Genomic DNA, 55,437 nt, shown 5'->3' on the forward strand with positions numbered 1-55,437 from the left:
ACACAAGACGGTGTCTATGCGCTCTATTTTTCTCACCATCGGCTAACGCAAGTCGACCTACGCGACACCGCCTAAACTGTTACCCATGTCCTGGCACGTGTGTTACCCATGTCTCCGGTCCATACAGCCCACGCAAGAGAAAAGTGACTCGAGCGCCGCAGGCGATCGAAAGCTCTTGCTCTATACCCACATTCAAGAGCAAAAGCATCGCGCACAGGTGCGCTTGTTATGTTTGCCCCCGGCGAGGTGACGGGCGGTCACTACACGCCTATCGAAAGCTCATCCGCCTGCACGTTTTCCATCTGGATGCCGTTGATGAACAGCGAGAACGCCAGCTTGCCCGCCAGCCCGTGCATGTGTTGCATCCACGGTGGCAGCCAGCGCGGCGGCAGGATGGCGCCTGAGTCGAAATAGGGTTGCAGCGAGATCACGTCGTGCAGCGCCAGCTTGCCGGCGAACAGGTGGCGCAGCAGGTCCATCCGTCGCTGCTTCAGCGCCCAGCGGAAAAACGTGTGCACGGTGAGCAGGCCGGACAGATAAACGTTGTCCTTGGCGAAAGCCGCGCCGCCCTCCAGCGGCACGCCGCGGAACACGCGTTGGGCCGAGTGGAAACTGTCTGCCACGCTTTGACCGCAGGCGCTGAAGTATTGGTAGACCTCGACGAAGTTGGCGCCGTTGAGCGCCATGTCGATCGCCACGATGCGCAGGCTGATGCGCTTGAGGCGGGCGATGTCGATCGCGCCGGACATCAGTTCGGCGAACACCGCCAGCCCTTCCTGGGTAGCCGTCACCCGCGGCGAGGTGCGCGCCAGCGAAGCGAGCAATGGCTGGCGGCGACCGTTCAACGCCGTCAGCGAATGCACGAAGGCCTCGTGTGCCAGCAACTGGTGGCGGTCGTACTCGGTGAAGCAGGTGCCGCCGCGCAGGCGGATGCGGGTGGCGCCGGCGGCGGCCTTGGCGGTGAGTTCCGGATCGACCTCGACGCGGATCACGCCCTCGCCGAAAAACGCATCCAGCGTGGCGGCCACGTCGCGGCGCAAACTGTCCGCCGGTATCGGCACGCCGCTGTCGTCGGCGAGCAGGTCCGCACCCAGTTCGTTGGCCAGCTCCACGAAATAGCGGGCCGCGTCGAGGTTGCTGCGCTGGCTGCCGGGGATGGGGTCGTCAGGGCGGCCATACAGCGCGATCGACGGCGCGGTGACCGCCGCGGTGCCCACCGATTCCAGCATCTCGGCGGCGATGCGCCATGACTCGGCGGTGCGGCGCAGGTAGTCGTCCAGCGGATCGATATCCTGAGGATCGTTGCCACCGGCCGCCGCTTCGATGGCGGCCAGTTCGGCCCGCACCGCGGCCAGGTCCGGCCGCGTGTAAGTGACCTGCGGCAGGGTGAATCGGCCCTTGCCGTAGGCGCGGATCATCTCCGCTTCCAGCGACGCCGGCCACGCCACGGTGGGCAGGATGCGGATCTCCCGCACCGCGGCCAGCAGGCGCTGGTCGAGCGCGGCGCAGCGCTGCAGTTGTGCCTCGCTGGCGGGCGGCGTGTTCAATCCCTGGCCCTGCCGGTCCGACGGCGTGCAGGGGCGACGCGGCTGATTCGGGCGGTGCACATGGGTCGACTCCAGCTGGCTCGCAGGCGGGTGGTGGGGCGCTCGGCTAATCGCGTTCGCGTTGCCCGCGAGGGCTGTGCGGACGGTCGATCGGGCGGCCCCCGCGCTGGCGGCGCAGGCGCGCTTCCAGCGTGGCGGCCTGCTCCTCGCGCTCGTCATGCAGTTTCAGGTAATTGCGCCAGCGGCCGGGGCTGAGTTCGCCATTGTCCAGCGCGATCTGCACCGCGCAGCCCGGCTCGCTGCCGTGGCCGCAATCGGCGAAGCGGCACTGCTCGGCCAGCGCCTCGATGTCGGCGAACAGGTCGAGGTTCTCCTCGCCGGTGAGCTTCAGCTCGCGCATGCCGGGCGTGTCGATCAGGCAACCGCCGCTGGGCAGCGACAGCAGCGCGCGATGCGTGGTGGTGTGGCGGCCGCGGCTGTCGTGACTGCGCACTTCGGCGGTGGCCATGCGCGCGGTGCCCAGCAAGGTGTTGGTGAGGGTGGATTTGCCTGCGCCGGAGGAACCCACCAGCACCGCGCTGTCGCCCGGCTGCAGGTAGGGCGCCAGCAAGGCCACGCTGGCCGGGTCCTTGCCGTTCAGCGGATGGATCGGCGTGCCGGCCGGCAGTCGTCCGCGCAGGGCGGCGATCAGCTCGTCGGCATCGTCGCGGGTGTCGAGCTTGCTCAGCAGCACCACCGGCTGGGCGCCGGAATCCTCGGTCAGCGACAGATAACGCTCGATCCGGGCCGGGTTGAAGTCGCCGTCCAGGCCGGTCAGCACCAGCACGTAGTCGATATTGGTGGCGATCAACTGGCGCTCGTAGCGCTCGCCAGCCGCCGCCCGCGACATCACGGTACGACGGGGCCGTACGGTAATGATATGCGGCGGTGCACCGTTGGCCACTTCGACGAAATCGCCCACCACCGGCCGCTCGGCCGGGTCGATGCCGCGTTTCAGGAAACGGCCGTCCGGCTGGGCGCTGAACAGCACCTCGCCATCATGCAATTCGTAGCCTGCGCGATGCTGGGCCACCACACGGGCCAGGCGCAGGCCGGCGGCAGGCAAGGTATCGCCACGCCAGCCGATACGGCGCAGGCGTTCGATGGTTTCGGCGTCACTCATGGCGGGGATCTGCATGCGTTGTCCGGCGGAACCGGAAGGTTGGGACGGTCGTGTCGAGGCGGCCAGCCCGGGGATCAGAGGACACGGCGATTATGCCTTGCCCGCAGTTCGCCGCACGATAGCCCTTTATTAGCCCCCGGCCGACCTCGCGCTGCACTGCATCACGCTGGTAGCATTCAGTAACCGGCGGTGGCGTCGGCTTGACTCATGAGGATGCCGGTGGTGGCTTCGATCAAACCCAGTGCGCACCTGGCGGAAGTGCGCTACGAGATCCGTGGCGCACTCAACCGGCGCGCGCGTGACATGGAGGCCAGCGGCCTCGACATCATCAAGCTGAACATCGGCAACCCCGGCCGCTACGGTTTCGAAGCGCCCGCCCACCTGCGCGAGGCCGTCGCCAGCCACCTGCACCAGAGCGACGCCTACGGCCACGAACAAGGCCTGGAGCTGGCTCGCGAAGCGATTGCCGAACAGCAGCGCGCCCGCGGCGCCCGCGGCGTCGATATCGAACACATCTTTGTCGGCAACGGCGTCAGCGAGCTGATCGACCTGTCGCTGCGCGCCCTGCTGCAGCCCGGCGACGAAGTGCTGCTGCCCAGCCCGGATTACCCGCTGTGGAGCGCCGCCACCATCCTCAACGACGGCACGCCGCGCTATTACCGCTGCCTGGCCGAGAACGACCACCTGCCCGATCCGGACGAGATCGAGGCGCTGGTGACCCCGCGCACGCGGGCGCTGGTGCTGATCAACCCCAACAATCCCACCGGCGCTGTGTATCCGCGCGCGTTGCTGGAGCGGCTGGTGGCCGTGGCCGCGCGGCACAAGCTGCTGCTGCTGTGCGACGAAATCTATGACGAGGTGCTGTACGACGGCGCCGTGTTCCAGCCGCTGGCCGAGGTCGCCGGCGACCTGCCCTGCGTCAGCTTCGGCGGCCTGAGCAAGGTGCATCGCGCCTGCGGCTACCGCGTGGGCTGGATGAGCCTGTCCGGCAGCCACGCGCTGACCGCTGACTATCGTGACGCCCTGCAACTGCTGGCCGCGCTGCGGCTGTGCGCCAACATGGCAGTGCAATGGGCGGTGCCGCCCGCGCTGCACAGCGCCCCCACCATCAACGCCCTGACCGCCGCCGGTGGCCGCCTGCACGAGGCGCGCCGGTTGGTGATGGAAGGCGTGGCCGCCAGCCGCCACCTCGACTTGGTGGCCCCGGCCGGCGCCCTGTACGCATTCCCGCGCGTGCGCGCCGAGAGCTTTGGCGACTTCGACGACAACGCGTTCGCGCTGCGCCTGCTGGAAGAGGAAGCGGTGCTGGTGGTGCCCGGCAGCAGCTTCAACGTGCCCAAGAGCCACCATTTCCGGCTCACCCTGTTGCCGCCGCCGGCGCAACTGATGGAAGTGTTCGTGCGCATCGACCGGGTGCTGGAGCGCATGGCCAGCGAGCAGCCCCGGCGCAAAGTCGCCAGCGCGGCCTGATGACCGGCGGGCCGGCCGCCATGCCGCTCCGCCACCTCGCCCTGGGCGATTCCTATACGGTGGGCGAAGGTGTGCCCGCCGATGCCAGCTGGCCGGCGCAGCTGCGCCGGCAACTGCGCGATGACGGCATCGCCATCGACCCGCCGCGCATCGTGGCGGTCACCGGTTGGACCACCGACGAACTGGCGGCGGGCATGGATGCCGCCGCGCTGGCGCCGGACTGGGATCTGGTCACCCTGCAGATCGGGGTGAACAACCAGTACCGCGGCCGCCCGGCCGCCGGGTACCACGACGGGTTCGCCGCACTGCTGCAGCGCGCCATCGCACTGGCCGACCACCGGCCGGGACGCGTCGTGGTGGTGTCGATTCCCGACTGGGGCGTCACCCGCTTCGCACGCGAGCAACAACGCGACGGCGCCACCATCGCCGCCGAACTGGACGTTTACAACGCCATCGCCCGCGTCGAAAGCGTCCGTGCCGGCGCCCGTTGGGTCGATGTCACGGCGATTTCCCGCCAGCGGCCCGACGACGTCGTGGCTGATGGCCTGCACCCATCGGGCGCCCAGTACGCAGCCTGGGTCGAGGCCATTGCGCCCGCCGTGCGCGCCGCGCTGGCCCGATAACCACGCTTCTCGCACGGCCACCGCCCGCGGCGCCTTGATCGGCGACAAGGCCCCCACATATCAGGCGGCGTATCATTACCCCCTTTTCCGGAGCCTCCCCATGTCCCTCGACAGCGCCACCCGCGAACGCATCCAGACCCTGCTCAAGGACCACCGCGTGGTGCTGTTCATGAAGGGCGACCGCCAGCAGCCGATGTGCGGCTTCTCCGCCGCGGCCACCAACACGCTCAACGAGCTGCTGCCCGAGTACCACACCGTCAACGTGCTGGAAGACCCGGAAATCCGCGAGGGCATCAAGCTCTACGGCGAGTGGCCCACGATCCCGCAGCTGTATGTGGAAGGCGAACTGGTGGGCGGCGCCGACATCATCCGCCAGATGTACGGCAGCGGTGAGCTGCACACCTTGTTCGGTGCTGCCGCGCCGGACCGCACGCCGCCGGAAATCACCATCACCGACGCCGCCGCCGAGGCGATCCGCCAGGGCACCGCCAATGCGCAGGGCGTGGCGCTGCATCTGGAGATCGGCCCCGACCACAGCGCCGGGTTCCAGCTGGCGCCGGCCGGCGACCACGACATCGTGGCGGTTTCGAACGGGCTGGAAGTGCATTTCGACCCGGCCAGCGCCCAGCGCGCCCGCGGCATCGTGATCGACTGGGTATCCACCGTGCAGGGCGAGGGCCTCAGCCTGAAATTCCCCGGCGCGCAGGAAGTCGGCATGCTCACCGTGCAGCAGTTGAAAGACCGGCTCGCCGCCAACGACATCACCCTGGTCGACGTGCGCCCCGCCGCGGATCGCGCCAAGGCCGCGCCGCTGGCGCAGGCACGGGTGCTGGAAGAGGAAGGTTTCGAGCAACTGGCCACGCTGCCGAAAGACACCGCGCTGGCGTTCATCTGCCACTTCGGTGTCTCCAGCCGCGCAATGGCCGAGCGCTTCGCCGCGCACGGCTTCAGCAACGTGCACAACGTGGAAGGCGGCATGGAGACGTGGGCGCGCGAGATCGACACCAGCGTGCCGCGCTATTGATGGGATGACCCCGCGACGGCGATTCAATCGCCGTCGTACTCCTCCTCGAAACGCAGGTGCTTCACGCTGCGACCGTTGCGGCGCACCAGCTTCAACGCCTCGATGCCGATGCGGATGTGTGCCTCCACGAATTGCGAGGTGACGCCGCGGTCGCTGGCCTCGGTTTTCACGCCCTCGGGAATCATCGGCTGGTCCGATACCAGCAGCAGCGCGCCGCAGGGGATCTTGTTGGCGAAGCCGGCGGCGAAGATGGTGGCCGTTTCCATGTCCACCGCCATGCAGCGGGTGCGGCGCAGGTAATCCTTGAACACCTCGTCGTGCTCCCACACGCGGCGGTTGGTGGTGTACACCGTGCCGGTCCAGTAGTCGTGGCCCAAGTCGCGGATCATGGTGGACACCGCGCGCTGCAGCTGGAACGCTGGCAGCGCGGGCACTTCCGGCAGCAGGTAATCGTTGCTGGTGCCCTCGCCGCGGATCGCCGCGATGGGCAACACCAGGTCGCCCAACTGGTTCTTTTTCTTCACCCCGCCACACTTGCCCAGGAACAGCGCCGCCTTCGGGCAGATCGCGCTGAGCAGGTCCATCACGGTGGCGGCGTTGGGGCTGCCCATGCCGAAATTGATCAGAGTGATGCCGTCGGCGGTGGCGTTGGGCATCGGCCGGTCGCGGCCCTTCACTTCCACCCCGTGCCACTGCGCGAACAGCTCCACGTAGTTGCCGAAATTGGTCAGCAACACGTGCTCGCCGAATTCCCCCAGCGCGGTGCCGGTGTAACGCGGCAGCCAGTTGGAAACGATCTCCTGCTTGTCTTTCATCGAAAAGATGCCTGCATTTCTTGCGGTGTGGCCGCCAGCTTAATGCGCGGCGCGGATAGGCGGTGTCACGTGGACTTTCGTTCGGGGCCACATGCTATGTTCAGTCCTAAAACACGTAGCAGGGGACATGTGATGCGCATGGGTCTGGCTGTCGATGCGTCCTGCGATCTGCCGCAGGCTTTCCTGCAGCAACACAACATCGTGGTGATGCCGATCGCGGTGAAGGTGGACGACGAGACGTTTCTGGATGAGCGCAACCCGGCCGAGATCCAGCGTTTCCTGGATCGCCAGCTGGGCAGCCGCAGCCATTCGGCGGAAACCGAGCCCTGTTCGGTGCGCCAGATCGAAAACCTGTTTCTGGAGCGGTTGGTGCTGGAACAGGACTGCGTGTTCTGCCTCACCATCACTGCCACCCGCAGCCCGATCTACGATCACGTCAACCGCGCCAGCTTCGCCATCCTCAAGAGCTATCGCGAGGTGCGCAAACAGGCCGGCATGCCCGGGCCGTTCATGATGCGGGTGATCGACACGCGCAACCTCTTCGCCGCCGAAGGGCCCGCCACCATCGAAGCGGCGCGGATGATCGACGCCGATGAGCCTCCGGCCGCGATCCGCGAGCGGCTGCTGCACGTGGCCAACAACACCTACGGCTACATGCTGCCGCGCGACCTGTATTACCTGCGCGCCCGCGCCAAGAAAAAGAACGACCGCAGCGTGGGCCTGGTCAGCGCGATGCTGGGTTCGGCGCTGGACATCAAACCCATCCTGCAATGCCATCGCGGCGAAACCGGCCCGGTGGGCAAGGCCCGCGGCTTCGAGCAGGGCGCGCAGATGCTGTTCGACCACGCCATCCAGCGCGTGCGTGCCGGCCTGTTGGTACCGGCGATGTGCGTGAGCTATGGCGGCGACCTGGCCGTGCTGGCGCAGCTGCCCGGCTATGCCGAGCTGCGCGCGGCGTGCGCGGAAACCGGCGTCATGCTGACCGAGGCGCCGATGAGCATCACCGGCATGGTCAACGTGGGCGAAGGCGCCGTCACTTTGGGCTTCGCCGCCGAGGAGCATGAGGTGCGGTTCTGACGGTGGTACCGATGGGGCTGTGACTGTGGGAGCGGCTTCAGCCGCGATGCTCTTGGAGCCGGGATTCGGGATTTGGAAAAGCATCGCGACTGAAGTCGCTCCCACAAGGCGCGCGACGCCTTTGCGATTCCCCATTCCCGATTCCCTATTCCCGGCCCCTCAAAACCCGTAATTCAAAAAACCCCCATCCACGCCCAACACCTGCCCGGTGACATAGCTGGCGGCCGGCAGGCACAGGAAGGCGATGGCGGCGGCCACTTCTTCCGGTTCGCCGATGCGTTTCAGTGGCGTGCGCTCCAGCACTTCGTCCAGGTAATCCTCATCCAGCAGGGCCGGCTCCGAGCGTTGCGTGCGGATGTACCAGGGCGCCACCGCGTTGACGCGGATGCCGTCCGCCGCCCATTCCGCCGCCAGGTTGCGGGTGAGCTGGTGCAGCGCGGCCTTGCTCATGCCATAGGGGGAGCCGGTGCGCACATGCGTGATGCCGGATACGGAGCCCACATTCACGATCGCCGCATGCGCGTGCTGCGCCAGTTGCGGATGCGCCAACCGGCACATCTCGAAGGCGGAGAAGAGGTTCTGCTCGAAGATGCCACGCCATTCGGCTTCGCCGTATTCCAGCGTGGGCTTCACCACATTGCCGCCCACGTTGTTGATCAGCAGCGACAGCGGCGCACCCAAGTCGGCAATCCAGTCGAACACGGCCAACCGGTCCTCCGGTTCGGCCAGGTCGGCACCGAACGCCAGCACGTCGCTGGCGGGGAAATCGTCGGCCAGCTCCACGCGAACCTGTTCCAGATAATCCTCGTCGCGCGCCACCAGCAGCAGGTTGGCGCCCAGCCCGGCCAGCTCGCGGGCGGTGGCGTAGCCGATGCCCTTGCTGGCACCGGTGATCAGGGCGGTATGGCCTTGCAGCTGCCAGGCGTCGATGCGGCTGTTCATGCGCGGAAGCTTACACGACGGCTTGCCGCCAGCCAGCCAGCGGCGCAACACTCGACGCTTACCGCCGCCGACGGATCACGCGCATGAAAACCCTCGCCCTGCCGCTGTTGTGCCTGTTCGCCCTGGCCGGCTGCTCCGGCACGCCCGCGCCGCCGCCCGGCGAACCGCCCAAGCCGCAGGCCAGTACGCCGTTCGATGCGCTGAAAGCCAGCGAGCAACGCGCCCGCGATGTGCAGAAAACAGTGGATGACCACGCGGCGGAGCAACGCAAACAGATCGACGCGGCGACGGAATAGGCCAACGGTCAGCCCAGACACCCCCCGCCCAACCTCCCCCTGCGCGCAGGGGGAGGAGCCAGAAGCTGCCCGCGTTTCGCTCCCTCCCCTGCATCGCAGGGGAGGGCTGGGGTGGGGTCGCTCTTGCTCTGCAGCTTTGGCCGATCACCGCGATCGCCGATAATGGCCGTCCATTCATCACCCGGCCATCGCATGAGCTCCTCCCCCATCACCGACCCGCCCCACGCTGACGTCGCTGCCGATGCGCCCGTGCTGCGCATCGACCAGGCCAGCGTGATGCGCGGCGCGCGGCTGATCCTGGACCGGCTCAGCCTGCAGGTGGATGCGGGGCAGCACACCGCGATCCTGGGTGCCAACGGTTCGGGCAAATCCACCCTGGTGCAGTTGATCGCACGCCAGCTGTATCCGCTGGTGCGCACCGATGGCGGCGGCCCCAACGTCAGCGTGTTCGGCCGTGACCGCTGGAACGTCAGCGCATTGCGCCAGCTGCTGGGCATCGTGTCGCCGGCGCTGCAGCTCGACTACACCAGCGACGCGCCGCTGGAAGTGTTCGACGCGGTGGTGTCGGGCTTCTTCTCCGCGCGCGGGCTGGGGCTGGACCACCAGGTCAGCGACAGCATGCGCGAACAGGCCCAGCAGGCGCTTGAGCAGATCGGTGCGGCGCATCTGATCGGCCGGCCGATGGCCACGCTGTCCACCGGCGAGGCGCGCCGCGTGCTGATCGCGCGGGCGCTGGTGCACCGGCCGCGAGCGCTGCTGCTGGACGAACCGTGCGCGGGGCTGGACATGGCCAGCCGCCGCCACTTCCTGGAGAACCTGCGCGAACTGGCCCGCGGGGGCACCACGCTGATGCTGGTAACCCACCACGTGGAGGAAATCGTGCCGGAAATCGCGCAGGTGTTGTTGCTGCGCGAGGGTCGGGTACTTCGCCAGGGCAGCAAGGCCGAGGTGCTCACCGGCGCCGCCTTGAGCGAGGCGTTCGGCATGCCGGTGCAGGTGGAGCAGCATGGCGACTACTACGCCGCCACGCCCGCCTGACGGCACTTACCAGGGCGCGCAGAAACAGTCGGCGTAGACGTTCGGCTTGCCCGCCTCGGCGTTGCGCAGCAGCCGCAACGGCCCCGTCATCGCCGGCACCCGCGCAAACCAGCGCGGCAGTTGCACGCCCCAGCTTTGCAGCATGTGCACCGTGGCGCCCTGGCTGAAACCGAGCATAAAGCGTTCGATGCCGCCCAGCGGCGTCTCCTGGTAGCGCACGCCGTAATCCTTGCCCAGCTTGGCGCGCGTGGCGGCATCGGCGATAGCGTCCTGCAGGCCGCCCAGTTGATCGACCAGCCCGCGTTTCAGCGCCTGCTCGCCGGTCCACACGCGGCCCTGGGCAATCGCGTCGATGGCGCTGTAGCTCTGGCCGCGCGCGGTGGCCACGTTGCCCACGAAGTCGCGGTAGCCCTTGTTGATGATGGCCTGGATCACCGCACCCACGTTCGGATCCAGCGGGCGGGTGATGTCGAACGCGCCGGCCATCGGGCCGGTGGCCACGCCATCGCTCTGCACGCCCAGTTTCGCCAGCGTGCCGGGCACGGTGTAGAACAGGCCGAAGATGCCGATCGAGCCGGTGATGGTGTTGGGCTCGGCGAAAATGCGGTTGGCGTTCATCGAGATCCAGTAGCCGCCGCTGGCCGCCACGTTGCCCATCGAGACCACCACCGGAATGCCGGCCGCGCGGGTCAGTGCCACTTCGCGACGGATCTGCTCGGCCGCATACACTTCGCCACCGGGCGAGTTCACCCGCAGCACCAGCGCCTTTGTCTTGCGATCCTCGCGCGCGGCGCGGATCAGCGCCGCGGTGGATTCGCCGCCGATCGACCCGGGCGACTGCTTGCCACCGGTGATCTCGCCTTCGGCCACCACGACGGTGACGCCCGGCGCCTGCGCAGCATCGCGATCGGGCTGGGCGGCGGCGTAACGCGACAGGCTCACCTCACGGAAACCGTGCCCTTTCTTGTCGGCCGGCACGCCCTGCTTGCGCAGCATCGCGATCAGTTCCGCGCGGGTGGCGGTGCCATCCACCAGGTGCTGGTTCAGCGCGAGCTGCGCCAGATCGCCCTGGGTGCTGGCGATGTGCTGCGGCAGTTGGTCGATGTCGTCGCGCAGGGTCGCCGGCGCGATCTTGCGCAGCGCCGCCACTTCATCCAGGTAGCGGTCCCACAGCCCGTTCATCCAGTAGCTGTCGGCCTCCTTCGACTCGACCGAGGCGTGGTCGAGGATGTACGGCTCAGCCGCGCTCTTGAATTCGCCCACGCGGAACAGGTGCACGTCCACGCCCAGCTTGTCCAGCAGGTCCTTGTAGAACAGCCGGTAATTGGCCAGCCCGGTCAGCATCACGCCGCCTTGCGGGTCCACCAGCAGGCGGTCGGCGTGCGCGGCGAGGTAGTACTGGCCCTGGTCGAGATTGACCGCCCACGCGATCACCGGTTTGCCCGCCGCGCGGAAACGGTCCAGCGCCGCGCCCACTTCGCGCAACGCGGCAAAGCCGCCGCCCTGCAGGCCATCGGGCAGCAGCAGTATGCGGGTGATCCGCGAGTCGGTCGCCGCCGCGTCGATGGCGCCGACCAGGTCGCGCAACTGCACCTGCTTGGGGTCCTCGCCGGACAGCCGCGCCAGCGTGCGCTGCATCGGGTCGATGCTGTACTGCTCGACCAGTTGGCCGTCCAGCTTCAGCACCAGCACGCTGTGATCCTCCACCGTGTGCTGCATGCGGTTGCCGGCGATGCCGGCCGTCAGCACCAGCAGCAACACGAACAGCACGCCGAAGAACACCAGGTTGATGATCACCAGCCGGACCACGTTGATGCCGCGTCCCAGCGTGGCCAGGAACGCACCGAAACCACGGCGGCGGCGGAGCGGGGGCGGTGGCGTCATGCGCGTTCTTCCACGGAGGTCAAAGTGTCAGCGTAGCCGGTCGGGCCGCCGTGGTCATGCACGCGCCAGCGTTGTTTCCAGGCGCTGCGCCAGAAACGGGTGAACAGCATCACCGCCGCCACCGACAACCCGGCGATCAGCCCCATCCACATGCCGCGCGCGCCCAGGCCGTGGTGGAACGCCAGCCACCAACCCACCGGCATGCCGATGATCCAGTACGCGAACAGGGTGATCGCCATCGGGATGCGGGTGTCCTTGAGCCCGCGCAGCGCGCCGTTGGACGCCACCTGGACACCGTCGGAAAACTGGAACAGCCCCGCCAGCATGATCAGTTGCACCGCCAGCGCGATCACCTTGGGGTCGTTGGTGTAGAGCACGGCGATGTAGTGCGGCAGGGTCAGCAACAGGCCGGCCGAAAACAGCTGCGTCACCAGGGTCAGCCCGATCCCGCAAAAACCCGCGTAACGCACGCCGCGCGCATCGCCGCGACCCACCGCATTGCCCACCCGCACGGTGATCGCCATCGCCAGCCCCAGCGGGATCATGAAGAACAGCGAGGCGATGTTGAGCGCCACCTGGTGGCTGGCAATCACATCCTCGCCCAGCGTGGCGATGATCAGCGCGGTGGCCACGAACAACCCGGCCTCAGCCAGCAGCGACACCGCCATCGGCAGGCCGATGTGGATCAGCGCGCCGATGCGGCGCAGCTGCGGCCGCTCGAAACGGTCGAACAGGCCCAGCCCACGATAGTTGCGATGGCGCAGCACATAGAAGCCGAACGCCAGCATCTCCAGCCACAGCACGGTCGCCGTAGCCACGCCGCAGCCGTGCGCGCCCTGCGGCGGGATGCCCAGCTTGCCGAACATCAGCACGTAGCCCAGCGGCACCAGCAGCACCAGCCCGCCCAGGCTGAAATACATCGACGGCCGCGTCAGCGACAGGCCTTCGGACAAACCGCGCAGCGCGAAATAGCAGGTCAAGGCGGGCGCACCCCAACTGATCGCCAACAGGAATCGCTGCACCTCGTCACGCAGGCTGGGCGTCACCCCGATCAGGTCGATCAGCGGCGCCGCATGGCGCACCCCAAACCACAGCAGCACGCCCATGCCCAGCGCCAGCCACAGCGCCTGGTGGAACACGGCGCCCACCTCGCCGCGCCGGCCGGCGCCATCCAGCTGCGCCACCGACGGCGGCACCGCCATCATCATGCCGATGCCGCTGACGATCGCCAGCGACCAGATGCTGGCGCCCACCGCCACCGCGCCCAGCACATGCGCACTGACGTGGCCGGCCAGCAACGCGTCGATCACGTTGCTGCCGATGGCGGCCAATTGCGCCGCGATCAACGGCAACGCAAGGCGCACCGTGGCGTGCACCTCGTGCAGCAGGCGGGCACGTTCGGGACGGAAGGGTTTCATCGGTCGGGCGGGTTCGAGGGGGCGGCCATTCTAGGGCAACGCTGACCAAGTATCACCGCCGTCACCCACCCTCTCTGTTCGCAGGCCACAGGGCCGTCGACGAAGGCAGACTGGCCGTCTGCCGAGGCGGCGGACCGAAGGCATGCGGACAGAGAGGGTGGGCCTCAAGCTATTGAATCTGAAATGATGAGGTGATGACTGGAAGGCCCGCAGGCGATGCCGCGCGGCTTGGCAAGACGGCCAGTCTTGCCTGCGCCACGCACCCCCACCTGCGGGCCCTCCAGTCATCATGACGGCGGCGATACTTGATCAGCGTTGCCCTGGCTGAGCCAAAGGTCACGTCCGTTGCGCCATCGCGCTGTGCGAAAATCCGGCGCTTCACCGGGACGGGAACGGCGATGAAGCAGCTCACCAGCTACGAGGGATTGCACTGCGCCAATTGCGGCGCCGCGATGCAGGGCGAGTTCTGCCACGAATGCGGCCAATCCATCCACAGTGTGCTGAAGCCGGTGCACCACATGGTGGAGGAAACCGTGGAAACGGTGCTGCACATCGACGGCCGCATCGTGCAGACGCTGCCGCCGCTGCTGTTCAAGCCCGGTTTCCTCACCCTGGAATACTTCGCCGGCCGCCGGGTGCCGTACATCGCGCCGTTCCGGCTGATGTTCGTGCTGTGCCTGCTGAGCTTCTTCGTCTGCCACCTGGCGTTCGACCGGTTCACCGACGCGATCGCCGAGAGCAGCACCCCGACGGTAACCGTCAATGGCGAGCACTTCTCCGACGCCAACACCCCGAGCGAGGTGCGCGAGCTGCTGCAACGCCAGCTGGACACGCTGCCGCACATCGACGACTACGGCTTGCTGTCGTCTGCACAGCTCGACAGGTCGGCCATGAACATGCGCAAAAAAGCCAATCGGCGACTCATCGAGCTGGGCGCAGCGCCGATGTCGGCCGCCTCGCTGGCCGCACCGGCGATGCCTGCGGTGGCGGCATCTACGGGCAAGACGCCAGTCCCCCATGAGCCTGATGCGCTGGACAAAGCCTTGCAGCAGGAATCGCGCCCCGTCCATCTGTCGTGGCTGCCCGATGTGGCGAACGCCCGCCTCACTGTGCTGGGCCGGCGTTGGCACAAGAATGTGCGAGATTTCAAGGATGGCGATGCCACCACCCGCGCCGAGGCCAAGCAACGCATGATCAATGGCGTCTTCGGCGCGCTGCCGATGACCATGTTCATCCTGATCCCGGTGTTCGCCGGCCTGCTCAAGCTGTTCTACGTGTTCCGCCGGCGGCTGTACATGGAGCACCTGATCGTGGCCTTGCACAGCCACGCGTTCATGTTCCTGGCGCTGCTGCTGCTCGCCCTGGTCGGCATGCTGTCGGCCTGGCTGCAACCGCACGCCGCCTGGACAGCCGCGCCGCTGGGCTGGCTGCAGACCCTGCTGGCGCTGTGGGTGCCGGCCTATCTGCTGATCATGCAGAAGCGCATATACCACCAGGGTTGGCCGATGACGGTGCTGAAATTCTGGTTTGTCGGCTGGTTTTACTTCTGGTTGCTGACGTTCGCGCTGACGGTCGCCGCACTCCTCGGCATAGCCCATTGAGGCTGCTTTCAAACGCTTGTCATGGCGGGTTTTGCACAGCGTAACCGGCCTGTCAAGGCGCCGTCGGGGGCGATGACAATTGTGTGAACCCCGCCCCAACCGAATTTGCAGGCTGTTGAAATAAAAGATGTTTTTTTGCCTGACCAAAACATGGTCAAGGTGACCAAAAAGGCGCTACGGCGCGCTTCGGGGCACCCCCTCCCCTCTGCATCCACAGACTTATCCACAGCTCTTGTGGATAAGCACAAAAACCGCCAGCGGTTAGTCACTTACCCCCGCTTCCTCGATTGGCGGGCAGCAAGTTCGCGCAACTCGATCAACGCGATTTGCCTGCCATCGCGGCGGGCGAAACCTGGGGGTCGACAGGCGGCGCCGTTACACTGGTGCGCCACGAGGTAACCCATGCCCGCTGTCCTTCGCGTCGCCCTGCCGGTGCCCCTGCCTGCCCTGTTCGACTACCTGCCGCCCGCGGCCGGTAAGGCCGACGTGGGCGCGCGGGTGCTGGTGCCGTTCGGGCGCCAGCGGATGGTTGGCGTGGTGGTGGCGATCGACGCCGAAGCCGCCGTGGAAAGCCGCCGGCTGAAGCAGGCGCTGCGCCTGCTCGACGACGACGCGCTGCTCGATCCCGAGCTGATGCAGACCCTGGCCTGGGCCGCCGACTACTGGCTGGGCGCGCCGGGCGAGGCCTATGCCAACGCGCTGCCGCTGGCCCTGCGCGAGCCGAAACCGTTGCCGCCGATCGGCGACGAATACTGGTCGCTGACCCTGGCCGGCCGCAGCGCCCACGACGCCGGCAGCCGTCGCGGCGGCAGCAAGGCATTGCTGGCCCTGCTGGCCAACGGCGCACTGAGCGCGCAGGAGCTGACCGAACGCCAACCCGGCTGGCGCGAGGCGGCCCGTCGGCTCGCGAACGCCGGCCTGCTGGAGCGGAGCGAGCGGGCGCCCGCGGACCGTCCGTTGCCAGCGTCCTCCGCGCCGCAACTCAACGACGAACAACAACAGGCGGTGGCCGTGGTGGGCGCCGCCCTCGGCGACTACCAACCCTTCCTGCTCGACGGCGTCACCGGCAGCGGCAAGACCGAGGTCTACCTGGCCCTGATCGAGCAGGTGCTGGCGCAGGGCAGGCAGGCGCTGTTGCTGGTACCGGAGATCGGCCTGGCGCCGCAGACCGTGCGGCGCTTGCGCCAGCGGCTGGGGGTGATCGTGGAAGTACTGCATTCGGCGCTGTCCGAAGGCGACCGCGCACGCGCCTGGCTGCGCGCCCGCGCCGGCAGCGCGCGGGTGATCCTGGGCACACGCTCGGCGGTGTTCACGCCGCTGCCGCAGGCCGGTTTGATCATCGTCGACGAAGAGCACGACAGCGCCTACAAGCAGCAGGACGGCTTCCGCTACCACGCCCGCGACCTGGCCCTGGTGCGCGGCCGCGCGCTGGGCGTGCCGGTGCTGCTGGGCTCGGGCACGCCGTCGCTGGAATCGTTGGCCAACGCCGCCGCCGGCCGCTACCGCACGCTGCACCTGCGCGCCCGCCCCGGCGCCATCCGCCCGCCGCAGGTGCAGATCGTGGACATGCGTGCGCAGCGGTTGCAGCACGGCATGTCGCCCGCGCTGCTGGCCGCCGTGGCCGACACCGTGGCGCGCGGCGAGCAGGCGCTGGTGTTCCGCAATCGCCGCGGCTACGCGCCGGTCTTGCTGTGCCACAGCTGCGGCTGGCATGCCGGCTGCCCGCATTGCGACCGGCCGCTGACCCTGCACGCGGGGCGGCGCCAGCTGATCTGCCATCACTGCGACCACCGCCAGCGCATGCCGCAGGTCTGCCCCGTCTGCGGCGTGGGCGACCTGAAGCCCCAAGGCCACGGCACCGAGCGGCTGGAAGAAGCGCTGGTGTCGCTGTTTCCGCAGGTGCCCGTCTTGCGCGTCGACCGCGAAACCACCCGCCGTCGCGACGCCTTCGAGCAGCTGCTGGCGCAATTGCAGGATGACGCGCCCGCCATCCTCGTCGGCACCCAGATGCTGGCCAAGGGCCACGACCTGCCCAACCTCACCCTGGTCGCCATCGTGGGCGTGGACGAAGGCCTGCACAGCATCGACTTCCGCGCCGAAGAGCGCCTGGCCCAACTGGTGGTGCAGGTCGCCGGCCGCGCCGGCCGCGCCCGCAAGCCCGGCCGTGTGGTGTTGCAAACCCATCAACCCGAGCACCCGCTGCTGCGCAACCTGCTGGCCCGCGGCTACGCGGCCGCCGCCACCGACCTGCTGGACGAACGCCGCAAGATTCAATTGCCGCCCTACAGCCACCAGGTATTGCTGCGCGCCGACGCGCCCCAACGCGACCACGTCGACGCGTTCCTGCGCGACGCGCGGGCACTGCTGCCCGAACTGGATGCGGTGCAAATCGCCGGCCCGATGCAGGCGCCTATGCCGCTGCGCGCGGGCCGCCAACGCGGCCAGTTGCTGCTGGAAAGCACCCAGCGCAGCGTGCTGCGGGGGATGCTGCGACCATGGCAACACGCGCTGTTCGCGCTGCCCTCGGCACGGCGCGTGCGCTGGTCGCTGGATGTGGATCCGATCGATCTTTACTGAGCCAGGTCGCTGGCAAGGCGCTCAGTCGCTGCGTTGATTCCGCGTCGCCAAGCTTGGAAAACCCATCACCCGGCACAAGCTATACGGCTGGCTACCAAGGCGTTGTGACAGCGCACTTCCCGTCATGCGTCACTTGGCTCCCTCTTGGCAAGTTTCTCCCCTCGCCAAGTGAACGTGGTCCGGTTTTCCCAATGGATATCTTGACGACATGTGGAAGTTGAAAACGTTTTCGACCGGCTGGGATTCCGTGCTGCGCCGCCTGTCCCCACGGAAAACCTTGCTCGCCGAACTGCGAGCTCAATGGGGAAAGCCGGGAACCGTCATGGCATGGCGCGCGAGCGCCTATTTCGACTTGGTCCGCAACAAAGGGACCGACGTGAGCGTGGACGACCGGACGTGGCTGGACCTGGAATTTCCAAAGATATTTTCCAGGCTGGACACGACGGCCACGCCGCTGGGAAGCCAGTATCTGTTTGCTTCGTTGCGGACCTACGTCGACGATCCACAGGAGCTTGCCGCACGTTACACCTGTGCCGACATGCTGCAAAAAAATGCGGCGCTGCGCGAAAACATCCTGCTCGCACTCGCCGCACTCAGTGACGATGGCCTCGCCGACATTGCGGAGTTCGTGTTTGGCGATCCGCCGCGTACCGTGGAGTATCCAAAGCTGTTGGCGTTCTGGAGTGCACTCAGTCTGCTGCTCGTGTTGGGGGCGGTCGCGTCCTTGTGGTCGGTGTGGCTGGCGTTGGCCGCCATCGCCATCAACGTCGGCGTCATGGCGCGCTTGTTCTGGAATGTTCAGCGCGACGCGACGGCGTTGAAGCGCTGCGTTGCCATGCTGCCGGTAGCGGATGTCATCGCGGCGATCCCTGTCGACGACACGCCATTCAAGGCCATGCACCTGCTGCGCGAGCAAAAACCCTTACGCCGCAAAATGCAGAAAAAGCTCCGCTGGCTCGCGTTGTTGCAAAAAGAACCCATCCAGTTCATCTCGACCTGGATCAACGTCGTGTTTCTGGCCGAACTGGTGGCCTATACCCTTGCTTTGAGGCACTTCGCGCAGATGCGCACCGTGCTGCAATCCACCTACGCGTTGCTCGGCTCGATCGACGCGAGCATTGCGGTCGCCTCCTGCCTGGAACGTTGTCCTGACCGCTGCAGGCCGGAATTTGCCAGTACACGATTGATCGATATTCAGGCCGGCTATCACCCCTTGCTGGCCATCCCGGTGTGCAATTCGTTGCGCCTCGACGATAGGTCAGCCTTGGTCACCGGCTCCAACATGGCCGGCAAGACCACCCTGATCAAGATGATCGGCATCAACATCATTCTCGGCCGCACCCTTGGCTTTTGCCTGGCAGCGCGGGCTGTCATTCCTCAGTCCAGCGTCATGGCTTCCATCCGAAGCGAGCATTCAGTGGAGTCTGGCAAGAGCCACTATTTCGGTGAGATCGAACGGCTTCAAACCTTTATCGAAAACGCCGACCGGGGCGACTGCAGGGTTTTCATCATCGACGAGCTTTTCAGCGGGACCAACACGGTCGAACGCATTGCCATCGCGCGCGCCGTGCTGGAACAGCTTGGAGCGGATGCACAGGTGCTGGTCACCACGCACGATGTCGAACTGCAGCAGCACTTGTCCGACCACTACGACCTGTACCACTTCCAGGAGAACCCGGATATCGAAGGCTTCTTCGACTACCAGTTGATGCCCGGCCCAGCGACCCAAAGAAATGCGATCCGTTTGCTGGACAGAATCGGGTTTCCAGCGAAAGTGGTCGCCCGCGCGATGAAGCTGACGGGCGCGTAGCGACCAACCTTTCCGGCCCGCACGCTGGGCGCTGGATGTGGATCCGATTGATCTGTATTGAGTCACCCACGCTGCCGCGCCCAACTTCCGCCACGGGTCGCCGCCGGCAAGGCGGTGGCATACTCGCCCTTTTGCCGGCCCGGAGCCTCCCATGCGATTCCTGCCCGCCCTCGCTTTCGGCACGCTGATGCTGCCGCTGGCCGCCCTGGCCAATGATCCCAACTCCTACGCCCAGCCCGACCAGGTGCGGGTGACCCATCTGGATCTGAACCTCCATATCGATTTCCCGCACAAGCAGCTCGACGGCCAGGCCACGCTGAAACTGGACTGGACGAACCCGCAGGCACAGTCGCTGGTGCTGGATACGCGCGACCTGAAGATCGCGAAGATCGAGGCGGTCGGCCGTGACGGCAAGACCACGCCGCTGAAATATGCGCTGGCGCCGCGCGACAAGGTGCTGGGCAGCAAGCTCACCATCGCCACGCCGAAGCATCCGGCGCAGGTGCGCATCGTCTACACCACGTCGCCCGGCGCGTCGGGCCTGCAGTGGCTGACGCCCGCGCAGACGGCGGACAAGAAGTTGCCCTTCATGTTCTCGCAGTCGGAGTCGATCCACGCCCGCTCGTGGGTGCCGCTGCAGGATTCGCCGGCGATCCGCTTCACCTACGACGCCCACGTCACGGCGCCGAAGGACATCCGCGTGGTGATGAGCGCGCCGAACGACGCGAAGCATCCGCTGGATGGCGATTACCGTTTCAAGCAGACGCACCCGATCCCGTCGTACCTGCTGGCCATTGGCGCCGGCGATATCGCGGCGAAGGAAACCGGCCCGCGTTCGGCCGTCTATGCGGAGCCGTCGGTGGTGGCCAAGGCCGCGCACGAGTTCGAAGACACCGAGAAGATGATCGCCACCGCCGAGCGGCTGTACGGGCCGTACCGCTGGGGCCGCTACGACATCCTGGTGCTGCCGCCGTCGTTCCCGTACGGCGGCATGGAAAACCCGAACATGACGTTCGCCACGCCCACCGTGCTGGTGGGCGACAAGAGCCTGGTGTCGCTGGTGGCGCACGAGCTGGCGCATTCGTGGTCGGGCAACCTGATCACGGCTGCGTCGTGGCGCGACATCTGGCTCAACGAGGGTTTCACCACTTACGTGCAGGGGCGCATCACCGAGGCGTTGTACGGCAAGCCGCTGGCCGATGAGGAAGCGTTGCTGTCGGCGCGCGCACTGCAGAAGGACATCGCCGCGATGCCGGCCAACGCGCAGAAGCTGGCGCCCGATCCGCGCGGTGTGGGTGCCGACGATTCGCTGTCCGACGTGGCCTACGACAAGGGCTCGTGGTTCCTGCGCACGCTGGAGCAGCGCTTCGGCCGCGCCGATTTCGACGCCTACCTCAAGGGCTATTTCGACCACTTCGCGTTCCAGAGCATCACCACCGAGCAGATGCTCGACTATCTGAAACCGAACCTGATCGAGAAATACCCCGGCAAGATGCGCTGGGACGAAGTGCAGGCCTGGGTCTACGGCACCGGCATTCCGAAGGATGCGCCGCTGCCCGATTCGCCGCGCTTCAGCGCGATCGACAAGCAGCGCAGCGACTTCCTGGCCGGTTCGCTGGCCGCCGCCAAACTCGACGCCAAGGGCTGGAACACGCAGGAGTGGATGTACTTCCTCGACCGCCTGCCCGATGCGCCGCCGCTGGCGAAAATGCAGCAGCTCGACGCCGCCTGGCACCTCACCGGCACGCCCAACGCCGAGATCGGCATGCGCTGGTACAGCCACGCCATCGCCGCCGGCGACAAGGCCGTATGGCCGGCTGCCGCCGAGCACATGATCCGCATCGGTCGGCTCTACCTCACCACGCCGCTGTACAAGGCCTTCGCGAAAACGCCTGAAGGCCTGGCCTATGCCGAGCAGGTTTACGCGAAAGCCAAAGCCGGCTACCACCCGCTGACGCAGCAGGCGGTGGAGTCGATCATTGCCAAGGCGAAGAAGGCGCAGCACTGAGGCTCCTTCCCCGCAGCGCAGGGGAGCGAACCTGATTTTCTCCTCCCCCTGCGCAGCAGGGGGAGGCTGGGAGGGGGTAGGCTTTTGACCTTCACCAGGATCAAGAGCGACCCCTTCTCCAACCCTCCCCTCCGACGCCGGGGAGGAGCGATTTCTCCCATTCCTTCAAGAAAAACCACCATGCCTCCAGCCACCAACGCCACCACCCCGCTATGGAAACGCATGCTGCTGCGGCGGCTGAAGTTCCTGGCGTGGCTGGGCGGTCTGCTGGTGATCGTGCTGGGCGGCAGCTACCTGTTCGCGCCGCAATGGCTGATGCAGGCCAACCTCAAGCGCGAGGCAATGGCGGCGCATCTGCAGGTGCATGCCGTGCAGGCCGGCGACACCCGCTGGGCGTATTACGAAGGCGGCGAAGGCCCCACCATCGTGCTGCTGCACGGCTTCGCCACCGACAAGACCGAGTGGCTGAAAGTGGCGAAGGAGCTCACGCCGCACTTTCACCTGATCATCCCCGACCTGCCCGGCTGGGGCGATTCCTCGCGCGTGGACGGCGCCAGCTACGGCATCGAGGCGCAGGCGGCGCGGCTGGATGCGTTCGTGCAGACGCTGCACATTGGCCAGTTCATGCTGGCCGGCCACTCGATGGGTGGCGCGATCGCCGGTGTCTACGCCAGCGAGCACCCCGACCACGTCACCGGCCTGGCGCTGCTGGACAGCTTCGGCCTGAAGAACACGGGCAACGCTTTCACGCGCAACGCCGCGGCCGGCAAGAATCCGTTCGTGTTCGACGACCGCGCGGGGCTGCAGCGCGCCATGGCGCTGGCATTCACGCAACCACCCGAACTGGCCGGGCGCTTCGCCGACGTGCTGGTGGCGCGCAACCAGCGTGATCGTGCGTTCATCGAAAGCAGCTTCAACACGCTGCGCCAGCCATCGCAATACCTGTCCCTGCAGCAGCGCCTGAGCCAATTGACCATGCCCGTGCTCGGCCTGTGGTGCCACGACGACAAGGTCATGGATATCTCCGCGCTGGACAGCCTGCGCAACGGCCTGGTGTCCGCCAGCGCCATCAGCACCAGCGTCATCAGCGGCTGCAATCACATGCCGATGCTGGAAAAGCCCGAGCAAACCGCCACCATCCTGACCAGCTTCGCGCTGTCGCATTGACGGGACATGAAGGCCGGGCGCCCATCCCGACCGCTCCGTGATGCGTCACCGCAGGTGACATGGGAGAATGCGCGGGTCCCGGGCCCACAACGGCCCCGGCGCCCCTTGCACGATCACGGAACCATGCAGCGATGATGCGAAACCTTTTGCGCAACGGCGTGGATGCGATCGTGCGGATGTCCTCCACCCGCGCCAACTACTGGGGCGAGCTGGCGGTGGACGTGGCGCTGGGCGCCGTCCTGATGGTTGAAGGCGCACGCCGCCAGCCCGGCGCACTGCTGGGAACGCTGGCCATCGTGCTGGGCCTGTTCGCCTTCAGCTTCGTGGAGTACTTCTTCCACCGCTGGATGTTCCACACCCGCATCCCGCTGTTCGCGCAAGGCCACGAGCTGCATCACCAGCACCCACTGGGCTACGATTCCCTGCCGTTCTTCCTGCCACCGCTCATCCTGCTGGCCCTGACCGGCGTGTTCGTGGTCCTGATGCCCACCGGCTTCGCCCTGCTGCTCGCCAGCGCCATCACCTTCGGCTACATCATCTACGGCCTGGCCCACTTCATCATCCACCACGTCCGCTTCAAGCACCCCGTATTGCGCCGCTGGGCCGGCGCCCACCACGTGCACCACTACCACCCCGGCACCAATTTCGGCGTCACCACGCCGCTGTGGGATGTGTTGCTTGGCACGCGTTATGTGCGGCAGGCGCGGGTGGGCTGAGCCGGCTTCGCGCTTTTTCAGGCGGTTTTTCGACGAAGTGATGTAAGCACCGGCTGATCGACCACACTCAACCTGCCGACGAGCCTGTCGCCTTGAGTCGCGATGACTGGCGGCTTTCGACCCGAAGCGGTCGTTTACCGGCTCTACTCTTCGGCCGGCTATACGCTTGGTTGTTAGTCGCCCCCCCCAAGGACGAGCTCAGGTCAGAACAACGGGCTGCGTCATAATTTCTCGGCGCGATCGAACTCTGCAACGATTCGTAACGATGGGTCTCAGCGACTGAGACGCCACTGGCGTCTAATCCACCAAGGCGATCTATAGACAGGCCGGCCCATCTGCCTTAAAAAGGAGCGCAAGGAAAGGGGGACGAATGAATACCATTGGGATTCGGGCCAAGCCCGGCGGGGTCACGTTCGCGGTACTTGATGCTCAAGATCGACGAATTGCAAACGTCGAGACGATAAAACTGCCGAAGGCGCTGTTAACGCCCGACGCGCTCAAGTACATAAGAAACAACATCCTCGACATTATTCGCGAGTACGAAATATCCCGAGCAGGCCTCCGGGTTACAGAAAGTACAGCCCAAACACTGAGCGTTTCGCGCATCGAAATCGAGGGCGTGATTCAAGAGGCTTTCGCGAGCAGCTCTTTGAATTCTTATTATTGCGGGCAGATCTCAACAATTGCGTCCAGAGTTGGCATCGCACGAGCTGATTTTAAGCCGTATGTCGACGGAACAAAAATATTCGATGGAGTGGAAAACTGGAACGAGCTCCGTAGCGAAGAGCGGGAAGCGGTTTTCGCTGCACTGGGGGCCGTTAATGCTTAAGCCTTATAGCCGGACAGATTTGCATTTCAGGTTGGACGAAGAGATTGGTGCTGAAGGGAGAAATTCTCAGGTATATCGAGCGCACGATCCACAGCTGGATGCCAATCTCGTTATAAAGAAGATCGGCAAAATATCAATGGATGCCGATGATTATTTTCGTGAGTCCAGCCTCCTGTATGGGAGCGCTCATTCAAACGTCGTCCCGGTCCTATACGCATGTCAAGACGATGAATGCATCTATCTAGCGATGCCGTTGTATGCCCAAGGATCACTCAAGACCCTGATGGCCGTGCGCGCTCTCACCGTGCGCGAAATTGTCGTTTTTTCCACACAGCTGTTGAGCGGGTTGCATCATATCCATTCAAAACGATTAGTACATTTCGATATCAAACCCGACAATGTCCTTATTTCGGATAGAGGGGAGGCGCTTTTATCGGATTTCGGACTAGCAAAACCCAGAGATTCCAACGGAATCGCTGGACAAGACCGGCTGTATGGCAAGATGGCGCCACCTGAATCCTTCAGAACTGAACAGTTCGATCATCGATTCGACATATACCAGTTTGGCCTAACCCTGTACCGGATGTGCTTAGGCGATGCCGATTACTATTCACAGTACTCATCATTTATTGTTAACGGTGTCCTTGATAGACTCAGGTATAAACACGCGGTGATGAACTCTCAATTTCCTGACACGGCTGCGAGCAAGTACCCAGAGCACATTCCCGAACGCATTATTTCGGTGGTGAGGAAGTGCTTGCAGACAGACCCGCCAGACCGCTATCAGTCTGCCATCGAAATCGTTAACGACATGGCGTCCGTTGAGGGAGAGTTGTTGGACTGGCAGTACCAAATGACTGGCGGGAACCGCTCTTGGGTCAAGCTGAGTGATAAGTGTGAGGTCAGACTGGATCTGAACGATCAATGGGAGTCCCAAGCCTCGAAGCGGAGCGGCGATGGTGCCGCGCGGCGAATTAAGGCTTTCTGCGGAATCAAATTGAATCGGCAGCAAGTGAAGCAGTTTCTTCGGGAGAACTGATCATGAAATCAGTGAAGAATGATCGAGCGTCCTACAAGACAAGAGCTGTCATTGGAAACCCGAAGCCTTTAGGCTCCTTAAGTACCGTCGGAATTGGTTCTAGGCTAGATTTTGTCGTCGATCGAAATGGATATTTCATTTGGCCAACGTCACCAACGACAAGTTCTCGAAAAGCTCGCAAATGAATTTGAGCAGATGGAATGGGCTCGCTAATTACGGGCCTTTTTCGTTGTGCTTGTTGCCCATTCAGCTAACCGGTGTGGAGCGCAACGCCAACCAGCGGGGCTGGATGGCCGCTCTTGGCCGACAGCAGACACTCGCCCCAAATTAAATGCTCATTCAACGCCAGGAGCCAGTGGTTCTCGCAATCGCGTAGAGGTTGCGTACCGAGTGCGCGCCAGATGGCGTGCTGCTCTACCCGGAGCCCCTGTGCGGCGGTGAGTCGGGGTCGACAGGCCGCGCAGCGGGAGCCGACAGGGATGTCGGCTCCTTTTCGCCAGGGCAGGATGCCCTGTCGAAAAGCCCGGCCCCGGCTCACGGACTTGCCGCCCATGGCGAGGGCATGGATGCCCGAGTTGAGGCAACGCAGGAGCAGTTGCCCGATGGGCGGCAAGCGCCAAGTGGGGTGGCCTTTCTCTTTGGTTATCTTTCTCTTTACTCCGGGCATCCTGCCCTCCGCCCTTCGGGTCAGCTTCGCTGTTCGCACGCGCTTCCTGCGCGTGCGTGGCCACACAAAGAGAAAGTAACTCGGCTGCCGCAGGCAGACGAAAGCTCTTGCTCTGGAGTCACGCACAAGGGCAAAAGCATCGCGCACAGGGTGCGCTCCTACAAACATCAAGAGCGTCGCGACTGAAGTCGCTCCTACAGGGAGCCGCGGCTAACGCGCTGCCATGTGACAACCCTGGCCACCTACTGATCCCGTGATTTTCGACCAAACCGCCGGCGGGGTATCCGCCGCTTGCAAGTCGTCAAAGTCCGTCATACAGTGAACCACATGGTTCAGTATCAAGCTCACCTCGACGCAACGTTTGCCGCACTTTCCGATGTCACCCGACGTGGTGTGCTGGAGCAGCTTGGGTGTTCGGATGCCTCGATCTCCGACCTTGCCCAAAGGTTCCACATGAGCCTCACGGGCATGAAGAAGCACGTCAGCGTGCTGGAACAGGCGGGGCTGGTGACGACGGAGAAGGTCGGGCGCGTCCGAACCTGCAGGCTCGGACGGCGCCGGCTGGAGGAAGAGGCTGCCTGGATCGAGCGGCACCGCCAGCTCTGGAGCGCACGCTTCGACGCGCTGGACAAAGTTGTCGAGACCCTGAAACGCAAGGAGAAGGCAGATGGCCAAGGCAAAAGAAGGTAATCCCGCCGCGACGAACCGCACTGCCGTGGAACGCAAGTCCGACCACGAACTCGTCGTGACACGAACATTCGATGCGCCGGCGCGCATCGTGTTCGAAGCGTGGAGCAAGCCCGAACTGTTCCAGCTCTGGTGGATTCCGAAGTCGGTGGAGCTCACGTTGCTCTCGTGCGACATGGATGTGCGCACCGGCGGCACGTATCGCCTCGTATTCAGCCACCCGGCTTCCGATCAACCGATGGCGTTCTTCGGCACCTACCGGGAGGTGATCCCGCAAAAACGCATCGTATGGACGAACGAAGAAAGCGATGAGGGCGCCGTGACCACGGTGACGTTCGAAGAGGATGCCGGCAAGACGCGGGTCACCCTGCACGAACGCTATCCCACGACAGCGGCCCTCGACGACGCCCTCGCCGGCTCGGCGGAAGGCCTGCCCGAACAGTTCGCGCAGCTGGATGCGTTGCTCGCCACCGGCTGGTGACCGTGCGGCGGCTGGTGGATGGGAGCCCTCCCTCGGCGCTGATCGCCGCTAAAGCCGCGGCGACAGCGCCTGCACGAAGTAGTCGGTTACGCGATGCACGCGCGCCGATATGAAGCGGCGTTGCGGCCAGACGACGCTCACGTCGCGGGTGCCCATCACGAAGTCGTTGAGTATCGTGACGACGTCGGGATGCGCCAATTCCTCGGCAAGCGACGCTCTCGTGAACATGCCGATGCCCACGCCGGCCAGCACGCCCGTGCGTATCGCGTCGACGCTGTTGGATGAAAAATTGCCGCGCACGGGTACGTTGAACGGCCCTTCCGGGCCGGTGAACGGCCAATGGGTCGACTCCACCATGCCTTCGTACACAAGGCAGTTGTGATCGACCAGGTCGGCAGGCGTCTTTGGCGTGCCCTTCAACTCGAAATAGCGGCGTGACCCCACGCATACGAGACTGGTGCTGCCTATGCGTCGCACCACGGCGTCGGGTTCGTTGACGGTGCCCACCCGGATCGTCAGGTCGATGCGGTCTTCCACCATGTCGCGCGCCGCATCCGAAAGGAGCAACTCCACCTTCAGTCCGGGATGGCGCGACAACAGCCCGGGTATCAGCGGAAGAATGTGGAGCCGGCCGAACGTCGAGGGCGCGGCGATCCGCATGCGCCCGGAGATATCGAGGGTGCTGCTGGTCAGTTCGTTGTCGGCGGCACCGATCTCGTCGAGCAGGGGCTTGGTACGGTCGAAATAACGCTGGCCCTGATCCGTCAGGGTCACGCTGCGCGTACTTCGATTGAACAGCACCACGCCCAGGCGCTTCTCCAGCGCACCGATGGCCTTGCTGATGGCGGACTGGGAGCTGCCGGTTCGTCGCGCGGCGGCGGAAAAGCCGCCCGCCTCCACCACGGCAATAAAGGCGCTCAGTTCTTGAAACCTGTCCATCGCGATCCCCGGGCCGTACGGCCGATTGATTCCAATCCGGAATTGAGCATATGGGAAATCGCCTGATTATCATTCCTTCCGGCGCTAATTACGATCTCTCCGCACTGAAGCACAGCGCTTCACCTTCCATCATTACCGGAGAGACATCATGCGTTACGCCATCATCGGCGCGGGTCAGATCGGCCAGGCCCTCGCCCACGCTTTTGCCCGCAAGAACATCGACGTTGCCGTGGCGAGCACGCGCCCGCCCGAAGCGATCGCCGCGCTCGCGAAGTCGATTGGCCCCACGATCGCGCCCCGTTCGCTGAAGGATGCGCTGGAAGCCGACATCGTCTTTCTGGCGGTGCCCTTCTGGTCGCATCGGGACGTCGCGAAAGCAGCTGAAGGCTGGAGCGGCAAGATCGTCGTCGACGTGACCAACGCGTACGGCGTGCCCCTGGAGCAGCTCGACGGCCTGCCCTCTTCCGCCGTCATTGCCCGCGCCCTGCCGGGGGCGCGGCTGGTCAAGGGCTTCAACCACCTGCCGGCCGGCGTGCTGGCCGAAGACCCCTCGGTCAAGGGCGGAAGGCGGGTGGTCTTTCTGTCCAGCGACGACGACGCCGCGATAGCCCCGGTGGCCGCGCTGGCGGAACAACTGGGCTACGCGCCGGTGGATCTGGGACGGCTCGACGAAGGCGGCGCGCTGGTCCAGGCGCGGGGCAACCGCTGGACCCAGCTTATTTTCCAGGACCTCATCAAGTTCGATTGAACGCGCTCGGCCGAGCGGCGTTGCATCCCGTCGCGCCGCACTTCCGGCGCACTCGCAAACCAAGGAATACATCATGAAAATCGATTTCACGGGCCGCAAGGCCGTGGTTACCGGCTCCACCGCGGGCATCGGCCGCGCCATTGCCGAAGGGCTGGCACGTGCCGGGGCCTCGGTGGTCATCAATGGTCGCACTGAGGAGCGGGTCGCCACGGCGCTGCAGGAGCTGCGCGCGGAATTTCCCGATGCGGAATTTGCCGGCGTCACCGCCGACCTGGCGACACCGGAAGGCTCGGCCGCGCTGGTGGCGCAGGTGCCCGACACCGACATCCTGGTCAACAACGTGGGCACGGCGCACCTCAACAACTTCTTCGACCAAAGCGACGACGAATGGCTCGACCTGTTCCAGCTCAACGTCATGAGCGGCGTGCGCGCCGCCCGTCATTACCTGCCGAAAATGGTGGAGCGGGGGCGCGGGCGCGTGGTGTTCATCAGCAGCGAATCCGGGCTCAACATCCCCAGGGACATGATCGACTACGGCGTCTCCAAAGCCGCGATGCTCGCCGTGTCGAGGGGCCTGGCGGAACTGGTGGCCGGCACGGGCGTCACCGTCAATGCGGTCGTCCCCGGCCCCACGAACTCCGAGATCCTGTCGGGCTGGATGAAGGCGATGGCGGTGGAACAAGGCATCACGCAAGCCGAGGCCGAGCAGCAATTCCTGAAGACGGCACGCCCGACGTCGCTCATCAACCGGTTCTCGACGACGGAAGAAGTCGCCAACATGGTTGTCTATGTCTGCTCGTATCAGGCCTCCGCGACGACCGGTGCGGCCTTGCGCGTCGATGGCGGCGTGGTTCGTTCCATCGGCTGAGGACGGAGTCGCACGGCGTGGGTGCAGTCGGCCGCCATTACCCTGGTCGGTCGACTCGCCCTGCGGAATCAGTCGGCCACGTCGCCGATCAGCCGGTCGAGTTCCGCCTTCAGCACCGCGCCCTGCTGGCGCAACCAGGCGCGCTGTTCGCGCCAATCCGGGAACAGGTTTTCCACCTGGGTCCAGAACCGTGGCGAATGGTTGCGTACCTTCAGGTGGCACAGCTCGTGCGCCAGCACGTAGCGCAGCGCGGCCGGTGGTGCCAACGCCAGCGCCAGATCCAGGTTGATGCGGTCGCGGGTATCCAGGCTGCCCCACAGGCTTTTCATGGGGCGGATGCGCAGCGAGGTGGGCGCCAGCCCCAGTTGCGGCACGTAGCCGGCCATCCAGCGCGACACGTCGCGGCGGATCTGCGCTTCCAGGTGCGAGGCAAGCAGCCCGCGCGCGATCGGCAGCGCGCGGGTGTGCGGGCGCGGGATGACCAGGGTCAGCCCTTCGGCATGCGACTCGATCTTGGGATAGCTGCCTTCGGCCCAGTCCAGCTCGACCAGCTCGCCGCGCAGCGGGAACGTGCATGGATAGCCCAGCCGCAGCGGCGGCAGCGGCTTCACCATCAGGTTCAGCTCATCGAGTTTCAGCTCCAGCCACTCGGCGTGGCTGCGCAGGAAGGCGCTGACCTGGGCCGGATGGGTGCCGTGCGGATAGGTGACGCGGGCGCCCTTGGGCGTGACCGTGAGGCGCAGCCGGCGGGCGCGCGGGTGCGCGGCCTTCAGCACGCGGATGAGGCGTCCGCCTGCTGTCGACAGTTCCAGCCAATCGCCTTCGAGATGCTGCGCCATGACCTGCCCGTTGTGCCTGCTCGCCTTGCCGGTGGTGGACTGATGGGCGCGGCCGTCTGCCAAGCTTCCACTTGTCGCGGGCCGGCCGCAAGCATGACGCGCGGCCGGGAGCGCAGGGGCGTGACGGCGGTTCAGCTATCGGCGGGGCGCGGCAGGCCGAACCACTCTTCCAGCTTGCCCAGCAGGCGCTCCAGCTCCAGCGTCAGCAGGGCGAAACTGGCGTCCATCTCGGCGTGGGCGTCCTGCTGGCTGTCGCCCAGCTCGTCCATCACCACGTCCAGGAATTTCAGCTTGCGGATGACCAGATCCTCGCCCAGCACAAAGGTGATGCGGTCGTCGAAGGTCAGCCCCAGCATGAACACCTGCTTGCCGTTGCGCAGGTGCTCCTTCACTTCCTCGGCATCCAGCTCCTGCCGGCGGCAGCGGGCGATGGCGCCGGTGGCGGTCGCCGGGTCACGCAGTTCGCACTCGTCCCCCAGCGCCAGGCCGGCCGGCAGGTTGCCAGTGGAGAGCCAGTCGGTCATCAGCACGCGCGGGCCTTCCTCCGGCGCCAGCGGCACGGCGGGGAAACTGCCCAGCGCCTCGCGGATCTGGGTCAGCGCGTTCTCGGCCGATTTGCGGCTGGAGGTGTCCAGCACCAGCCAGCCGTTTTTCTTGTCCACATAGGCGGCCATGCGCGAGTTGCGCACGAACGCGCGCGGCAGCAGTTCGGTGAGCAGATCCTCCTTGATCCGCTTGCGCTCGCGGCCGCCGACCTTGCGGCCCTCTTCCTCGGCGATCTTCTGCACCTTGCGCTGCAGCTCGTCGTTGATCACCGCCGTCGGCAGCAACTTGTCCTCGCCACCCACGGTAACCAGAGTGGATTGCTTGACGCTGTGCGTGAGGGGCTCGCCCTCGCCACGGCCCACCGGCGGCACGAAGCCACGGGTGAACATCTCCAGCGGGCCGCAGGGGCGCAGGCGATGCTCGGCCAGTGCGTCGTCGAGGCGGTCGAGATCAGTGGCAACGGCGGGGGAAAAACGGAACAGCGTGAGATTGCGGAAAAACATTCAATGTCCGGATCGGTGCGGTGATGTGGGAGCGACTTCAGTCGCGATGCTCTTGCTCTGGGGTTCCAAAGCAGGAGCATCGCGGCTGAAGCCGCTCCCACAAGGGGTTTTGCAAGATTTCAGCTGACGGCAGCGATCGCCGCCACCACGGCGTCCAGGTTGGCCCGGTTCAGCGCGGCCACGCAGATGCGGCCGCTGGTCAGCGCGTAGATGGCGAAATCCTCGCGCAGGCGCTCGACCTGGGCCTTGCTCAGCCCCGAGTACGAGAACATGCCCGCCTGCCGGTTGATGAAGTCGAACTGCGGCAAGCCCGCCGCCACCAACCCATCGACCAGGCCGGCACGCATCTCATGGATGCGCGTGCGCATGCCGCCCAGTTCGTCTTCCCACGACGCACGCAGCTCGGGGTTGCCCAGCACGCCGGCGACCAGGTACGCACCGTGGGCGGCGGGGCTGGAGTAGATCGAGCGGATGGTGGTCTTGATGCGCGACAGCACCCGCGCGGCCTCGTCGCGGTCACGGCCGACCATGCTGATCGCACCCACCCGCTCGCCGTACAGCGAGAACGACTTGGAGTACGAGTTGGCCACCACGAACGCCTCGATGCCGGACGCGGCCAGCAGCCGGATCGCGGTGGCGTCGGCGTCCAGGCCCTTGTCGAAACCCTGGTAGGCGGCGTCGACGAAGGGCAGCAGCTGGCGCTCCTTCATCAGCTCGATCGCCTGCTGCCATTGGGCCGCATCCAGGTCCACGCCGGTGGGGTTGTGGCAGCACGCGTGCAGCAGCACCACGGTGCCCGGCTCCAGCTTGCCCAGGTCCTCCAGCATGCCGGCGAAATCCAGGCCGTGGGTTGCCTTGTCGTAATAGCGGTATTCCAGCAGCTCGAAGCCGGCGGTGCGGAACACCACGTGGTGGTTGCCCCAGCTGGGGTTGCTGATGGCGATCTTGGCGCCCGTGCCGGCGGTCTGCTTCAGCAGGTCGGCGGCCACGCGCAAGGCGGCGCTGCCGCCGATGGTCTGCGCCGTGGCCACGCGGCCTTCGGCCAGCAGCGGCGAATCGGCGCCGAACAGCAGTTGCTGGGTCAGCTCGTTGTAGGCCTTCAACCCGTTGATGGGCAGGTATCCGCGCGGATTTTCCGCCTTCGCCAGCGACTGCTCGACGTCACGCACCGCTTTCATCAGCGGGATCTTGCCCTGCTCGTCGCAATAGATGCCCACGCCAAGATTGATCTTGCCCGGGCGCGGATCGGCCACGAAGGCCTCGGTCAGGCCCAGGATCGGATCGCCTGGAGCCATTTCAACGGATGCAAAGAAAGACACGAGCAGCCCTCTGGTAAATGGTGGAATGATCAAAACCCGCGGTTGGACGCCAACACCGCTTGCCGCGGCGCCCGGCGATGCATGCCGGCAGGCCATCGCGCACTTTACTGCTTTGCACCATGACTTGTCCCGTGACCGGCCTGCCCCGCGGCTGGTCAGATACTGACCAGCCGCGCGCGGCGGCGGTACACTTGCCAACTTCTCCACTTGTCACCGGCCCCGCCATGCAGGTTCAGGATCACGCTGAAATCGCCCACTTGCTCGCCGAGTTGCGGATGGAGCATCGCGATCTCGACGCGGCGATCGAACAGCTGGCCACCACCCTGGGCCGCGACGAACTGCAGCTGACCCGACTGAAGAAACGCAAGCTGCTGCTGAAGGATCACATCTCCCGCCTGGAGAGCAAGCTGATCCCCGATCTGGACGCCTGACCGCACCCTACGGCCCTGCGCCGTACGCCGCTGGAATTCTCCGATGCCACCTCTCGCCCCGATATGCCTGCAGGACGACTACGTCGTGCTGGAGCCCCTGAACCTGGATCACGTCCCCGCCCTCGAGGCCGCCGCCGCCGATGGCGAGCTGTGGAACCTGCGGGTCACCAGCGTGCCGCCGCCAGGCCAGGCGCAAACTTACGTCGAAAAGGCACTGCGAGGCCTGGCCGACGGCCACATGCTGCCGTTTGCCGTCCGCGAAAAGCGTAGTGGCGACATCGTGGGCACCACCCGCTTCTATGAAATCGACGCCGAACTGCCGCGCGTCGCCATCGGCTACACCTGGTACGCGAAACGCTGGCAGAAAAGCCACCTCAACACGGCCTGCAAAAGGCTGCTGCTGGAGCATGCTTTCGAGGGGATGGGTTGCGTGGCGGTCGCCTTTCACACTGACGAGTTGAACGAGGATTCGCAGCGCGCCATCGAACGCCTTGGTGCGCAGCGCGAAGGCGTCCTGCGCGCGCAAAAGCGTCGCACCGACGGCAGCCTGCGCAATACGGTGTGCTTCAGCATCCTGGCCGAGGAATGGCCGAACGTGTCGAACTGGTTGGGCATGCGCCTGGACCGGCTGGCCCCGAACGCGTAGAAGCGCCTACAGCAACCGGTTCACCAGCCGGTCCAGCCGCGTGCGGTTAAGCCGCCGCAACAGCTTGCGCACCACCGCGGGGTACTGCCGCGGACTTTCCAGTGCATGGTAGTCGGACAGCCGCGTGGCGTGTTTTTTCAACGCGGCCCACTCAGCCTGATGCCTGTCATGCAGCAGCCGCTGCGGGTCGCGCAGCAGCAGGCCGTTTTCCAGGTCCAGCGCCCACGCGCGCGGGTTGAGGTTGTTGCCGGTGAGTACGGCCACGTCGTCGTCCACGAACAGGCCTTTCAGGTGGTAGCTGTTGTCGCCGTGGTGCCACAGGTGGATGTTGAGCTGGCCGCTGTCGATCTGCCGTCGGTGGGCGCGGGCAAACCGGCGCAGGTTGTTTTCGTACAGGTAGGGCAGCAGGCCGATGGTCTTGAACGGCTGCTCGGGCGGTATGTAGAAATCATTGGCGGTCTTGTCGCCCACCATCAGGTGGATCTCGCAGCCGCGGCGCAATAGTTGCCCCAGCACCGCCCGCACCGGGCGCGGCAGGTTGAAGTACGGCGTCAGCAGGATCACCCGCTCGCGGGCGCCGCGCAGCGCGGCCAGCAAGGCGTCGTTGAGTGCGTTGTCGGTGCGGCCGAAACCCAGCAGCGGTGTCACTGCTACCGCACCATCGCCCAAGCTGTCGTCGGCGACGGCGTAGGCAGCCTGGTGCAGTGACTGGCGCAGGTCGCGGATGGCCGGCTGCAACGCCTTCGTGGTTGGCGCATCACCGCTGTTCAACCGGCACACGGCGGGGCTGGCGACAAACTGCCGCTCGACGAAGCCGGCCATCGCGTCGGCCAGTTTCGCATCGCGGAACAGGTGGTAGCGGTCAAGCCGATAGCGGCCGTGTCGGGCGAGGTAGACATCGTTGAGGCTGGCGCCGCTGTACAGCACGTTGTCGTCGATGACGAAGCCCTTGAGATGCAGCACGCCGAACAACTCACGGTTCTGCACCGGCACGCCGTAGATGGCCACGCCCGGCCCCAGGCGCCTGGCGTACTCGCGATACATGCCCGCGTTGCCCTCGCTTTTCTGTTTGCCGATCAGGCCGCGACGGGCGCGATGCCAGTCGACGAACACGGAAATTTCCAGGGCTGGATGACGTGTTTTCGCCGCGTACAACGCCTCGAGGATCTCGCGGCCGCCATCATCGTCCTGCAGGTACAGCGTCACCAGCACGATCCGGCGCGTGGCCTGGGCGATGTGCTGCAACAGCGTGCGGCGAAACGCGACGGCATCGTCCAGCACCGCGATGGCAGTGGCCGGCACGGCGAAAAAGGGCAAAGCATCGAGCGGGTCGGCGCGCCTGCGGCGGAACGGCAGCATGCGTCGCGCGATCCGGCCTGGGGCTTTCAGCAAGGTGGTTTTCGAAGGCATGCGCTTGATCATGCCGGCCATCATCGCAAACCCGCGTGTACGGGCCGGCGTGAAAAAAGCGCCCGGGGGCGCCTTCGGCGTGCAGGAACGGCCAGCTCAGTTGCCCTTGACCGGGAATGTCTGCGCGCTGCCGGGCGCGGGTGTGGCCGCAGGTGTGGCGGACGAGCGCACCGGGCTGATCGTGCGCGTGCCGCACTGGTAGACGCCCCACGCCTGCGAGCCGTCGGCGGGTTCGGCCAGCGGCTTGACGGTGTCGGCGTGCATCTTGGCGGCCTCGTTGCGGGCCATCACTTCCAGCTCTTCGCGGATCGTCATGCCGTTGCGGTTGACCGGGCCGATGTGGTCCATCACCGAGACGGTGACCTTGCCCAGTTCGTGGCAGGCCGACACGTCGCCATTCCAGGCCGTGCGCACGTTCTTGGCCGCTTCGTCCATGGTGATGCCCCACGTACACGCGCTCAGCGCCAGCACGGGGACGAGCAACAGCAGGTTCTTGCGCATGGAAAACTCCGTGTGTGAAGTGGGCGGAAGGATCGCGCCGCGACCGCGCGGCAAGGCGCCATCGTAGCGCGAGGGCGGTGCCGCGTGCCGGCGATGGCACGCGACATCCCGCCCGCGGGCTTATTTCGGCGCCACCGGCTTGCCGTCGGTATCCAGCACCTCGATGTCACCCAGTTTCAACGCACGGATCGGCGCCTCGACCTTTTTCAGGTCACCCACGATCACCCAGGTCAGCTGGTCGGGATGGATGATTTCCTGCGCGGCGGCCTGCACCGAGGCATCGGTCTGCGCCTCGATGCGCGACTTCAGCGTCCGCACGTAATCGTCGGGGCGGTCGTACTGCACGATGTCCTGCAACGCACCCATCACCGCCGAGGTGGTCTGGTAGCCGCCCGGCATGCTGCGCACGTCGCCCACCTTGATCTTGTCGATCTCCTGCTCGGTGAGTGGTTGCGGGCCGATCACCGCGCGGGCCTCCTTCAACAGCTCGGCGATGGACGGCGCGGTCTTGTCGGTCTGCACCGGCGCGTACAGCAGGAACGGGCGCTGGCCCAGGGCGTTCTGCAGGATGCTGAAGGCGCCGTAGGCCCAGTGCTTGTCCTCGCGCAGGTTCATGTTGAGACGCGAGGTGAAGGTGCCTCCGAACGCGCCGTTCATGGTCTGGATCTGCAGGTTGTTCGGCGCCTCGGTGGAGGGCGCCAGGCTACCGGCCAGGATCAGGCTTTGCTGCGCGTCGGGGCGGTCGATCAGGTAGACGCGTGCATGTGGCGGCGGTGCCACCTTGCCGATGTTCTTCGCCGGCACCTTGCCCGCGGGCGCCTGCCATTGGCCGAATGCGGCGTTCAGCGCCGGGATGATCTTCGCCAGCGTGGTGTCGCCGGCCACCAGGATGCGCACGTTGTCGGGCCGGATGTAGTCGGCCATGAAGCGGCGCATGTCGGCGGCCTGCAGCGCCTTGATCGACGCATCCGTACCCGAGCCGGTGAACGGGATGGCGTAGGCGTGGCCCTTGCCGTACAGCAGCGGCGGCAGGGTGCGCAGCGCGATGCCGACGGGCTGGCTCTTTTCCTGCGCGATGCCGGCCAGCCACTGGCCGCGCACGCGGTCGATATCAGCCTGGCGGAAGGCGGGCTGACGCACGATGTCGGCGAACAGGGCGAGTGACGGTTGCAGATTGTCGTCCAGCGCATTCAACGAGGCGTTGCAGAAATCCAGCCCACAATCGGTATCGATCAGCGCGCCCAGCCGCTGCTTGCGCTTGGCGATCTCGACCGAATCCAGCTCCCTGGTGCCCTCGTCCAGCATGGACATGGTGAAGCTGGAGGTACCCAGCTTGCGGCCCTGGTCGGCGGCGTAGCCCGCATCGAACAGCAACCGCACCTGCACCGCCGGCACGGTGTGACGTTCGGCCAGCACCACCTCGATGCCGTTGGCCAGGCGGCCGCGCTGCACGGCGGGGAAGCTCAGGTCCGGATAGCTGTCGACCGTGGGCACGCCCTTGCTGCGGTCGACACTGCTGTCGACGGCGCGGAAATCGCCGGCGGGCGAAAGCACCGGCGCGGGTTTGCCGGGGACGGCGGCCCGACCGGCGGCCGCGGCGCTGTCGGTGCTATCGACCTTGCCCGGCACCACGGTCAAGGTGTAATCGCCGCGGGCGATCCAGCGGTTCGCGGCGGCGGTGACGCTGACCGGGGCGGCGGCCATGAACTCGTTGAACTGCTTCAGGTAGGCACCCGGGTCACCGTGATAGAGCTGCCCCTGGGCCAGGATCGAGGCCTGCGTGTTGACGCGTTCCAGCCCGCGCACGAAGGAGGCGCGGGTTTCCGTCTTCACCCGCGCCAGCTCGTCGGCGCTGGGGCCGTGCGCCAGGAAGTTGCGCCATTCATCGGCGATGGCCGCCTCGACGCGAGCCGGGTCGACGCCCTGCTTCACGTCGACCTGCAGCTCGAACAGGCTGGCCAGCGAGTGCTGCTCCACACCCACCGAGACGTCGTCGGCCAGCTTGTCGCGGTAGACCAGCCGCTGGTACAGCCGCGAGGTCTTGCCGCCGCCCAGCACCGCGGCGGCCAGCTCCAGCAGGTTCTCGTCGGTGCTGCCGCGCGGCGGCACGTTCCACTCGCGGTAGATGCGCGTCTGCGCCACGTTGTCGGTCATGGTGCCGCGGGTGGACTGCTCGCGCGGCGCCACCCACGGTTGCGGCCGCGGCACGCGCGGGCCCGCGGCGATGTCGCCGAAGTACTTCAGCATCTTCTCTTTCGCCACTGCCGGCGTGATGTCGCCGGCCAGCACCACCACCGTATTGGCGGCGCCGTAGTAGTCGCGGAACCACTGCTTCACGTCGCCCAGCGAGGCGGCGTTCAAGTCGGCCATCGAGCCGATGGTGTCGTGGTGGTACGGATGGTTGGCGGGGAACGCCTCGGCCTGGATCAGTTCGCTGGCGCGGCCGTAGGGCTGGTTTTCGCCCTGGCGCTTTTCGTTCTGCACCACGCCGCGCTGCTCGTCGAGCTGCGGCTGGCCGATGGCGCCCAGCAGATGGCCCATGCGGTCGGACTCCATCCACAGCGCCATGTCCAGCGCGGTGGTGGGCACGGTTTCGAAATAGTTGGTGCGGTCGAGCCAGGTGGTGCCGTTCTGGTCGGTGGCGCCAGCCAGTTCGAACGGCTTGAAGAATTCGTCCTTGTGGTTTTCCGAACCCTGGAACATCAGGTGCTCGAACAGATGCGCGAAGCCGGTCTTGCCCTTGGGCTCGTACGAGGAGCCCACGTGGTACCACACGCTCACCGCCACCACCGGTGCCTTGTGATCCTCATGCACCACCACGGTCAGCCCGTTGGGCAGGGTGAACCGCTCATAGTCGAGCGCGGGGATCGTGCTGGCGGCATCGGTGACGGCGGGTGGATCGGCCAAAGCCGGCACGATGCCCACGGAAAAAGTCAGCAAACCGGCAAGCCACAACGCGTGCGTTTTCAGGGTCACGGTAATTCCTTGGCGTGGGTGAGGCCCTTGAGCCTAGGCGGCACGGCGGCCGCAGCGCAACTGGCGCAAGGCACGTCGGGTGAAGGCATGCGGACAGTGTTGTCCGGCGATGTCCGCGCCCGTTCGGACGATGTCCGCGGACATGGCGCGTATTTTCAATATCGCATCTTTATTCCGCAGAATCATCAGCTTGCGATGGATCGAAAGGCTGGCACGGCGATTGCTCTTCTGGCCATGCAGGGGTTTTCAATCACGGAAAAGGAAGAGCGATCATGAAATTCGAAACAATGATGTTGCACAGCTTGTTCGCGGCCTGCTTCGCGCTGTGCGTGCTGGTGATGGGCGCGATGCTGCGCGCGCAGCCGGTGGAGCAGCCGGCGTCGGGTTCCTCGGTCACGACGATGCTGCTGGACGCGCCCGACAGCTGCGTGTTGCCACACGACGGCGTGCTTTGCCCGCCATCGACGCAGGTGTTGTAAGGCCGACGCAGACGCGGGGGCGACGAATGCCGATAATGGCCGGATGCTCCATGTCATCCTGTTTCGCCCCGAGATCCCGCCGAACACCGGCAACGTGATTCGCCTGTGCGCGAATACCGGTGCCGCGCTGCACCTGATCCGCCCGCTGGGTTTTGAACTCGACGATGCGCGGTTGCGTCGCGCCGGGCTGGACTATCACGAGTACGCCAGCGTGGCCGTGCACGACGACTTCGCCGCTTGCCTTGACGCGATCGGCACGCCACGCGTGTTCGCATTTTCCACCCGCGGCCAGGTGGCCCACGTCGACGCGCGTTTCGCCGATGGCGACGCACTGCTGTTCGGCTGCGAAACCGCCGGCCTGCCTGCCGACGTGTTCGAGACCATCCCCGCCAACCAGCGCCTGCGCCTGCCGATGTGCCCGAACAGCCGCAGCCTCAACCTGTCGAATTCGGTGGCCGTGGCCGTTTACGAAGCCTGGCGCCAGCTTGGATTCGTTGGGGCGGGGAATCGGGAATAGAGAATCGGGAATGGGAAAGGCAGATGCCTCGGCATCCGCGCATCTTCGCGCTGGCGAAATACCGCTCTTCCGACTCCCCGTTCCCTATTCCCCATTCCCGGCGGCGCAAGCGCCGCCCCGCTACAATCGCCGGGATGAACTCCACGCCCAATACCTGGATGCCGCAACCGCTGCGCAAGCTGGCCGGCCGCGCGCTGCAAACCGCGCTGAACCACACGTTGTCGCTGGATCCGGACACGCAGCAGAAGCTGGCCGCGTTGAACGGACGCCGCGTGCAACTGCATCTGCGTGGGCCGGAGCTGGCACTGGCGATCACCGTCGACGACGGAAAACTGCTGGTGGGCCCGCCACAGGACGACAGCCAGCTGCGCGTCGCCGCCACGCCGGGCAGCCTGCTGGCGATGCTGTTTCGCCGCGACGACGACGGCATCGCACCGGGCAAGGTGGAGATCGCCGGTGATGCCGAGCTGGCGCGCCGGCTGGAAAAACTGGCCAGCAAATTCGCGCCCGATTTCGAGGAGGCGTTTGCGCGCAGCTTCGGCGACGTGCTCGGCGTACCGCTGGCCAAGGCCGTCCGCCGCGGCCTGAGCCACGCCCGCGAAAGTGCCGCGCATTTCACCGAGGACGGCGCCGACTGGCTGCGCGACGAAGCGCGCGTGGCGCTGGCGCCGGGCGAGGTGGAGGATTTCCTCGACGGCGTGGATCACCTGCGCGAGCGCAGCGAACGGATGGAGTCGCGCGTGCAGCGGCTCATCGCGCGCCTGCAGGGCAGCGCCGCATGACGCCGCTCAAGGTCGTGCCGCGGCTGCTGCGGGTGGCCTCGGTGCTGCTGGCGTATCGACTGGACGAGCTGGTCGACGCCACTCACCTGTACCGTCCGCTGAAACTGCTGCGCCCGTTGCTGGCGCGACCGCGTGCCAACGTGGCGCAGCTGTCGCGCGGCGAGCGGTTGCGGCTGGCGCTGACCGAGCTGGGTCCGATTTTCGTGAAGGCCGGCCAGGTGCTGTCCACCCGCCGCGACCTGGTGCCCGCCGATATCGCCGACGAACTGTCGCTGCTGCAGGATCAGGTCACGCCGTTTCCCGGCGCCGAGGCACGCGCCATCGTTGAGCAGCAACTGAACGCCTCGACTGATCAGATCTACGCGCACTTCGACGAAACGCCGCTGGCCTCCGCCTCCATCGCCCAAGTGCACGCGGCTACCTTGCGCGATGGCCGCGAGGTGGTGGTGAAGGTGCTGCGTCCCGGCATCGACGCGCAGATCGCCCGCGACGTGAAACTACTGCGCTCGCTGGGCGAACTGGCCCAGCGTTGGCATCCCAACGCCGACAAGATCCGGCCACTGGACGTGGTGGCCGAAGTCGAAAAAATGCTGGAAAACGAGCTGGACCTGCAGCGCGAAGGCGCCAGCGCCAGCCTGCTGAAACGCAACTTCGCCAGCGGCGTGGACCTGTACGTGCCGAGCGTGCACTGGGAACTCACCGCCGCGCGCGTGCTGACGCTGGAGCGGGTGAGCGGCGTCAGCAGCGACGACATCGCCGCCATCGACGCGGCCAGCATCGACCGCAAGGCACTGGCCGCCAAGGGCGTGCGGGTGTTCTACGAGCAGGTGTTCCGCGACAACTTTTTCCATGCCGATGCGCACCCCGGCAATATCTGGGTGGACACCGCACGCACCGGCGAGCCGCGTTTCATCGCGCTGGATTTCGGCATCATGGGCTCGCTGCCCGAGGCCGACCAATACTGGCTGGCGCAGAATTTCATCGCCCTGTTCGAACGCGACTACGCCCGCATCGCGCAACTGCACGTGGCCGCCGGCTGGATGCCCGCCACCCTGCGGCTGGATGAACTGGAGGCGGCGGTGCGCACCGTCTGCGAGCCATATTTCACCCGCCCGCTGTCGCAGATTTCGCTGGCCGAACTGGTGGTGAAACTGTTCCAGACCGCGCGCCGCTTCGAGCTGACCTTGCAGCCGCAACTGATCCTGCTGCAGAAAACCCTGCTCAACATCGAAGGCGTGGGCCGCATGCTCGATCCGGAGATCGACATCTGGGCGGTGGCGCATCCGGTGCTGAAACGCATCCTGCGCGAACGCTACAGCCCGTTGCGCACCCTGCGCGACGTGCGCAAGCGCCTGCCCGAATGGCTGCACCACGCACCGCAGTTTCCCGAACTGGTACGCGACGCCCTGCGCCAGGCAGGCAGCGGCGAACAGCGGGTGGTGAGCGATCCATTGGCCCTCGCCCTGTTGCGCGACAACGCCCGGCGACAACACAAGCTGTTGGCCTGCGGATTGTTGGGTGGCGCCTTGCTGATCGGCTCGGCGCTGTTGTGGACGCTGGCTCCACAGCACGGCCTTTGGCCGCCGCTGGGCGCCGGCGTGGCAGGCCTGTTGGCATTCGCGATGGGCTGGCCACGCTCGCGCTGAGCGCTAAACACCGCCTGCGGGAGCGGGTTGTGGGGGTGGGATTGTGGGAGCGACTTCAGTCGCGATGCTTCTGCTCTGATGCCCCAAAGCAAGAGCATCGCGACTGAAGTCGCTCCCACAGAAGTCGCTCCCACATCTTCAATTTTCCTGACGAATCGACATGCTTGAAATTATCCATCAGGACGACGCGCTGATCGCGGTGAACAAGCCCGCGAACCTGGCCGTGCACCGTTCGAAGATGGTCGGCAATGCCGACACGTTTCTCGTCGATGAATTGCGCGAGCAGGTCGGCGACAGCGTGTACCTGGCGCACCGGCTCGACCGCGCCACCAGCGGCGTGCTGCTGGTGGCGCGCAACAAGGAGATCGCGGCTGCGCTGGGCGAGCAGTTCATGGGCCGCACGGTGCACAAGCAATACCTGGTTGTAGTGCGCGGCTGGCCGGAACCAGCCGAAGGCGTGATCGATTACCCGCTGCCCGGCTCACGCGAAACCGGGCCGCGACGCGAGGCACGCACGCGCTACCGCCAACTGGCCACGATCGAGGTACCGATTGCACTGGGTCGTTATCCGCAGCAACGCTACGCCTTTTTGTTGGCCGAACCGGAAAGCGGCCGCTTCCGCCAGATCCGCAAACACCTGGCGCATATCCATCACCCGGTCATCGGCGACTGCCAGCACGGACGCGGCGATCACAATCGCCTGTACAAGCAGTATTTCGGCTGCCATCGGATGCTGCTGCATGCGTGGCGGCTCGATTTCCATCACCCGCTGAGCGGCGCGCCGATGACGCTGGAAGCGCCGCTGGACGACGCGTTTGCATCGTTGCTGGCACGGTTCGAATGGGCGTTGCCACAGAATGCCAGCGTCTCCTGCCACTAGAACATTCCCGCGCCGCTCGTCCCGAGCGTAGCCGCGCGGCGGCGGCGACCGGATCGAGCGCGCCTCGCTCCGCGCAACGCTTCCCCCTAAACTTGCCGCATGCTGACTGTCAGCCCCACCCTCGCGCTACCCGAATCCGAACTCGTCGAACGTTTCCTGCGTGCCGATGGTCCCGGCGGGCAGCATGTGAATCGCACCGAAAGCGCGGTGGAGTTGCGGTTCGACGTCATCAACTCACCCTCGCTGCCGGACGAAGTGCGCGAACGGCTGTTGGCGCGGCGCGACCGCCGGCTCACCGCCGAGGGCGTACTGGTGATCCAGGGGCGGCGTTTTCGCGACCAGGCGCGCAACCGCGACGACGTGCGTGAACGGCTGGCCGAGCTGATTCGCAGCGTGTTGCGGCCACCCAAGAAACGCGTGGCCACCCGCCCCACACGCGCCTCCAAAGAACGCCGTCTGGCTGGCAAACAGCAGCGCGGCAAGATCAAGCAGACGCGTTCGCGCGAATGGAGCTCCGAATGAACGCACCGATGTTGCCACCCACCCCGCCGCTGGCGCCACGCCTCAACAGCCGGTTCTGGCCCTGGCTGGCGCGCGTGATCCTGCGCCTCAGCGGCTGGCGGTTGCTGGGCGAACTGCCGAACCTGCCCAAGCTGATCCTCATCGGTGCGCCGCATTCGTCGTACTGGGATGGCGTATGGGGGCTGGTGATGAAGGTGGCGCTGGGCGTTGACATCAGCATCATGATCAAGCGCGAAGTGCTGAACGGCCCCTTCGGCATCATCCTGCGACCGCTGGGCATGATCGGCATCGACCGCCGCGCCGCCGCCAACGTGCCCGCGCAGATGGTGCAGCGTTTCGCCGAGCGCGAGCGGATGTGGCTGGGCATCACGCCCGAGGGCACGCGCAAGCCGGTGCGGCGCTGGAAGCAGGGCTTCCTGCGCATCGCCCACGGCGCCAACGTGCCGATCCAGACCCTGTTCCTGGACTACCCCACGAAAACCTTCACGCTGGGCCCACTGGTGCACGCCAGCGGCGACGTGGACGTGGACATGCCCGCGATCCGCGCGTTGTTCAAGCCATACCGGGGCAAGCACCGCAATACGGAGTGAGCGGGCTCAGTCGTCCAGCAACACATACTGGCCGTCCTTGCCGAAGCGTGCCGGTTTCCTGCCGACTCGTGCGCACAGCGAATCGCCGCAACGGTTGATTGCGCCACGCTGCGTCGCCCGCAGGATGTCCTGACCGAAATGCAGTTGCGCCAGTTGCTGCGCGCTGCGGTGGATGGTCCACGCCGCCGAGCCCATGGCCAACAGGGAGCCGAGCAGCAAGGCGACTGCCGCGTTCCAGACCAGGCTGTGCCGCGCGCTGGTCAATCCCCTGCGCTGTTCATCCATCGCCCGGGCAGCCGCCTGGGCGCTGTTGGCACTTTGCTGCAACCGCTGCCGCAGCTCGTCCACGGCTTGTCCGGCGCCTTGGGCTACCGCTTGCTGTGCGTTGTTTCCGATCACCTGCAGTGCGCGCTCCGCGAACCGCTCGCCACCCGCATCCAGACGGCTCACACCCTGCTCGAGCGCAGCGGTTGCCGCTTCGATCCGCTGCACGGTGTGCGCGTTGCGTGACTCCAGACGATCGGCAATCGCCATCAATCGGATCAATGCCTGCCGCACCGTCTCGACATCATCAGCGGAACTATCCATGGCCACGTCCTTGGCTGGTCTAACGACTGAATCCCTGTGCCTGCGGCAACACCTGCTGCGCGGCTTGTTGTTGCGCCAGCAATGACACGTCCCACGTCGCGTTCAGGCTGTCGGCCTGCTGCTGGAATTGCTGCCCGTCCGCCGTGCCCAGATAGGCATGCGCCGCCTCGTGCTGCGCCCGATCCCACACCGTGTTGTCCGGGTTCTGCGAGGCCAGATACATGCGATCGATCCACTGGTCGAGTTCGCTGCGCGTGGTGTCGTGCGGCGCCTGCAATGCACCCGGCACCGGGCCGTCGGGCATGGCTTGCCGCTCGAATTGCCGGTTCAACGTTTCATTGCGCGGCTCGGCGTTGTACGCATCGGGCACCTGCCCCATCGCATGCCTGGGCACTTCCCGCTCGTTGTAGCCGCCCGGCTGGAGCCGGTCGATCTTGGGCCACAGGCGATACAGCAGCAAGCCTTCCTGCGAATGGTGGACCACGTTCAGACGCGGATCGTCGGGCTCCGAAGACTTGGCCAGAAACGGCGTGTCGCTCAGGCCGTTGAGGTAATCGATCGCAAGGTTGCCGGTGCGAGTCGACAAGCCGTCTCGGTGGTAACTGCCGCCGACATCCGAATGCGCGCCGGGCACGTAGATCCCGGCAAAGCGCCCGTCCGACGAGATGCCCGGATCGATGATGCGGTCGGACTTGAACAGGCCGCGGTGCTCGTCCATTGCGATGAACTGGATGCCGGATATCACCGACGGCGGCAGCCGCCGATCCATCGTCATCGCACTGCCGGTGCCCACCGGATCGAACATGGCCACCGCCTGCGCTACCTGATGTGGTGGCACCAATGGTGGCCTGGTGTATTCGACATGCTTGATCTGGTGATGGGAATCGTAGGTGTAACGCGCACCGGCGGGATCCTGAATGCCGCGCTCCTCGACCAATCGCGCAAACAGAGCGGCTTCTTCGCTACCTCGGCTGAAGCTGACACTGGCGACGCGGATCTCTGCGGCTGGATCTTCCTGCTTCCATTTCCAAGCCTGGTTGATGAACTTCTTGTACATCTCCTCGGCCCGCTCATCGACGGTGTTGCCGCGCATGTTGTCCAGCGCAGGTGAGAAGAATCCATGTTGCTGCGTGCCCGGCCCGGGAACATAACCGAAGCCAATCCTCGCATTGCCGGCTTGTTCCACCTGTCGAGCGATAAGCGCAACATTGGTCGCATGCTCGGGATCATGGATGGCGTCATTGCCGGTGCCATCCAGCGCAGCAATGAAGAGACGCTCATGCGGATGGTCCGCATGGATCAATACCGGCTCCTCGAACGAGGCCAGTTGCGCCCGGCCCTCGGTGTAAATCGGCAAGCGCGGCGCAGCAGGATCGGCGCGTACTCCATCACCGAGAATGCCATCCGGGTCCTTCCGGTCGTGCTCCATGACAGCGCTCCCTTCAGTACGTATGTGTCCAGGCCAGGATCACGTCATCCCGGGCATCACTGTATTTATTGCCCGGAATCTGTTCGGTCTTGGTGGCAATGAATGCCTTCATGTAGACGCTGATCGTGCGGTCGTTCACTTCGAGCAGAATGCCTGGCTCGCCTCCCCAGGAGCGATCGGGGATTTCGGCATCGGGCACGTTGTACAACACACGCTCGTCCTTGAAGATGGCTCCGATATCCACCTTGGCTGTGTGCGCCACGCCATCCAGCGACGTCCAGTTCACCTCGGCCGGCGGCGGAAAATTCCGGATGCCCAGATAGGAGGCGAACGGCCAGTGATCCCTGTAATCCGCCGATGGCGGCGGCGGCGAAGGCTGTTCCTCCGCCTTGAAGTTGAAGTCGTTGTAGATCACGTGACAGCGGATGGTGTTGTAGCAGAACACCTGGAAATCGTGCTTCACGAAGCGCAGCGGGAACATGGATGAGCCAGATGTTTGCGCGCTGCTGGAATCGGACTGGGTCGACATGGCGGGGTGGCATCCTGTCATCAGCAACAGTGTGGCGGCGCAGAGGAAGGCGCGGAAGGAGGACGTTCGATCAGACATGAGCACTCCCTGCTGGGTCGATGGTGGCGTTGACGGTACGACGCGCATGCCGGCGCAATCCTCGAACGACAGAACGGACATGGCGGGATCTTCCCTGGCGGGACGCATCGATGCGTTATACCGGATACGGGTCCGGCGCGATGTCGGAGCGCGCCGTATTCTGCGAAGGCGAACCGTAGCCCGATCGTGGGCGTGAACGGGGCTAATGAGAGATGGTCACGCGTTCGATGGTTCGGACCGCCGTTCGCACCCGCTGCCGGTCACTCGCCTCTGTTGGGCGGCACCAGCGCGATCACGGTCCAGCCTGGCCGCGGCTCCAGCTCGCGCTTGGAGGAGGCCACCCGCAGCACACCCTTTTCCTCGACGCCGAACATCAGCACCGTATCGGAGCCGTATTGCTCGATGAAATGCGGCCAGTCGAAGGTGGCGGTGAGCCGGGTGGACTTCACGCGCCAGCCGTTGGCCAGCATGTCGCCGAAGCGGCCATGAGTCATGTTCTCGTCGAACAGTGGTGGCGACAGCAAACCGCCGGAGAACGCTGCGCGCTCGGTGCTTTCCTGCGGTGTCAGGTTGCGCAGGCGATAGACCTTGTCGCGCCCGAATTCCTGCCGGTAATACACACAGGCCAGCGAGTTGCGCTCGCGGTTGGTGCTCATGCCCAGCATGCGGCCGATGCCGGCAAGATCCAGATGGCGCTCCGCGTGGGGCGAGGCGGGGTTGCCGAAGAATGTGCTGAGCCCGTCCATCCGCGCCTGGCGGATGCCATCCCAGTCGTCATCAGCCAGCACCACGCGGAAGCCAGCGTCCTTCAGTGACGTACCGATCGCGCGCGCCACATGGTCGGAGCCGAAGATCAGCACGCCGCGCGGCTCCGGCTCGGCCACTTTCAGCCACAACGCCAATGGCCGCGCGGTGGCGCTTTGCAGCACCACCGTGCCAATGATCAGGGTGAACACCAGCGGCACCAGGGCGTCGGCGCCGGGCACGCCAAGCGCGTCCAGCCGCAGCGCGAACAACGCCGATACCGATGCCGCCACGATCCCGCGCGGCGCCACCCAACTGATCAGCGCCCGCTCACGCCAGGTCAGGCTGCTGCCCATGCTGGACAGGGCTACCGTCACCGGTCGCACCAGCAGTTGCGCGATGACGAACAGGGCGATGCCCGCGCCTAGCATGCCGTCGGGTAGCGGCCAATGCAGACGCGCCGCCAGCAGAATGAACAGCAGCGACACCAGCACCGTGGTGAGGCTTTCCTTGAAGTCGAGGATGTCGTCCATGTGCACGTTGCGCATGTTGCCCAGCGCGATGCCCATGATGGTGACCGCCAGCAGGCCGGATTCGTGGGTCAGCGCATTGGAGACGCTGAAGGCCAGCGGCACCGTCGCCAGCACGGCGTAATTCTGCAGGTACTCGGGAATCATCTGCCGCCGCAGCAGGAAGCCGATCACCATGGCGGCCAGCCCGCCGATCACCGCGCCGCAGAGAATCGTGGCCACGAAGATGCCCAGCGTGTGGCCCTCCTGCTGCGACACGATGGCCTCGTAGATCAGCACTGCGAACAGCGCGCCCAGCGGATCGATCACGATGCCTTCCCAGCGCAGCGTGTTGGCGATGCGCGCGTTCGGACGCAGCGTGCGCAGCATCGGCGCGATCACGGTGGGGCCGGTGACGCAGGCCAGCGCGCCGAACAGCAGCGCGATCGGCCAGCTCAGCCCCGCCACCAGATGCGCGGCCAGCGCCAGCAGCAGCAACGCGGCGACCGCGCCATAGCTGACCAGCCCGCGCACCGCATTGCCGATGCCCGGCAATTCGTTGAAACGCAGGGTGAGGCTGCCTTCGAACAGGATCAGCGCCACCGCCAGCGACACGATCGGGAACAGCAGGTCGCCCAGCAGCTTGTCGGGATTCAGCACGCCGGTGGCCGGCCCCAGGATGATGCCCGCAAGCAGCAGAAACAGGATCGCCGGCAGCCGCACCCGCCAGGCCAGCCATTGCGCCAGGAAGCCGATCATCAGCATGCCGGCGAGCATCAAGCCGAGCTCGATAGTCATCGCATTCCTTGGAAATATCAGGGCGCCATCGAACCATGCGCCGGCCGGCGCGTCCAGACAGCGGCAGATTGTCGCGCTAGCGGCCCGGGCTCTGGACCCGCCGATATTGCAGCGCCTCGGCCAGGTGCTCGCGTTCGAGCAGGGCGGTGCCACCGTCCAGATCGGCAATGGTGCGCGCCACCCGCAGCACGCGGTGATAGGCGCGGGCCGACAGGCCCAGGCGCTCCAGTGCGGTCTCGAACCAGCGCCGTTCCGGCGGCCCCAGCGCGCAATCACGCTCCAGCTCGCGCACGCTGATCTCCGCGTTGGGCCGACCCGCCCGCATCAGCGATTGCCGCCGCGCGGCCAGCACTCGCGCGCGCACCGTGGCGGAGTCCTCGTCATTCCCGGAACGCGGCCCGCCCAGATCAGCCAGTGGCACCTGCGGCACTTCAACGCAGAGGTCGATGCGATCGAGCAACGGCCCGGAAATGCGCGAGCGGTAGCGCTGGATCTGGTCTGGCGTGCAGTGACAGCGTTGCGTGGGGTCGCCCGCGTAGCCGCAAGGGCACGGGTTCATCGCACCCACCAGCTGAAACTGGGCGGGAAACATCGACTGGCGCGCGGCGCGCGAAATCAGGATCTGGCCCGACTCCATCGGCTCGCGCAGCACCTCCAGCACCTGCCGGCTGAACTCGGGCAGCTCGTCCAGAAACAGCACGCCGTTGTGCGCCAGCGAAATCTCGCCCGGCCGCGGATACGACCCGCCGCCCACCAGCGCCACCGCCGATGCGGTGTGATGCGGCGCCCGGAACGGCCGCCGGCGCCAGCGCGCCAGATCGATGACCTGCCCCGACACCGACGCCACCGCGCAGGTTTCCAGCGCCTCGGATTCGGACAGCGGCGGCATGATGCCCGGCAGGCGCTCGGCCAACATCGTCTTGCCGGTGCCCGGCGGGCCCATCAGCAACAGGTGATGGCCGCCCACGGCGGTGATCTCCAGCGCCCGGCGCGCCTGCAATTGACCGCGCACGTCGCGGAGATCGGGGCCGTCATCGGCGCCACCGGTGCTGGGCGTGGCAACCGGTGCGGAAAGCTCTTCCGCCCCGCGCAGCCAGCTGCACACCTCGGCCAATGTACGCGCCACCCGCACATCCACATCCGGCACCAGCGCGGCTTCGGCGGAGTTTTCGTAAGGCACCAGCACCCGGCGACCACGCGCACGCGCGCGCAGCAGGGCCGGCAGCACACCCGAGACGCGGCGCAGCGCGCCGGTCAAGGCCAGCTCGCCCAGGAATTCGCAGTCATCCAGCTTGTCGCGCGGCACCTGTCCGCTGGCCGCAAGAATGCCCAGCGCGATCGCCAGGTCGAAGCGGCCGCCATCCTTGGGCAGCTCGGCCGGCGCCAGGTTCACCGTGACGCGGCGGCCGGGATATTCGAAGGCCGTGTTCTGGATCGCCACGCGTACGCGGTCACGGGCTTCGCGCACCGCGGCCTCGGGCAAACCCACGATATTGGTAGACGGCAAGCCACCGGAGAGATGCACCTCGACCATGACCTGCGGCGCGGCGATCCCTTCCTGGGCACGGCTGAGGGTAACGGCGAGGCTCATGCAGACACGGGTCGGCGCGGGGAACGATCGCTGACAGGCACGCCGGGCGACTCCATCCGTTGATAAATAACCGCCCCCGATCGTTCTCGGGGTGAGGTGACGGATCGGGGGCGGCTCCCGGGAGCTGGGTGTTACGGTGTCCCGCGGTGGGCGACGGTGGCCTCCAGTTCGGCCACGCGTTGCTCGAGTTCGTCGATTTTCGCGCGTGTGCGCGCCAGAACCTGGGTCTGGACGTCGAATTCCTCGCGGGTGACCAGGTCGAGGCGGCGCAGTCCCTGCGCCAGAACATCCTGGAAGTTGGCTCGCAAATCCTGATGCGCCTGTGCCAGTCCTGGCGGTACCAACGACACAAGCCGCAGGGCAATCTGATCGATATCCTGCCTATCCATCATGGACAGCGCCTCGCACTCGTCGAGGTAAATATTAGGTGAACGGAATTCGGGTACGCCATCAGGATGCTCCGTCGGGATGTGTAGGGATTGTCCTACACGGCACCGGCAAGGCGACAGCGCCCGCGCGCGAAGGCAGAATGGGCGTCATGCACCGCGCGTGCCCCCATACCGAGGACATTCCATGAAGCTGGTCGTGGCCATCATCAAGCCGTTCAAGCTGGACGACGTGCGCGAGGCACTGGCGGAAGTCGGCGTGCAAGGCGTCACCGTCACCGAGGTGAAGGGCTTCGGCCGCCAGAAAGGCCACACCGAGCTGTATCGCGGCGCCGAGTACGTGGTCGATTTCCTGCCCAAGATCAAGCTGGAGGTGGCGGTGACCGACGATCAGGTCGACCGCGTGCTGGAAGCCATCCAGCAGGCCGCCCGCACCGGCAAGATCGGCGACGGCAAGATCTTCGTCAGCCAGTTGGATCAGGTCACCCGCATCCGCACCGGCGAGATGGATCACGACGCGCTGTAAGCGGCTTGCGCAGGGCGAAACCCACGTGCGGACACCCGCTCACGTCACCCATGACGATACCTCCGCGCTGAAAACCTGGTTTTGGGGCACACACAAGCTATTGGGTTGACCATACCCAACGTACCCGATATGTTGTGTGCGTCGGTGCCCGGCCGACCCAACATCAGTCGGGCTTAAAAGGGAATCCGGTGTAAATCCGGAACTGCCCCGCAGCGGTAAAGCGGAAACGAACACCTCCACATGCACTGGTCCTCTGCGACCGGGAAGCGGGGGCAAGTAGGTGGATCGTCGTGATCCTCGTCCGCAAGTCCGAAGACCTGCCGGCACATCGGGGCGAACATGTCCCGGTGCGTAGTGACGGTTTCCGCGGGGAAACACGTCGTGGCGCGGGCCTTTGTCGGGGCCGCGTGCGGCTCCCCCGGGATCCATCGCTTCAGGCCCTGCGCGCGGGAGCAGGTGTTTGATGTCCATGCCGGAGCCACCTGCCCATGCAAGCCCTCGATACCGCCGAACGCGAGCGCGCCATCGCGCCCGCCGAACCCCCTGTCGCCCTCCCCGAAACCGCGTTTACCCTGACTCCTCCCCACAGTGCGGCGTCGATGCACGTCACCAAGCGCAACGGCGGCCAGGAAGCCGTCGACGTCAACAAGATCGTGCGCGCCGTGACGCGCAGCGCCGAAGGCCTGCACGGGGTCGATCCACTGCGCGTGGCGCTGAAGACCATCGGTGGCCTGTACGACGGCGCCACCACGCAGGAGCTGGACCAGCTGTCGATCCGCACCGCCGCCTCACTGACCGCCGAAGAACCCGAATACGGCCAGCTCGCCGCGCGCCTGCTCGGCGCCTACATCGACAAGGAGGTCAGCGGCCAGGAGATCCAGAGCTTCTCGCAGTCGATTGCGCGCGGCGCCGAGCTGGGCATCCTCAACGACCGCCTGCGCGATTTCGTAGCCACCAACGCACGCAAGTTGAACGACGCGATCGACCCGTTGGCCACGCGCCGCTTCGAGTATTTCGGCCTGCGCACCGTGTACGACCGCTACCTGCTGCGCCATCCGCAACTGCGGCTGGTGATCGAGACGCCGCAGCATTTCTTCATGCGCATCGCCTGCGCGCTGGGCGGCAACGAGATCGGCGAGACGCTGGAGCTGTACCGGCTGCTGTCGTCGCTGGAATACATCGCCAGCTCGCCCACCCTGTTCAACGCCGGCACCTGCCACGAGCAGCTCAGCTCCTGCTATTTGCTGGATTCGCCGGTCGATTCGCTGGAGTCGATCTACGACAAGTACGCCGATGTGGCGAAGCTGTCGAAGTTTGCCGGCGGCATCGGCCTGGCCTATTCGCGGGTGCGCTCGCGCGGCTCGCTGATCCGCGGTACCAACGGCCACTCCAACGGGTTGCTGCCTTGGCTGAAGACGCTGGACGCCTCGGTCGCCGCGGTGAACCAGGGCGGCAAGCGCAAGGGTGCGGCCTGTGTGTATCTGGAAACGTGGCACGCCGACATCGAGGATTTCCTGGAGCTGCGCGACAACACCGGCGACGACGCCCGCCGCGCGCACAACCTCAACATCGCCAACTGGATCCCCGACGAATTCATGCGTCGGGTCGAGAGCGACGGCGACTGGTCGCTGTTCGACCCCAAGGTGGTGCCGCACTTCGTTGACAGCTGGGGCGAGACGTTCGACACCGCGTACGTCCAAGCCGAGGCCGCTGGCCTCGCGGTGAAAACGGTGAAGGCACGCGAACTCTACGCCCGCATGATGCGCACGCTGGCGCAGACCGGCAACGGCTGGATGACGTTCAAGGACCGCTGCAACGCCACCAGCAATCAGACGGCCAAACCCGGGAACGTGATCCACCTGTCCAACCTGTGCACCGAGATTCTCGAAGTCAGCTCGGTGGACGAGACGGCCGTGTGCAACCTGGGCTCGGTGAACCTGGCGCGCCACGTCGTCGATGGCGCGTTCGATTACGACCAGCTCGCCGCCACCGTGCGCACCGCCGTGCGTCAGCTCAATCGCGTGATCGACCTGAACTACTACCCGATCGCCACGGCGCGCACGGCGAACATGAAGTGGCGGCCCGTCGGCCTCGGCGTGATGGGTTTGCAGGACGTGTTCTTCAAACTGCGCTTGGCCGTAGACTCGGCCGAGGCACTGGCACTGTCGACCCGCATCGCGGAGGAGATCTACTTCAACGCGTTGTCGCAGTCGTGCGAACTGGCCGAGGGCGAAGGCATGCATCCCGGCTTCGCCGAAAGCCGCGCCGTAAATGGCGAACTGCAATTCGACTACTGGTCGAACACCACGCCGCATAACACGGCGCGCTGGGACGCCCTGCGCGAAAAGATCAAGCAACACGGCCTGCGCAATTCGCTACTGATTGCGATCGCGCCCACCGCCACCATTGCGTCCATCGCCGGCTGCTACGAATGCATCGAGCCGCAGGTCAGCAACCTGTTCAAGCGCGAGACGCTGTCCGGCGATTTCCTGCAGGTAAACCGCTACCTCGCCGACGAACTGAAAGCGCTGGGTTTGTGGACACCCGAGGTACGCGACGCGATCAAGCTGGCCGAGGGATCGATCCAGAACATCAACGCCATCCCGGAGCGCCTGCGCGCGATCTACCGCACCGTGTGGGAACTGCCGCAGAAAGCACTGATCGAACTGGCTGCCGCACGCGGCGCATACATCGACCAAAGCCAGTCGCTGAACCTTTTCATGGAAAACCCGAACATCGGCCAGTTGAGCTCGATGTACATGTACGCGTGGAAGGCCGGCATCAAGACCACGTATTACCTGCGCTCACGCCCCGCCACCAGGATCGCCAAGACCACGGTCTCGGCAGCACCTGACCAGGCGCAGGCCACCGCCGCGGTGTTTTGTTCACTGGAGAACCCGGAGTATTGCGAAGCCTGCCAGTAGCGCAACGAGGTGTCGCGATGAAGCGTTACCGGAATCTCGACGGCCACTCCGGCGTCACCGCCTACGAGTGCGGTGACGGTTTCATCCGCGTCCGTTTCGTCAATGGCGATATTTACGAGTACACCGACAAGGCCACCGGCCGCGAACACATCGCGAACATGCAAAAGCTGGCGCAAGCCGGCCTGGGGCTTTCCACCTATGTCAGCCGCTTCGTGCACGACGACTATGCGCGCAAGCTCTGAATCCAAGGAACCAAGATGTCCGCCCAACCCACCCGCAACAACCACATTCTCGACCCGGGTTTCGAACTCACCCTGCGCCCGATGCGCTACCCCGGTTTCTACGAGATGTACCGCAACGCGATCAAGAACACCTGGACCGTCGAGGAAGTGGATTTCTCGATGGACACGCGGGATCTGGATACGAAGATGTCCGCTGCCGACCGCCATCTGATCCGGCGCCTGGTGGCGTTCTTCGCCACCGGCGACACCATCGTGTCGAACAACCTGGTGTTGAACCTGTACCAGCACATCAACGCGCCGGAAGCGCGCATGTATCTCTCCCGGCAGTTGTACGAGGAGGCGCTGCACGTGCAGTTTTACCTCACCCTGCTGGACACCTATATCCCCGATCCGGCCGAGCGCAACGCCGCGTTTGCGGCGATCGAGACGATCCCCTCGATCCAGCAGAAAGGCGCGTTCTGCTTCAAGTGGATCGACTCGATCCAGGGCCTGCGCCGGCTGGAGACGCGCGCGCATCGGCGCCAGTTTCTGCTCAACCTGATCTGCTTCGCCGCCTGCATCGAAGGGCTGTTCTTCTACGCTGCGTTCGCCTATGTGTACTACCTGCGTTCACGTGGTTTGCTGCACGGCCTGGCGGCCGGCACCAACTGGGTGTTCCGCGACGAGAGCTGCCACATGGCGTTCGCCTTCGACGTGGTACGCACCGTGCGCGAACAGGAGCCGGACCTGTTCGACGCGGACATGCGCGCCCAGGTCGAGCAGATGATGGAAGAGGCGATCGCCTGCGAAACCCAGTTCGCCGAGGACGTGCTGTCCGGCGGCGTGGCCGGCATGTCGGTGAAGGACATGCGCCAGTACCTGGAGTACTGCGCCGACCAGCGCTTCGCCCAGCTGGACATGCCGAAGAAATACGGCGCGAAGAACCCGTTCGACTTCATGGACCTGCAGGACGTGCAGGAGCTGGCCAACTTCTTCGAACGCCGCGTCTCGGCGTATCAGGTGGGTGTGCAGGGCGAGGTGGCGTTCGACATGGCGTTTTGAGACGCTGGGTGCCCCGCCGCGAACGAGCGAGC

51 protein-coding genes and 1 riboswitch are annotated in these 55,437 nt (G+C 65.7%); of the genes, 32 read left to right on the forward strand and 19 right to left on the reverse strand.

The window, feature by feature from the left end; all coding sequences use genetic code 11:
• Positions 1 to 260: 260 nt before the first annotated feature.
• Both ACFPK0_RS13650 and rsgA read right to left on the reverse strand, forming a co-directional pair.
• Entirely contained in the window at positions 261 to 1,547 is a 1,287-nt protein-coding gene (locus ACFPK0_RS13650) for a flavohemoglobin expression-modulating QEGLA motif protein (RefSeq protein ID WP_377341740.1), read from the reverse strand.
• 106 nt (positions 1,548 to 1,653) lie between these two features.
• Positions 1,654 to 2,709, reverse strand: a complete 1,056-nt coding sequence (gene rsgA, locus ACFPK0_RS13655; RefSeq protein WP_377341742.1) for a ribosome small subunit-dependent GTPase A — start codon at positions 2,707 to 2,709, stop codon at positions 1,654 to 1,656.
• A gap of 213 nt (positions 2,710 to 2,922) precedes the next feature.
• Here rsgA and ACFPK0_RS13660 point away from each other — a divergent pair, with 213 nt between their 5' ends.
• The 3 genes from ACFPK0_RS13660 (at position 2,923) to grxD (ending at position 5,826) form a co-directional block, all read left to right on the forward strand.
• On the forward strand, positions 2,923 to 4,179 hold the full coding sequence (locus tag ACFPK0_RS13660) for an aminotransferase class I/II-fold pyridoxal phosphate-dependent enzyme (protein WP_377341744.1): 1,257 nt from the start codon (positions 2,923 to 2,925) through the stop codon (positions 4,177 to 4,179).
• Positions 4,180 to 4,199: 20 nt separating this feature from the next.
• Positions 4,200 to 4,802 carry an SGNH/GDSL hydrolase family protein gene (locus ACFPK0_RS13665; protein WP_377341500.1) on the forward strand — a complete coding sequence of 201 codons (603 nt, stop codon included), beginning with the start codon at positions 4,200 to 4,202 and terminating at the stop codon, positions 4,800 to 4,802.
• A gap of 100 nt (positions 4,803 to 4,902) precedes the next feature.
• On the forward strand, positions 4,903 to 5,826 hold the full coding sequence (gene grxD / locus ACFPK0_RS13670; RefSeq protein ID WP_056084675.1) for a Grx4 family monothiol glutaredoxin: 924 nt from the start codon (positions 4,903 to 4,905) through the stop codon (positions 5,824 to 5,826).
• Between the two features lie 23 nt (positions 5,827 to 5,849).
• Here the strand turns inward: grxD and ACFPK0_RS13675 are convergent, their stop codons facing one another.
• Entirely contained in the window at positions 5,850 to 6,641 is a 792-nt protein-coding gene (locus tag ACFPK0_RS13675; RefSeq protein ID WP_056084671.1) for an AMP nucleosidase, read from the reverse strand.
• A gap of 132 nt (positions 6,642 to 6,773) precedes the next feature.
• Between ACFPK0_RS13675 and ACFPK0_RS13680 the strand changes: the two genes are divergently transcribed.
• Complete coding sequence (locus tag ACFPK0_RS13680) at positions 6,774 to 7,718, forward strand: DegV family protein (RefSeq protein WP_377341503.1); 945 nt, start codon at positions 6,774 to 6,776, stop codon at positions 7,716 to 7,718.
• A gap of 159 nt (positions 7,719 to 7,877) precedes the next feature.
• On the opposite strand, the gene ACFPK0_RS13685 is transcribed toward ACFPK0_RS13680, so the two are convergent.
• Positions 7,878 to 8,660: an SDR family oxidoreductase gene (locus tag ACFPK0_RS13685; RefSeq protein WP_377341505.1), complete on the reverse strand. Its 783-nt coding sequence runs from the start codon at positions 8,658 to 8,660 to the stop codon at positions 7,878 to 7,880.
• Between the two features lie 83 nt (positions 8,661 to 8,743).
• On the opposite strand from ACFPK0_RS13685, the gene ACFPK0_RS13690 reads away from it, so the two are divergent.
• Complete coding sequence (locus ACFPK0_RS13690; RefSeq protein ID WP_377341507.1) at positions 8,744 to 8,956, forward strand: hypothetical protein; 213 nt, start codon at positions 8,744 to 8,746, stop codon at positions 8,954 to 8,956.
• Between the two features lie 192 nt (positions 8,957 to 9,148).
• Positions 9,149 to 9,994 (forward strand): ABC transporter ATP-binding protein, encoded by an 846-nt coding sequence (locus tag ACFPK0_RS13695; protein WP_377341509.1) that lies wholly within the window; start codon positions 9,149 to 9,151, stop codon positions 9,992 to 9,994.
• Between the two features lie 6 nt (positions 9,995 to 10,000).
• On the opposite strand, the gene sppA is transcribed toward ACFPK0_RS13695, so the two are convergent.
• Positions 10,001 to 11,878 carry a signal peptide peptidase SppA gene (gene sppA / locus ACFPK0_RS13700; protein WP_377341511.1) on the reverse strand — a complete coding sequence of 626 codons (1,878 nt, stop codon included), beginning with the start codon at positions 11,876 to 11,878 and terminating at the stop codon, positions 10,001 to 10,003.
• Complete coding sequence (locus ACFPK0_RS13705; protein WP_056084657.1) at positions 11,875 to 13,296, reverse strand: MATE family efflux transporter; 1,422 nt, start codon at positions 13,294 to 13,296, stop codon at positions 11,875 to 11,877. Before ACFPK0_RS13705 ends, sppA begins: the two co-directional genes overlap by 4 nt.
• A 398-nt stretch (positions 13,297 to 13,694) precedes the next feature.
• On the opposite strand from ACFPK0_RS13705, the gene ACFPK0_RS13710 reads away from it, so the two are divergent.
• From ACFPK0_RS13710 to ACFPK0_RS13755, 10 genes are all read left to right on the forward strand, one after another.
• Positions 13,695 to 14,897 carry a DUF3667 domain-containing protein gene (locus tag ACFPK0_RS13710; RefSeq protein WP_377341514.1) on the forward strand — a complete coding sequence of 401 codons (1,203 nt, stop codon included), beginning with the start codon at positions 13,695 to 13,697 and terminating at the stop codon, positions 14,895 to 14,897.
• Between the two features lie 402 nt (positions 14,898 to 15,299).
• Entirely contained in the window at positions 15,300 to 17,474 is a 2,175-nt protein-coding gene (locus ACFPK0_RS13715; RefSeq protein ID WP_377341516.1) for a primosomal protein N', read from the forward strand.
• Between the two features lie 208 nt (positions 17,475 to 17,682).
• Positions 17,683 to 19,284, forward strand: coding sequence for a MutS-related protein (locus tag ACFPK0_RS13720; RefSeq protein WP_377341518.1), 1,602 nt, complete (start codon positions 17,683 to 17,685; stop codon positions 19,282 to 19,284).
• Positions 19,285 to 19,435: 151 nt separating this feature from the next.
• Entirely contained in the window at positions 19,436 to 21,292 is a 1,857-nt protein-coding gene (locus tag ACFPK0_RS13725; RefSeq protein ID WP_377341520.1) for a M1 family metallopeptidase, read from the forward strand.
• A gap of 222 nt (positions 21,293 to 21,514) precedes the next feature.
• Positions 21,515 to 22,459 (forward strand): alpha/beta fold hydrolase, encoded by a 945-nt coding sequence (locus ACFPK0_RS13730; RefSeq protein WP_377341746.1) that lies wholly within the window; start codon positions 21,515 to 21,517, stop codon positions 22,457 to 22,459.
• A 131-nt stretch (positions 22,460 to 22,590) separates the two neighbouring features.
• Positions 22,591 to 23,175, forward strand: coding sequence for a sterol desaturase family protein (locus ACFPK0_RS13735; protein WP_377341522.1), 585 nt, complete (start codon positions 22,591 to 22,593; stop codon positions 23,173 to 23,175).
• Positions 23,176 to 23,545: 370 nt separating this feature from the next.
• Entirely contained in the window at positions 23,546 to 24,004 is a 459-nt protein-coding gene (locus ACFPK0_RS13740; RefSeq protein ID WP_377341524.1) for a hypothetical protein, read from the forward strand.
• On the forward strand, positions 23,997 to 25,043 hold the full coding sequence (locus tag ACFPK0_RS13745; RefSeq protein WP_377341526.1) for a serine/threonine-protein kinase: 1,047 nt from the start codon (positions 23,997 to 23,999) through the stop codon (positions 25,041 to 25,043). The genes ACFPK0_RS13740 and ACFPK0_RS13745 overlap by 8 nt, the downstream gene beginning before the upstream one ends.
• Positions 25,044 to 26,037: 994 nt before the next feature.
• On the forward strand, positions 26,038 to 26,400 hold the full coding sequence (locus tag ACFPK0_RS13750) for an ArsR/SmtB family transcription factor (protein ID WP_377341528.1): 363 nt from the start codon (positions 26,038 to 26,040) through the stop codon (positions 26,398 to 26,400).
• Positions 26,378 to 26,878, forward strand: a complete 501-nt coding sequence (locus tag ACFPK0_RS13755; protein ID WP_377341530.1) for an SRPBCC family protein — start codon at positions 26,378 to 26,380, stop codon at positions 26,876 to 26,878. The genes ACFPK0_RS13750 and ACFPK0_RS13755 overlap by 23 nt, the downstream gene beginning before the upstream one ends.
• A 48-nt stretch (positions 26,879 to 26,926) precedes the next feature.
• On the opposite strand, the gene ACFPK0_RS13760 is transcribed toward ACFPK0_RS13755, so the two are convergent.
• The gene (locus tag ACFPK0_RS13760; RefSeq protein WP_377341532.1) at positions 26,927 to 27,817 is read right to left on the reverse strand and encodes a LysR family transcriptional regulator; all 891 of its coding nucleotides are present in this window, start codon (positions 27,815 to 27,817) and stop codon (positions 26,927 to 26,929) included.
• A gap of 148 nt (positions 27,818 to 27,965) precedes the next feature.
• On the opposite strand from ACFPK0_RS13760, the gene ACFPK0_RS13765 reads away from it, so the two are divergent.
• Positions 27,966 to 28,565 carry an NADPH-dependent F420 reductase gene (locus ACFPK0_RS13765; RefSeq protein ID WP_377341534.1) on the forward strand — a complete coding sequence of 200 codons (600 nt, stop codon included), beginning with the start codon at positions 27,966 to 27,968 and terminating at the stop codon, positions 28,563 to 28,565.
• Between the two features lie 73 nt (positions 28,566 to 28,638).
• The gene (locus ACFPK0_RS13770; RefSeq protein WP_377341536.1) at positions 28,639 to 29,433 is read left to right on the forward strand and encodes an SDR family NAD(P)-dependent oxidoreductase; all 795 of its coding nucleotides are present in this window, start codon (positions 28,639 to 28,641) and stop codon (positions 29,431 to 29,433) included.
• Between the two features lie 68 nt (positions 29,434 to 29,501).
• On the opposite strand, the gene ACFPK0_RS13775 is transcribed toward ACFPK0_RS13770, so the two are convergent.
• From ACFPK0_RS13775 to ACFPK0_RS13785, 3 genes are all read right to left on the reverse strand, one after another.
• Entirely contained in the window at positions 29,502 to 30,272 is a 771-nt protein-coding gene (locus tag ACFPK0_RS13775; protein ID WP_056085150.1) for a M48 family metallopeptidase, read from the reverse strand.
• 131 nt (positions 30,273 to 30,403) lie between these two features.
• Positions 30,404 to 31,321 (reverse strand): recombination-associated protein RdgC, encoded by a 918-nt coding sequence (locus tag ACFPK0_RS13780; RefSeq protein ID WP_377341538.1) that lies wholly within the window; start codon positions 31,319 to 31,321, stop codon positions 30,404 to 30,406.
• Positions 31,322 to 31,440: 119 nt separating this feature from the next.
• Positions 31,441 to 32,640: an amino acid aminotransferase gene (locus tag ACFPK0_RS13785; RefSeq protein ID WP_377341540.1), complete on the reverse strand. Its 1,200-nt coding sequence runs from the start codon at positions 32,638 to 32,640 to the stop codon at positions 31,441 to 31,443.
• Between the two features lie 224 nt (positions 32,641 to 32,864).
• Here ACFPK0_RS13785 and ACFPK0_RS13790 point away from each other — a divergent pair, with 224 nt between their 5' ends.
• Complete coding sequence (locus ACFPK0_RS13790) at positions 32,865 to 33,071, forward strand: YdcH family protein (protein WP_040670585.1); 207 nt, start codon at positions 32,865 to 32,867, stop codon at positions 33,069 to 33,071.
• A 43-nt stretch (positions 33,072 to 33,114) separates the two neighbouring features.
• Complete coding sequence (locus tag ACFPK0_RS13795; protein WP_056084610.1) at positions 33,115 to 33,717, forward strand: GNAT family N-acetyltransferase; 603 nt, start codon at positions 33,115 to 33,117, stop codon at positions 33,715 to 33,717.
• Between the two features lie 6 nt (positions 33,718 to 33,723).
• On the opposite strand, the gene pssA is transcribed toward ACFPK0_RS13795, so the two are convergent.
• The 3 genes from pssA to ACFPK0_RS13810 all read right to left on the reverse strand — a co-directional run bounded on the left by pssA (position 33,724) and on the right by ACFPK0_RS13810 (position 38,604).
• Complete coding sequence (gene pssA, locus ACFPK0_RS13800) at positions 33,724 to 35,127, reverse strand: CDP-diacylglycerol--serine O-phosphatidyltransferase (protein ID WP_377341543.1); 1,404 nt, start codon at positions 35,125 to 35,127, stop codon at positions 33,724 to 33,726.
• Between the two features lie 96 nt (positions 35,128 to 35,223).
• Positions 35,224 to 35,628, reverse strand: coding sequence for a DUF4156 domain-containing protein (locus ACFPK0_RS13805; RefSeq protein WP_056084607.1), 405 nt, complete (start codon positions 35,626 to 35,628; stop codon positions 35,224 to 35,226).
• A 120-nt stretch (positions 35,629 to 35,748) separates the two neighbouring features.
• Entirely contained in the window at positions 35,749 to 38,604 is a 2,856-nt protein-coding gene (locus tag ACFPK0_RS13810; protein WP_377341545.1) for a M16 family metallopeptidase, read from the reverse strand.
• 27 nt (positions 38,605 to 38,631) lie between these two features.
• Here ACFPK0_RS13810 and ACFPK0_RS13815 point away from each other — a divergent pair, with 27 nt between their 5' ends.
• From ACFPK0_RS13815 to ACFPK0_RS13850, 8 genes are all read left to right on the forward strand, one after another.
• A complete protein-coding gene (locus ACFPK0_RS13815) occupies positions 38,632 to 38,880 on the forward strand; it encodes a hypothetical protein (RefSeq protein ID WP_377341547.1) in 249 nt (82 codons plus the stop codon).
• Entirely contained in the window at positions 38,877 to 39,083 is a 207-nt protein-coding gene (locus ACFPK0_RS13820; protein ID WP_056084602.1) for a hypothetical protein, read from the forward strand. The genes ACFPK0_RS13815 and ACFPK0_RS13820 overlap by 4 nt, the downstream gene beginning before the upstream one ends.
• Positions 39,084 to 39,126: 43 nt before the next feature.
• A complete protein-coding gene (trmL, locus tag ACFPK0_RS13825) occupies positions 39,127 to 39,600 on the forward strand; it encodes a tRNA (uridine(34)/cytosine(34)/5-carboxymethylaminomethyluridine(34)-2'-O)-methyltransferase TrmL (RefSeq protein WP_377341549.1) in 474 nt (157 codons plus the stop codon).
• A gap of 134 nt (positions 39,601 to 39,734) precedes the next feature.
• The gene (locus ACFPK0_RS13830) at positions 39,735 to 40,382 is read left to right on the forward strand and encodes a ubiquinone biosynthesis accessory factor UbiJ (RefSeq protein WP_377341551.1); all 648 of its coding nucleotides are present in this window, start codon (positions 39,735 to 39,737) and stop codon (positions 40,380 to 40,382) included.
• Complete coding sequence (gene ubiB, locus ACFPK0_RS13835; protein WP_377341553.1) at positions 40,379 to 42,028, forward strand: ubiquinone biosynthesis regulatory protein kinase UbiB; 1,650 nt, start codon at positions 40,379 to 40,381, stop codon at positions 42,026 to 42,028. Before ACFPK0_RS13830 ends, ubiB begins: the two co-directional genes overlap by 4 nt.
• Before the next feature lie 160 nt (positions 42,029 to 42,188).
• The gene (locus tag ACFPK0_RS13840; RefSeq protein ID WP_377341555.1) at positions 42,189 to 42,908 is read left to right on the forward strand and encodes a pseudouridine synthase; all 720 of its coding nucleotides are present in this window, start codon (positions 42,189 to 42,191) and stop codon (positions 42,906 to 42,908) included.
• A 99-nt stretch (positions 42,909 to 43,007) separates the two neighbouring features.
• Positions 43,008 to 43,430, forward strand: a complete 423-nt coding sequence (gene arfB, locus ACFPK0_RS13845; protein ID WP_377341557.1) for an alternative ribosome rescue aminoacyl-tRNA hydrolase ArfB — start codon at positions 43,008 to 43,010, stop codon at positions 43,428 to 43,430.
• Complete coding sequence (locus ACFPK0_RS13850) at positions 43,427 to 44,020, forward strand: 1-acyl-sn-glycerol-3-phosphate acyltransferase (protein WP_056607889.1); 594 nt, start codon at positions 43,427 to 43,429, stop codon at positions 44,018 to 44,020. Before arfB ends, ACFPK0_RS13850 begins: the two co-directional genes overlap by 4 nt.
• Positions 44,021 to 44,026: 6 nt before the next feature.
• Here the strand turns inward: ACFPK0_RS13850 and ACFPK0_RS13855 are convergent, their stop codons facing one another.
• The 6 genes from ACFPK0_RS13855 to ubiK all read right to left on the reverse strand — a co-directional run bounded on the left by ACFPK0_RS13855 (position 44,027) and on the right by ubiK (position 50,678).
• On the reverse strand, positions 44,027 to 44,608 hold the full coding sequence (locus ACFPK0_RS13855; protein ID WP_377341560.1) for a hypothetical protein: 582 nt from the start codon (positions 44,606 to 44,608) through the stop codon (positions 44,027 to 44,029).
• Positions 44,609 to 44,627: 19 nt separating this feature from the next.
• Complete coding sequence (locus tag ACFPK0_RS13860) at positions 44,628 to 46,037, reverse strand: phospholipase effector Tle1 domain-containing protein (protein ID WP_377341562.1); 1,410 nt, start codon at positions 46,035 to 46,037, stop codon at positions 44,628 to 44,630.
• 13 nt (positions 46,038 to 46,050) lie between these two features.
• Positions 46,051 to 46,566 (reverse strand): hypothetical protein, encoded by a 516-nt coding sequence (locus ACFPK0_RS13865; RefSeq protein ID WP_377341564.1) that lies wholly within the window; start codon positions 46,564 to 46,566, stop codon positions 46,051 to 46,053.
• 338 nt (positions 46,567 to 46,904) lie between these two features.
• Positions 46,905 to 48,695, reverse strand: coding sequence for a cation:proton antiporter (locus ACFPK0_RS13870; protein WP_377341566.1), 1,791 nt, complete (start codon positions 48,693 to 48,695; stop codon positions 46,905 to 46,907).
• Positions 48,696 to 48,771: 76 nt separating this feature from the next.
• On the reverse strand, positions 48,772 to 50,286 hold the full coding sequence (locus ACFPK0_RS13875) for a YifB family Mg chelatase-like AAA ATPase (RefSeq protein WP_056084574.1): 1,515 nt from the start codon (positions 50,284 to 50,286) through the stop codon (positions 48,772 to 48,774).
• A gap of 131 nt (positions 50,287 to 50,417) precedes the next feature.
• Positions 50,418 to 50,678 (reverse strand): ubiquinone biosynthesis accessory factor UbiK, encoded by a 261-nt coding sequence (gene ubiK / locus ACFPK0_RS13880; RefSeq protein ID WP_377341568.1) that lies wholly within the window; start codon positions 50,676 to 50,678, stop codon positions 50,418 to 50,420.
• A 181-nt stretch (positions 50,679 to 50,859) separates the two neighbouring features.
• Between ubiK and glnK the strand changes: the two genes are divergently transcribed.
• The 4 genes from glnK (at position 50,860) to ACFPK0_RS13900 (ending at position 55,405) form a co-directional block, all read left to right on the forward strand.
• Positions 50,860 to 51,198, forward strand: a complete 339-nt coding sequence (gene glnK / locus ACFPK0_RS13885; RefSeq protein ID WP_056084571.1) for a P-II family nitrogen regulator — start codon at positions 50,860 to 50,862, stop codon at positions 51,196 to 51,198.
• A 125-nt stretch (positions 51,199 to 51,323) separates the two neighbouring features.
• A riboswitch (cobalamin riboswitch) is annotated at positions 51,324 to 51,537 on the forward strand.
• A 149-nt stretch (positions 51,538 to 51,686) separates the two neighbouring features.
• Positions 51,687 to 54,122 carry a ribonucleoside-diphosphate reductase subunit alpha gene (locus ACFPK0_RS13890; protein ID WP_377341571.1) on the forward strand — a complete coding sequence of 812 codons (2,436 nt, stop codon included), beginning with the start codon at positions 51,687 to 51,689 and terminating at the stop codon, positions 54,120 to 54,122.
• 17 nt (positions 54,123 to 54,139) lie between these two features.
• Complete coding sequence (locus ACFPK0_RS13895) at positions 54,140 to 54,364, forward strand: hypothetical protein (RefSeq protein WP_377341573.1); 225 nt, start codon at positions 54,140 to 54,142, stop codon at positions 54,362 to 54,364.
• A gap of 15 nt (positions 54,365 to 54,379) precedes the next feature.
• Positions 54,380 to 55,405 carry a ribonucleotide-diphosphate reductase subunit beta gene (locus ACFPK0_RS13900; protein ID WP_377341575.1) on the forward strand — a complete coding sequence of 342 codons (1,026 nt, stop codon included), beginning with the start codon at positions 54,380 to 54,382 and terminating at the stop codon, positions 55,403 to 55,405.
• Positions 55,406 to 55,437 lie beyond the last annotated feature (32 nt).

The organism is Rhodanobacter ginsenosidimutans (assembly GCF_042655685.1).
GTDB lineage: Bacteria > Pseudomonadota > Gammaproteobacteria > Xanthomonadales > Rhodanobacteraceae > Rhodanobacter > Rhodanobacter ginsenosidimutans.

What these genes read in the sequence shown, in the direction of transcription:
- ACFPK0_RS13855 (WP_377341560.1), bottom strand. Translation starts at nt 44,608, where the DNA reads ATGGATAGTTCCGCTGATGATGTCGAGACGGTGCGGCAGGCATTGATC.
- ACFPK0_RS13720 (WP_377341518.1), top strand. Translation starts at nt 17,683, where the DNA reads ATGTGGAAGTTGAAAACGTTTTCGACCGGCTGGGATTCCGTGCTGCGC.
- ubiB (WP_377341553.1), top strand. Translation starts at nt 40,379, where the DNA reads ATGACGCCGCTCAAGGTCGTGCCGCGGCTGCTGCGGGTGGCCTCGGTG.
- ACFPK0_RS13860 (WP_377341562.1), bottom strand. Translation starts at nt 46,037, where the DNA reads ATGGAGCACGACCGGAAGGACCCGGATGGCATTCTCGGTGATGGAGTA.
- sppA (WP_377341511.1), bottom strand. Translation starts at nt 11,878, where the DNA reads ATGACGCCACCGCCCCCGCTCCGCCGCCGCCGTGGTTTCGGTGCGTTC.
- ACFPK0_RS13730 (WP_377341746.1), top strand. Translation starts at nt 21,515, where the DNA reads ATGCTGCTGCGGCGGCTGAAGTTCCTGGCGTGGCTGGGCGGTCTGCTG.
- ACFPK0_RS13820 (WP_056084602.1), top strand. Translation starts at nt 38,877, where the DNA reads ATGAAATTCGAAACAATGATGTTGCACAGCTTGTTCGCGGCCTGCTTC.
- ACFPK0_RS13870 (WP_377341566.1), bottom strand. Translation starts at nt 48,695, where the DNA reads ATGACTATCGAGCTCGGCTTGATGCTCGCCGGCATGCTGATGATCGGC.
- ACFPK0_RS13760 (WP_377341532.1), bottom strand. Translation starts at nt 27,817, where the DNA reads ATGGACAGGTTTCAAGAACTGAGCGCCTTTATTGCCGTGGTGGAGGCG.
- ACFPK0_RS13665 (WP_377341500.1), top strand. Translation starts at nt 4,200, where the DNA reads ATGCCGCTCCGCCACCTCGCCCTGGGCGATTCCTATACGGTGGGCGAA.
- ACFPK0_RS13900 (WP_377341575.1), top strand. Translation starts at nt 54,380, where the DNA reads ATGTCCGCCCAACCCACCCGCAACAACCACATTCTCGACCCGGGTTTC.
- glnK (WP_056084571.1), top strand. Translation starts at nt 50,860, where the DNA reads ATGAAGCTGGTCGTGGCCATCATCAAGCCGTTCAAGCTGGACGACGTG.
- ACFPK0_RS13890 (WP_377341571.1), top strand. Translation starts at nt 51,687, where the DNA reads ATGCAAGCCCTCGATACCGCCGAACGCGAGCGCGCCATCGCGCCCGCC.
- ACFPK0_RS13755 (WP_377341530.1), top strand. Translation starts at nt 26,378, where the DNA reads ATGGCCAAGGCAAAAGAAGGTAATCCCGCCGCGACGAACCGCACTGCC.
- ACFPK0_RS13735 (WP_377341522.1), top strand. Translation starts at nt 22,591, where the DNA reads ATGATGCGAAACCTTTTGCGCAACGGCGTGGATGCGATCGTGCGGATG.
- ACFPK0_RS13750 (WP_377341528.1), top strand. Translation starts at nt 26,038, where the DNA reads ATGGTTCAGTATCAAGCTCACCTCGACGCAACGTTTGCCGCACTTTCC.
- ACFPK0_RS13705 (WP_056084657.1), bottom strand. Translation starts at nt 13,296, where the DNA reads ATGAAACCCTTCCGTCCCGAACGTGCCCGCCTGCTGCACGAGGTGCAC.
- trmL (WP_377341549.1), top strand. Translation starts at nt 39,127, where the DNA reads ATGCTCCATGTCATCCTGTTTCGCCCCGAGATCCCGCCGAACACCGGC.
- ACFPK0_RS13865 (WP_377341564.1), bottom strand. Translation starts at nt 46,566, where the DNA reads ATGTCGACCCAGTCCGATTCCAGCAGCGCGCAAACATCTGGCTCATCC.
- ACFPK0_RS13895 (WP_377341573.1), top strand. Translation starts at nt 54,140, where the DNA reads ATGAAGCGTTACCGGAATCTCGACGGCCACTCCGGCGTCACCGCCTAC.
- ACFPK0_RS13780 (WP_377341538.1), bottom strand. Translation starts at nt 31,321, where the DNA reads ATGTTTTTCCGCAATCTCACGCTGTTCCGTTTTTCCCCCGCCGTTGCC.
- ACFPK0_RS13850 (WP_056607889.1), top strand. Translation starts at nt 43,427, where the DNA reads ATGAACGCACCGATGTTGCCACCCACCCCGCCGCTGGCGCCACGCCTC.
- ACFPK0_RS13725 (WP_377341520.1), top strand. Translation starts at nt 19,436, where the DNA reads ATGCGATTCCTGCCCGCCCTCGCTTTCGGCACGCTGATGCTGCCGCTG.
- ACFPK0_RS13675 (WP_056084671.1), bottom strand. Translation starts at nt 6,641, where the DNA reads ATGAAAGACAAGCAGGAGATCGTTTCCAACTGGCTGCCGCGTTACACC.
- arfB (WP_377341557.1), top strand. Translation starts at nt 43,008, where the DNA reads ATGCTGACTGTCAGCCCCACCCTCGCGCTACCCGAATCCGAACTCGTC.
- ACFPK0_RS13840 (WP_377341555.1), top strand. Translation starts at nt 42,189, where the DNA reads ATGCTTGAAATTATCCATCAGGACGACGCGCTGATCGCGGTGAACAAG.
- ACFPK0_RS13690 (WP_377341507.1), top strand. Translation starts at nt 8,744, where the DNA reads ATGAAAACCCTCGCCCTGCCGCTGTTGTGCCTGTTCGCCCTGGCCGGC.
- ACFPK0_RS13710 (WP_377341514.1), top strand. Translation starts at nt 13,695, where the DNA reads ATGAAGCAGCTCACCAGCTACGAGGGATTGCACTGCGCCAATTGCGGC.
- ACFPK0_RS13805 (WP_056084607.1), bottom strand. Translation starts at nt 35,628, where the DNA reads ATGCGCAAGAACCTGCTGTTGCTCGTCCCCGTGCTGGCGCTGAGCGCG.
- ACFPK0_RS13660 (WP_377341744.1), top strand. Translation starts at nt 2,923, where the DNA reads ATGCCGGTGGTGGCTTCGATCAAACCCAGTGCGCACCTGGCGGAAGTG.
- ACFPK0_RS13765 (WP_377341534.1), top strand. Translation starts at nt 27,966, where the DNA reads ATGCGTTACGCCATCATCGGCGCGGGTCAGATCGGCCAGGCCCTCGCC.
- ubiK (WP_377341568.1), bottom strand. Translation starts at nt 50,678, where the DNA reads ATGATGGATAGGCAGGATATCGATCAGATTGCCCTGCGGCTTGTGTCG.
- ACFPK0_RS13770 (WP_377341536.1), top strand. Translation starts at nt 28,639, where the DNA reads ATGAAAATCGATTTCACGGGCCGCAAGGCCGTGGTTACCGGCTCCACC.
- ACFPK0_RS13715 (WP_377341516.1), top strand. Translation starts at nt 15,300, where the DNA reads ATGCCCGCTGTCCTTCGCGTCGCCCTGCCGGTGCCCCTGCCTGCCCTG.
- ACFPK0_RS13680 (WP_377341503.1), top strand. Translation starts at nt 6,774, where the DNA reads ATGCGCATGGGTCTGGCTGTCGATGCGTCCTGCGATCTGCCGCAGGCT.
- ACFPK0_RS13745 (WP_377341526.1), top strand. Translation starts at nt 23,997, where the DNA reads ATGCTTAAGCCTTATAGCCGGACAGATTTGCATTTCAGGTTGGACGAA.
- ACFPK0_RS13685 (WP_377341505.1), bottom strand. Translation starts at nt 8,660, where the DNA reads ATGAACAGCCGCATCGACGCCTGGCAGCTGCAAGGCCATACCGCCCTG.
- ACFPK0_RS13695 (WP_377341509.1), top strand. Translation starts at nt 9,149, where the DNA reads ATGAGCTCCTCCCCCATCACCGACCCGCCCCACGCTGACGTCGCTGCC.
- ACFPK0_RS13790 (WP_040670585.1), top strand. Translation starts at nt 32,865, where the DNA reads ATGCAGGTTCAGGATCACGCTGAAATCGCCCACTTGCTCGCCGAGTTG.
- grxD (WP_056084675.1), top strand. Translation starts at nt 4,903, where the DNA reads ATGTCCCTCGACAGCGCCACCCGCGAACGCATCCAGACCCTGCTCAAG.
- ACFPK0_RS13875 (WP_056084574.1), bottom strand. Translation starts at nt 50,286, where the DNA reads ATGAGCCTCGCCGTTACCCTCAGCCGTGCCCAGGAAGGGATCGCCGCG.
- ACFPK0_RS13775 (WP_056085150.1), bottom strand. Translation starts at nt 30,272, where the DNA reads ATGGCGCAGCATCTCGAAGGCGATTGGCTGGAACTGTCGACAGCAGGC.
- ACFPK0_RS13830 (WP_377341551.1), top strand. Translation starts at nt 39,735, where the DNA reads ATGAACTCCACGCCCAATACCTGGATGCCGCAACCGCTGCGCAAGCTG.
- ACFPK0_RS13740 (WP_377341524.1), top strand. Translation starts at nt 23,546, where the DNA reads ATGAATACCATTGGGATTCGGGCCAAGCCCGGCGGGGTCACGTTCGCG.
- pssA (WP_377341543.1), bottom strand. Translation starts at nt 35,127, where the DNA reads ATGCCTTCGAAAACCACCTTGCTGAAAGCCCCAGGCCGGATCGCGCGA.
- rsgA (WP_377341742.1), bottom strand. Translation starts at nt 2,709, where the DNA reads ATGAGTGACGCCGAAACCATCGAACGCCTGCGCCGTATCGGCTGGCGT.
- ACFPK0_RS13795 (WP_056084610.1), top strand. Translation starts at nt 33,115, where the DNA reads ATGCCACCTCTCGCCCCGATATGCCTGCAGGACGACTACGTCGTGCTG.